We start from the raw sequence: 56,716 nt of genomic DNA, 5'->3' as shown, positions 1-56,716 counted from the left end.
AAAACGGTATTGGCCATCAAGGCGGGTGCAAGCGATTTCTTGCTCAAACCCGTGGAAGGTCATGCCTTGCTTGCCGCTATTGAAAGCGCCCTAGCGGTGGGCAGCGCCGCGCCGTACGTTGAAGAGCCGCGATCGTCTGGCATTGTCGATCTGAGCGAACGGGAACAGGTGGTCTTACGCGGCATCGTTGCAGGCAGGCTCAACAAGCAGATAGCAGCACAGCTCGCTTTGAGCGAGCGGACGATCAAGTCGTGCCGCGCCGATCTCATGCGCAAACTCAATGCGCACTCGCTGGCCGAGCTCGTGAGGCTTGCCGAGCCAATCGTGCGTGCACAAGTCTCTCACTGACACGGGCTTGCCCCTGAGGGCAACCACGTTGCCCCACGTACCGATGGCGCCCCGTGCGCTCTCGCATGAAACTTGACCCATCGATTCCTGGTGGGAAATGAACGCCTCCAAACAACTGATCGTGGTCGTGGAAGATGACGCCGGAATGAGGCGTGCGTTACAACGTCTGCTTCATGCGGCGGGTTTCGACACCATGTCGTTTGAAAGCGCCGAGGCGCTGGTCAGCGCGAACTGCGTGGAAGCTGCGAGTTGTCTCGTACTGGATGTGCAGTTGCCTGGCGCGTCCGGCCCGAAATTCTACGAACAGCTTGGAGCGGGTCGTCCGGCGGTCTTCATCACCTCGCATGACAACCCGCTCACCCGAAGCGCGGTACAAGGAGCGGGTGGAATCGAGCTTTTAACAAAGCCATTCGTGGCGAAGGATCTGCTAGACGCGATTTCGCGCGCCATAGGTCGCGGCGCAGCGCCCTGAAGACAGGTGCTCGATGCGGATACTCCTGGACATGTTGCGATGTCATGCCTTGAAGCCGAGCCCGGCCATTTTGATCGCGCTAGCAATCCTTGCGAATCCGCTTTTCTACACTCCTGCTAGCGCGCAAACAGCACAACCGAATGCACCGTTATCGGGTCGGGCAAGGCTGAACACAAACGTGCAGGAGCAGGCCAACAGTGTCCTCGCCATCATGTCTTACACGACGGTTCCTGACGTGACGACCAGTTCGCTGTCCATCAACAACGGCGCGACAGGTAATCCCGGTTTCGGTCAGACTCAGCTGGGTGGCGGATTCACGATCAGCAAATCTTTTCCGCTATACCTAGAAGGCACGATTGCGCTGAGCCGTTATGACCCAACCTTTGTCGCTACCGATGGTGCCGAACGCCGACTGTTGCCGGTCAAGTGGGACACGGCCAGCACGACAATTGGTATTGGCTGGGACTTCCCTATTACCGACGAGCTCAGGTTTCGCCCGATCCTGAACGGCACGATTGGACGCGTGACCAGCGATCTGCGTGTGGCGCAGGCCGTTATCAACCGCGCCGCGGATACCAACCTGCAGTTTCTCGACGACGGAGCACTCAACGCGTACGGCTATGGCGGCTCCGACGCGAGCCCGTATCGATTGATCGAGCAGCGCATTGTCGTGAACGGTGGCAAGCCCTACCAGACGGGCAAGTTGATTTCGGCTTACTTCGGCAGCTTCCATGTTGTACAGAATCTAGTAGCCGAATAACGGAGGTTTGTGATGAGTTGGAGTTGGACAAAGTCGTCCAAGGTCGCCCCCGGCGTTCGCATCGATCTGAGCAAGAACGGTCCGAGTATGTCGTTGGGCGGTAACGGTGTGACGTACAACACGCGGACCGGCCGCACGACCTACAGCATTCGCGGTACAGGTCTGCGCTATACCACGAGCAGCAACAAGCAAAATCGCGCGTCGTCGTCCACCGGATCGTCGTCCGTCGCGATTGTCGTGTTAGCGATTCTGTGCACGGTTTTGATGTTCCCGGTCTAGCTTCTCGGGTAATTCACAGTAAGTCCATCGGCGGGCAGTACGTGGAGCACCACATTTGCATGGCTATCGGTGAAAGCCATCCGATCGTAAGTGGCAGCACCCTCACCCATGCTCAATGGCGTCCGCTGATGCGGTGATCGCAAACATGCGCCCTCTGCACTGAGCAGAAAAAAGAGAAGATTTTCCGTGGACGGAACAACTATCCAGGGCACGGGTTTCGGCAAGTCGGGCGCGGCTACGCGATGGCTTCGAGGCTGTCACTTTTCAGCGTGTCAGATGGAAACTGTGCATGTTCGCGAATCATTCAAGCCGATAGGATAGGAACGAACTAGCTCATCTCTCTTCGACTCTACCGCCCATGCAACTGAAGCTTTATCAGATAGACGCTTTCACCAGCGAAGTATTCAAGGGAAACCATGCGGCGGTCATTCCGCTCGACGCGTGGCTTCCCGCTTCGCTAATGCAAGCCATCGCCAGCGAAAACAACCTGTCGGAAACAGCGTTCATCGTGCGTCGAGACGATGGCGTTTTCGACATCCGGTGGTTCTCACCGATCAAGGAAATCGCCTTCTGCGGACACGCGACGCTGGCGAGCGCTTTCGTTCTGTTCAGACACCTCCCTCAAGACGATCACCTCGTCTTCCATGCAGAAGCAACGGGCGCGTTCTCTGTTCATCGGCGCGAGCGGGGGCTGATCGAAATGAACTTTCCTCGACGACAAAGTGAACGGATTAAAGATATCCCGGACCAGCTCGCGTATGGTTTGTCGATCAAGCCAACGGCAGTCTTCATAAACCAGCAGTCATACATCGCCCTCTACGACACCGAAGCCGAGGTACGCGCCGTCGTGCCAAATCTGGAACTGCTCGCGCAACTTGGACCACTGGATGTCGCGGTCACCGCTCGTGGCAACCAATACGACTTCGTCTCCCGATACTTTTGGCCAGCGAACGGCGGCGCCGAAGACCCGGTGACGGGGTCCATTCACGCGGCGCTTGCTCCGCTCTGGTCCGACGTTCTTGGCAAGCCGAAGCTCGTCGCGTTACAGGCTTCCCAACGAAGCGGCGTTCTACATTGCGAGATCGAACCGGAGCGTGTGTTGATATCCGGTCACGCGGTTCAGTATATGGAAGGAACCATCGAACTGCCCGACTAGCGCGCGCTTTACAATGCTGCGGCTCGAGTGTGCGGACACGGCAGCGCTGCCGCAGCTCAATACCCTTTAGAATCGAGGCGCGTTCCAGAGACTCGACTCAAGCACTTACCTCGCTACCTCAATCGGAATCATTCACCTGCACGAAGTCCGGGCTCATCGTTTCCCAAGGCTGCGTCGTCGATTAGAAGTCACGCACGTCGGCCGGGCAACGCCGACAGGCAGCTGGATCGAAATGTTCATCTCGCACGATGACTCACACTGAACTTTGCACGATTCATAGCAGACACAGCCAGCAACTAAGCGCACGTCAGAGTAAGCGAAGTCCAAATACCTCCGCACTTCACGTTCGGCTAAGCGACGCGCGCAGCTTACCCGGCGTCACACCGTACGCTTCGCGAAAGCCGCGAATGAAGTGCGCCGAATCCGCGAAGCCACATTCGTAGGCGATCGCGGTGACGCGCTTCGCCGAGTTCAAGAGTAGCCAGCGGGCGTATCGCAAGCGCATCGTCCGGTAGAACTCCTTCGGCGTCACGCCCATTTCAGACATGAACACGCGCTCCAGTTGCCGCGCATTTGAACCGGTCATCCTGGCAATCGCGGCGATCGTCAGCGGGGCTTCGAGATTCTCCTCCATCAGCACGATCGCGTGACGCAGCAAGAGACTATCGACGGCAAGGTAGCCGAGCGCACGGCGGCGTTCGACGAAGGACGTGCCGCTCTTGCGACTCACCGTCATCTGGTGAATGACCTTCGACGCGCGGTCGGCGCCGCAATGCACGGAAATCAACCGCGTGGCGAGTTCGATGGCCGACACGCCGCCCGCGCACGTAATGCGGTTGCCGTCGATCACGTAGTCGGCGTTCGTGACCACGCGCAGGCCAGGAAACATGGACTGATAATCGTCGTAGTGAAAGGAGTGCACGCACGCGACGCGGTCGTGCATGTAGCCCGCTTTCGCCAGCACGAAGCTGCCGGTGCACAGGCCGATGAGCGGCACGCCGGCTGCGTCGGCGTCGCGCAGCGCGTCCCAGTAGCGCTCGTCGACATGTTCGAGCCTGGGCAGCAAGCCGCCGATCACCACGAAGTAGTCGAATCGCGACGCCTTCCCGGAATACGCCCGAACTGGCACGCTCACGCCGCAACTCGCTTCCACGGTGTCGTCCGTCGGCCCAAGCAAGGTCCACGTACACCGTAACTGGCGGCTCTGGTCGCCGAGATCCGCGGCGTGCCGCAGACAGTCGCAGAAACTGGCGAGCGAAAGCAGCGGAAAGCTCGGCCAAAGTAGAAGGCCGACGCTAAGCTCGGCGCCCGCGCGTCGCGCAGATACCTTGCGATCCACGCCGTCCATGCGATCGAGCCGCTCGACAAGTCCGCGCCCGAGGGCCGCGGTATCGGACTTTTTCGCGTTCGCCATTGCCATCCATGCACTCCTTGAATGCCGTGAGGTCGTCGGCGCCAGTATAGGAGCGCCGAAAAGCGATCGGTGCGACTTGTCGCATTCGTTCTATTTTTCCGCGAGCGCGTGCAATGCCGCCTATTTCGTCGCCGTTACATTGAAGTCAGTTCCGGGGTGAAGACGGCCGGAAAGAACCGATTCAAAACAGGGAGTGCGTCATGTCAGCAGCGTTGCATCTGGCGGTTTGCGCCGCATTTGGAAGTGCGTTCGTCGTCCTGCATCCGGTCGAGGCGTGCGCCGATGAAGTAGTAAAGATCGGCCACGTCGCGCCTCTGACGGGGGCCAATGCGCACCTCGGCAAGGACACCGAGAACGGCGCACGGCTTGCCGTCGAGGAGATCAACAAGAAGGGCCTCGTGATCGGCGGACAGAAGATCACGCTTGCGCTGGATGCGCAGGACGACGCCTCCGATCCGCGCCAAGGCACACAGGTCGCGCAAAAGCTCGTGGACGACAAGGTGGCGGCCGTGGTCGGGCACATGAATTCCGGCACCTCCATTCCGGCCTCGAAAATTTATAGCGATGCCAACGTGCTGCAGATTTCGCCCTCGGCCACCAATCCGGTCTATACGCAGCAGGGGTTTCGCACGACGTATCGCGTGGTCGCCACCGACGCGCAGCAGGGTCCGGCGCTTGCCGACTATGCAGCCCGAGTGCTGAAGGCGAAGTCGGTCGCCATCGTCGACGACGCCACCGCTTACGGTCAGGGTCTCGCGAACGAATTCGAAAAGCGCGCCAAGGCGAACGGGATGAACGTCCTGTCGCACGACGCAACCACCGACAAGGCCGTGGACTTCCGCGCGATCCTGACCAAGGTGAAGAGCGAGCATCCCGACGTGATCATGTACGGCGGCATGGATGCGACAGGCGGCCCGTTCGCGAAGCAGGCCCGCCAGCTCGCAATCTCCTCGAAGGTACTGGCCGGCGACGGCCTGTGCGCAGCGTCGCTGTCGCAACTGGCGGGCGAGGCGGCGGACAACGTCGTGTGTTCCATCGCCGGCATGCCGCTCGCTAAAATGCCCGATGGCCCCGCGTTCGAGCAACGCTACGAAGCGCGCTTCGGGCAGAAGGTGCAGCTCAACGCCCCGTTCGCGTATGACGCGGTGTACATCATCGTCGACGCGATGAAACGCGCGAATTCCACCTCGCCGGACAAGATTCTCGCGGCGATGCCCAACACCGACTTCAAGGGCGTACTCGGCGAGACGCAATTCGATGCGCACGGCGACCTCAGGCAGGGAATGATCTCGCTCTATCACTACGTGGGCGGAAATCAAACGTTGCTCGACGTCGTCAAGATGTAATGGCCGCACATTCACAAGGACGACGCAAGCCATGAACATTCTGGTGATCGGTGCGGGCGTGATCGGTCTCACGACCGCATACCGCTTGCGCGAGGACGGCCACGAAGTGAGCGTGATCGACCGGCGCACGGAGGTCGCGGCGGAAGCGAGCCGCGCCAACGGCGCGCAGCTTTCTTACAGCTACGTGGCGCCGCTCGCCGGTCCTGGCGTGCTTGCGAAGCTTCCCGGTTGGCTTATGCGTCGCGACGCCCCGGTGCGCGTCTCGCCCGCCATCGACGTGAATCAGTGGCGCTGGTGCTGGCAATTCGCAAGGGCCTGTACTCAGGCGATGAGCGAATCGACCACGGCGCAACTCCTTGCGCTGTCCTTTCTGAGCCGCTCGCTGATGCACGAATTTACCGCCGCCCATCCCACGCTTGCCTTCGACTACGTCCGCGCTGGCAAGCTCGTCATGCATCGAAGCGCAATGGCGATGTCGCGGGCCGCGTCCTTGCTGTCGTACCAGCGTACGCTCGGCAGCGAGCAGCAAGCGCTCGGCGTGAGCGATTGCGTCGCGCTCGAACCCGCGCTGGCCCAGGTGGCAGATCGATTCGTCGGCGGCATCCATACGCCGGGCGAAGAGGCAGGCGACTGTCACCGCTTCTGCGTGGGACTCGAAAGCTTGTTGCGCGAACGAGGCGTGGCGTTCGAGCTGGGTACGGCCGTGCGTTCGCTGTCCGTGTCGAACAAAGGCGAGGTCCGGGCAATTGCCGGAAGCCGCAGGTTGGACGCGGAACATGTCGTCGTGGCGTCGGGTTGCGACAGCGCGGCCTTACTGCGCACAATTGGCGTGCGGGTGCCGGTCTATCCGCTCAAGGGCTACAGTCTGACGCTCGATGCAGTCGCGGGAAAGGCTGCGCCCGCGACGAGCGTGACGGACTTCGACCGCAAGGTGGTGTACGCCCGATTGGGCGACCGTCTGCGCGTGGCGGGCATGGCGGACATCGTGGGGCATTCGAGTGCGATCGATGTGACCCGGCTCGCGACGCTGCGGCGCGAAGCGCAGGCCGTCTTTCCGCACGCGGGCGATTATGACGCGGCATCCGCGTGGGCGGGCTTGCGGCCGGCCACGCCGCGCGGGACGCCGATCATCGGAGGGTCCAAATACCGGAATCTCTGGCTCAACGTCGGTCATGGCGCGCTTGGCTTCACGCTCGCCATGGGGTCGGCGCACGTGCTCGCGCAACGGATGGCCGGGCGCCAACCTTCGCTCGACGACACCCCCTTCTCGCCGCGTGCTGCATCATGAATGCGCGCGTCGTCATTGTCGGCACGGGCGGCACCATCGCGGGGCGCGGTGCGTCGGCCGCGCATACCGCGACCTACGACTGCTCTGTCGAAACGGTGGATGATTTGCTCGACGCGTTGCCCGGCGCGCGCGATCTCGCCGATATCCAAACGGCCCAGCTTTTCCAGACCGGCTCTGAAAACTTCGGCAATGAGGAGCTGCTCGGGCTCGCGCGGCATGTTCGCGCGCTTCTCAAGCGGGACGACATCGACGGCGTCGTGGTGACGCACGGCACCGATACCATCGACGAGACGGCATACTTTCTGCACCTGGTGGTGCCGAGCGCGAAGCCCGTCGTCGTGGTCGGCGCAATGCGCCCGGCGTCTGCGCTCAGTGCCGACGGACCGCTCAACCTGTACAACGCGATCGTGGTGGCGTCGAGCGCGGCATCGCGCGGCAAGGGTACGCTCGTCGTTTCGAACGACGAGATTCACTCGGCGCGCGACGTCGTCAAGACCAGCACCTTCAAGCAGGAAGCGTTTCGTTCGACCTTCGGTCCGCTAGGCTACGTGGTCGAGGGACGCGCGCGTTTTTATCGGCTGGTGGCGCGGCGGCATACGGTGGAAAGCGAATGGAGCATCGACACCATCCAGACCTTGCCCGAGGTCGCTATCGTCTACGCGCATGGCGGCATCAACCGAACGGTGGTCGAACACATGGCGTGCTCCGACGTGGATGCGATCGTGTACGCCGGGACGGGCAACGGCAACGTGGCGCACGAGTTGATCGATTCGCTCGTGAAAGCGCGCGCGAGACACATTCATATCGTGCGTGCGTCGCGCACGGGCAGCGGCATCGTCATCCGCAACGCCGCACAGCCGGACGATCGCTATGGATGGATCGCGGCGGACGATCAGGTCCCGCATAAGGCGCGAATCCTGATGATGGTGGCGCTCACGGGAACGAGAACCACGCACGCGTTGCAGGAAGCGTTCGTGACGTACTAGAACCCCGACCGCGCGCCGCAGGCATGCCTGTTCCCTGGCCTCAATGCGCCCCAGCCGCCTCCGCCGAATCCCCACCCTTCACCGGCCGCGTAATCCAGACAAGCGGAATGATCAAAATGAAAATGAACGTGGACGCATAGAAGAAATCGTCGAGCCCCATGACGGCAGCCTGATTCGCCACCATCAACTCGAACGATGCGTAAGCCGCACCCACATCGATATGAAGCTGCGACTGCAATGCCGCGATGGTCTGATTGAAAACCGGATTATGGACGCTCGCCTGTTCGGTCAGTCGCACGTGATGCACGACCGTCCGATGATTCCATACGGTGCCCGCGATCGACGTGCCCACCGCCCCGCAGAAAATGCGCGCGAAATTCGACAACCCCGCCGCTGCGGGAATCCGTTCGGGCGGCAAGCCGGAAAGAATGATCGACACGAGGGGCACGAACCAGAGCACGGTCGGAATACCTTGCAGCAAGGTCGGTATGACGAGATGCCACGCATCGACCGTACTCAGATACTGCGTGCGCATGAAGAACACACCGGACAGTCCCATGAACGCGACCGTCACGAGAACGCGGGCATCGAATAACTGTAAAAGTCGCCCGATAAAAGGCGAAAGCAATACCGTGAAAATGCCCACCGGCGCGGTGACGAGGCCGGCGTCATAAGCGCGATAGCCGAGATACTCCTGCATCCATTGCGGCAGCAGAACGAGGTTGCCGAAGTAGAGCGCGTAGGAAACGGAAATGGCTATGGTGCCGCTGCTGAAATTGCGCAATGCGAAGAGCCTCAAGTCGACGACCGGATGCGCCTCCGTCAACTCCCACACGAGAAAGAACGCGAAGCTGACGAGGGCGATCAGCCCCAGCGCAACGATGAAGGGCGAAGCGAACCAGTCGAGGTCCCTGCCCTTGTCGAGCATCACCTGAAGCGAGCCCACCCACACCACGAGCAACGCAAGGCCGACCGTATCGATGGGCAGTTTCTTCGTCGGCGTCTCGCGCTTGCGATAGATGATCCACGTGGCGCCCGCCGCAATGAAGCCGACCGGAATGTTCACGTAGAAGATCCACGACCAGCTGTAGTTGTCGGTGATCCAGCCGCCTAGCACCGGTCCTGCGATCGGACCGACCGTGGCGGTCATCGCCCAGAGCGCCAGCGCCATGTTGGCGCGCGCCTTCGGATAAGAACTCAGCAGCACGGCCTGGGACAAGGGAATGAGCGGCCCGGCCACGAGGCCCTGCAAGATCCGCGCGCCCAGCAGGAAAGGCAGGTCAGGCGCGATGCCGCAAAGCCATGAAGCGAACACGAACATCAGAATCGCGCCGACGAACAGGCGGATCTGGCCGATCTGCTGCGTAAGCCAGCCCGTCAATGGAATGGATACGGCATTCGCGGCCGCGAAGATCGTGATGACCCACGTTCCCTCATCGACCGATACGCCGAGGTTTCCCGAGAGATTCGGCACGGCGACGTTCGCAATCGACGTATCGAGGACGGTCATGAAGGTCGCAAGCGCCACCACGATGGTGGCAATCACGAGCTGGCCGCCCTGCAACGGCGGATGCGGGACGGGTGCTGCGGGAGACGGCGATCCCTGCGTCATGACTGCGGTTCGGGGTTGATTGTTGTAAGCAAAAGCGGTTCTTCAGCAGGGCGCGTCCTCGAAACGAGCGATTCAACCCGCTCGTCTCGCGCGCGCCGCAACTGTCGATGACGTGAGAATAGCGGAGCTCGCTGCTTTATTAAACGCCTATTTCATAAATTCGCTTAGGTGATTACTTCGCAGAAGGGTTATCCCCTAGGCGAAGCGGATTGACACAGATCATCAACAAACACACACTGTGATCACAGATCACGGAATAACTTCGACTCTCTAGCCGATGCCCGTGGCGCGGATCAACGCATCAACATGCGCAAGATGCAAAAAGCGCGAAATGGGCCGTGCGAGCAAGAACAGCAACGCCTATCACCATCGCCCACGCTTCGAAAAGCTGACCAAATAACAATCGTCCCACAGGAGCCAACCACATGGATTACCTCAAACTGCTCGCCCCGCCCGCCGGATTGCGCGTGCTGATTACCGGCGGCGCGTCGGGCATCGGTTTGACGATCGCGCAGGCGTTCGTGTCCACGGGCGCGCGCGTGCATGTATGCGATGTCGACGCCAGAGCCATCGATGCCCTATCGACTCATGCGACCGTATCGCCGTCGATCACCGGTACTCGCGCCGACGTATCGAATAAAGCCGACGTCGCGCGCGTGTTCGACGACGCGAAGCGCGAACTCGGCGGCCTCGATGTGCTGATTAACAATGCGGGCATCGCGGGACCGACGGGCGGCATCGACGAGATCGAGTCGGACGACTGGGAACGCACCATCGACATCAATCTGAATAGCCATTACTACTTTTCGAGCCAGGCCGTGCCGATGCTGCGCGAAGCAAATGGCGGCGGCGTGATCGTTTTCATGTCGTCGGTCGCAGGACGTCTCGGCTATGGATTCCGCACGCCCTATTCCGCGACCAAATGGGCGATCGTGGGCCTCGCGAAGAGTCTCGCCATTGAACTCGGCGCGGACAACATTCGCGTGAATGCGGTGCAGCCGGGCATCGTCAAGGGGCCGCGCATGGAAGGCGTGATCGCCGCGCGCGCGAAGCAACTGAACATCAGCTATCAGGAAATGGAAGCGCGTTATCTGGAGAAAATTTCGCTGCGCCGCATGGTGACGCAAGAGGAGATCGCCGCCAGCGTGCTGTTTCTGAGCTCGCCAGCAGGCAGCGCGATTTCCGGTCAGGCGCTGTCCGTCTGCGGCAACGTCGAAACGCTCTGAATATCGCTTCAAACAAGTACGAGAGGAGATCGAACACCATGGCAAGCAAACGCAAAGTCATCATCACCTGTGCGCCGACGGGCGCCATCCACACGCCTTCCATGTCGCCGTATCTGCCGGTCACGCCGGATCAGATCGCCGATGCCGCGCTCGCCGCCGCACGCGAAGGCGCATCGATTCTTCATTTGCACGCGCGCGATCCCGAGGACGGCCGGCCGACGCAAGACCCCGCGGTTTTCGAACGCTTTTTACCGCGCATCAAGGCGGAAACGAACGCGGTCATCAATCTCACGACAGGCGGCAGCCCGCATATGACGGTCGCCGAGCGCCTCAAGCCCGCGCATCATTTTCAGCCGGAAGTGGCATCGCTGAACATGGGATCGATGAACTTCGGGCTGTATCCGATGCTCGACCGTTTCAAGGACCTGAAGCACGACTGGGAACGTCAGCATCTGGAGAAGAGTCGCGATCTCGTATTCAAGAACACCTTCGCGGATATCGAGTACATCCTGAGCTCGTGCACGGCGAACGGCACGCGCTTCGAGTTCGAGTGCTATGACACCTCGCATCTCTACAACCTCGCGCATTTCGTCGATCGCGGGCTTGTGAAAGGGCCGTTCTTCGTGCAGACCGTGTTCGGACTGCTGGGCGGCATAGGCGCGCACCCGGAAGATCTGGCGCATATGAAGCGAACCGCCGATCGCCTTTTCGGTTCGGACTATGTGTGGTCCATTCTCGGCGCGGGGCGCAATCAGATTCCGCTCGCGTCCATCGGCGCGGCGCAAGGAGCGAACGTGCGCGTTGGCCTTGAGGATTCGCTGTGGATCGGTCCTGGCCAGCTTGCCGAATCGAGCGCGCAGCAAGTGCGCCAGATTCGCCAGGTGATCGAAGGCTTGTCGCTCGACATCGCGACGCCCGCCGAAGCGCGTCAGATGCTCGCGCTCAAGGGCCACGACAACGTGAACTTCTGAAGACCGCACCGAAGCAAGCGGACGCGCGCCAAGCGACGTCCGCGCCATGACAACGAAAAGATACACGGAGACAAGTCATGAAAGCCTACCTATCTCGCCGCGACGCTTCACCTCGTCGTCCATGCGCGCCCTGCTCTTCCAATCCGTCCTGACGCCGGGAGTCATCATGTCCACGCCCAGTTCTTCGCGTAACTCAACACATGCGTCACCCCATGCGTCGCTGAACGCGCTGCTGTTTCGCAAGCTCATGCCGCTGCTCGTGATTTCGTATGTGATCAGCTTTCTGGATCGCACCAACATCGCGCTTGCCAAGCATACGATGAGCATCGATCTTGGCCTGTCATCCGCCGCCTATGGGCTAGGCGCGGGGCTGTTCTTTCTCACGTATGCCGCTTTCGAGATCCCGAGCAATCTCGTGATGCATCGTGTCGGCGCGCGCTTCTGGATCACGCGCATCATGGTGACATGGGGCGTGCTCTCGGTGGCGATGGCCTTCGTGCGCGGCGAGACCTCGTTCTATGTGATGCGTCTTCTGCTCGGCGTGGCCGAAGCGGGACTGTTTCCCGGCGTGATGCTGTATCTGACTTACTGGTTCGGACGCGAGGATCGCGCGCGCGCCACCGGCTACTTCCTGCTCGGCGTGTGCGTGGCCAACATCGTCGGCGGCCCGCTTGGCGGTGCGCTGCTGGAAATGGATGGCGTGCTCGGTTTTCACGGCTGGCAATGGCTGTTCATGGTCGAAGGCGCGCCTGCCGTGCTGCTCGCGATCGTCGTGTGGAAGATATTGCCCGACCGGCCGACGCGCGCTTCGTGGTTACCGCGCGAGGAAGCGCTGGCGCTGGAGCGTCGTCTTGCCGCCGAACAGGAAGCCATCGGTACGGGTCACGGCGGTCATACGTTTCGCGCGGCGCTGGCGGACAGACAGATTTGGCTCTCGATCTTCGTCTACTTTTGCCATCAGTTGACCATCTATACGGTCATCTTCTTTTTGCCGGGCATTATCGGATCTTCGGGGCACTTCTCGCCATTCGTCGTCGGCGTGCTGACGTCCACCCCGTGGGTCGCCGCCGCACTCGGCGCCGCCCTTTTGCCGCGCTTCGCGAGCAATTCATCGCGCAGCCGCCGCATGCTCGTGGGCGGCCTGCTGATCATGGCCGCGGGCATGCTGGTCGCCGCCTATTCGACGCCCGTCATCGGCTTTCTCGGCGTGTGCGTGTCCGCTTCGATGTTCTTCGTGGTTCAGTCGATCATCTTCACGTTCCCGTCTTCGCGGCTTTCAGGCAGCGCGCTTGCGGGCGGACTCGGGCTCGTCAACACGTGCGGGTTGCTCGGCGGCTTCGTCGGGCCCACGGTCATGGGGATCATCGAGCAATCGACCGGCAAGGCGATGAACGGGCTGGTGTGTCTTGCTGTCGCGCTGATTGTCGCGGCAATGTGCAGTGTGCGGTTGCGGCACGGCCATGAAACACGCAAGACGAGCGATGCGGATCGACGGGCGACGAACGCGGCTTGAACGATTGATGGTTTTCCTGGATGCGAATCGCCGAGCGGGCTTGTTAAATCCGCTCGCCGATGGCACGGTTAACTTCGGCTCGTCAGGGACATGTATCGGGCACACCGTTGAACATGGCGATGAGCGACCGGAGCAAAACGCGTCGCCTCAACCAAGATTGCAATCATCGCCAACTACGACACTGCGGATGCATCTCGCCGTCATTCAACGCCATTCGCCACGGCATCAGTCGTCTTTCCCGCGAGCGACGTCACCGGAAAAGTGCGCGCCGACAAGCTCACGCGCCGCTTCCCACAACTGCGGCGATCCGCGTGCAATCACAGGCCCGTACCGCTCCACGACCTGTTGCTCGTTCACGCCGTTCTCCGTCCACGTGCCTCCGCCAGTCAAGGTATTGATCAGCAACGGCTGCAGCCGATCGAGCGATTTGGCGAAGATCGCCTCCGGTGTCTCAGCCGCCTCGAATTCCATCCATAGTTTGCGCAGTTCGCGCCCTTGATCGTCGGGCAATAACCCGAAGATTCGCTCCGCGGCCCGTTGCTCCGATTGCTCGATCGACGCGGAATCCGCGCCTGGCGCGTGCAGCGGATGATCGCCGGCATCGATCTCGACGATGTCATGCACGAGCAGCAGTTTGATGACATGAAAACTGTCGACCTCCTTCGCGCAATCCGAAAGCACCAGCGCGAACATGGCCAGATGCCACGAGTGCTCCGCCGAATTCTCCCTGCGGCTGCGGTCGATGAGCGGCGACTGCCGCATAACCGATTTCAGCTTGTCCAGTTCGATGAGAAACCCGAAGCGCCTCGAGAGCGGCTCGACCTCTTTGTCTTGGTTCAAATTCACTCTCCCGGAAGACGGTTGCACACGAGGAGAAGTCTACCGCTCGTCCTAACCTCCTCGCGCCGCGTGCACGAACCGCCGCACCTTGTCTTCATCGACGGGATTCCACCACACGCCGCCCACCTTCAGCGAACTCGCGACGATCACCGCATCCACGACCGACAAAATCTCCGCGACGTTGTGTTCCGTGCAGCCGCTGCCCACCAAAAGCGGAAGCCTGGTCGCGGCGCGAATCTGCCGAAGATAATCGAGGCTCGCGACATCGCCCGTGCGCTGGCCGGTGGCGATGATCGCATCGGCATCGAAGAATTCGACATCGCGCACGAGTTCCTCGAGCGCACGATCCGCGACGATTGCATGCGCGCCGTGCTTCACGTGCGCGTCCGCAAACACGCGGATGCCTTCCGCGCGCAACCGCGCACGATATCGCAAGGCCCGCGCCGCCTCGCCTTCGATGATGCCTTCATTGGCCACATAAGCATTCGCCCACTGATTGACGCGCACGAACGCGGCATTGCTCGCGGCCGCGATGGCGAGCGCCGGCACCGAAGCGTTGGCAAGCACGTTGATGCCGATAGGCAGGCCCGTCTCGCGCGCAATCCGGTCCGCGCCCACGGCCATGAACGCCGATGTTTCCGGTCCGATGTCATCTGGTTTTGCGAACGGCACGTCGCCATGATTTTCGACGATGAGACCATCGACGCCGCCTGCTGCATACGCGCGGGCATCGGCAAGAGCGGTTTCGTATAGCGTCTCGCTCGCGCGTCCGTCGTAGCGCGGCGCGCCGGGAAACGCCGGGCAGTGAATCACGCCTATGACCACGCCGCGCGGGCGGCCGAAAATATGCGCGATGCTGTCGGTGCGTCCGCGTCCAACCTCGTGTCCGGTGTCCATGAGAATCCTGTCGAAGTATCGGTCAGATGAAGCGCGCGAGTTCGAGCATGCGCGCACGATCCGGAAAACTCGCCTGCGTGCCGTGCCGGCCGACCACATAGGCGGCAACGGCCATTGCGCGAGGCAGGATGTTGCGCATACGATGGCCGTGCGCGAGCCCAGCCGCGAGCATGCCGCAGAGTGCATCGCCTGCGCCGACCGTGTCCACGGCAATGACTTCAGATGCGGGCATCTGCTCGATGCCGCCGTGCGCGCCGCACCAGACGACGCCGCCCGCGCCGAGCGTGACCAGCACGTCGGTCGCGCCTGCCGCGTGCAGTGCGAGCGCCGCGCGGCGTGCATCGGCGTCGCCCGACAGCATTTCGGCCTCGACGCTGTTGACGACGAGCACATCGACATCGGGCAGCAGCGCGTTGACCTCGAATTGCACCGGTCCCGGATTCAGAAGCGTATGCCGCCCGCCGCGACGCGCCGCGCGCAACCACGTCGCCGTCACCGTGCGCGCCAGATTGCCTTGCAGCACGATCCAGTCGCCCGGCGCGCTCACGGCGTCCAGCAACGCGGCATCCGGTGCGTAGCCGCTGGCGGCTTCGTTGCGCGTGACGATGGTGTTTTCACCGGCAGCATCGACGGTGACAATGGAAAGGTCCGTCGGGCAATCGAGATGTTCAACGTGCCGCGTATCCATGCCTTCCTCACCGAGCATGGCGACGATGCGCGCGCCGTCGGCATCGCGTCCGACAGCCGCAAGCAACGTCACCTGCGCGCCCGCGCGTGCAGCGATCACCGCCTGATTCGCGCCCTTGCCGCCGAAGTCCAGCGTGCTGCCAAGCGCAATCGACGTCTCGCCGGGCTTCGGCAACGAAGCCACGCGCAGCGTCATGTCCATCGCCGCGTTGCCGATCACGCAGACGCGCGCGCTGCTCATGATGGTGCCATCCGGTAGCCGAACATTGCTCGATACGAGCCGAGCGCCTCACGCGGGCGAGCGTCGCGGCAAGCCGCGCATGCCGCGCGCGCGAGGTCGAGGTCGAGGTCGAGGTCGAGGTCGAGGTCGAGGTCGAGGTCGAGGTCGAGGTCGAGGTCGGCGATACTGAAATACATCATGCCGCGCGCGCCTCGGTCAGCCAGTCGAGACACTGCCGCCAAAGCCGCCCATAACCGTCCCACGCGGAGAACTCGGGCGGCAGCCAGTGCACGGACATGTCGCTTGTCCAGGCAAGCGTGCGGCCCTCGCCATACTGCCCCGCCACGAGCAACGGATGGCCCGTGTCCGGCACGGTTGCGATGAGCGTCGCACCTGGCTTCAACTCGACTTCGTTGTAGCCGAGCAGATGCGGCCATTGCATGCCGAGGCCCTCTATCACCGGATGCCGCGCGACGATACTCGGCGTGAACCCCTCGGGCACTTCCACGCGGTCGTCCCACGCGAGGCACTTCACGGGCAGCACGTCCTCGACGGGCGTATTGCGAAAGCGCGCACTGCCGTTGATGCCTTGAAAGCTCAGATAGCCACCGATCATCATGAGACCGCCGCCTGCCTCCACATACTCGCGCAACAACTTCAGGCGGTTCGGCGTGCGCTTGCTGTGCACCCACGTATCCGGATGCAGCAAGAGCGTATTCGCGCCGATGTCGGAAAGAATGATCGCGTCATACTCCTTGAGCCCTTCGAGCGTCGTGGGAAATCGCGTCTGCGCGTCGTGACTCGGCATGTGCGTGACCGCGTACCCGGCGCTGTCCTTGAAGAGCGCGAGAAACTGCTCGGAGCCGGTGTGATACGTCACCGACGCGAACAGATCGAAACCCTTCACATGGGTTGCCGTGCTGGTCCACGACTCTCCGGCGAGCAGGACTTTCTTCGTCATTCTCAATCTCCTTGAACGCGACGGCTCGTCACGCCAGATGCCGCCTTCGAGAACACGCGAGCGGGATTGGTCACGAGCATGGTTTCGATCTGCGCGTCGCTCACGCCGTGGCGTCTGAGTCTCGGCACGAAGTGTTCGAGGATATAGCCGTAGCCGAAGCCGCCGTAACGCGTGAGCATCATCTTGAGGAACACGTCCTGCGAGAGCAGCAGATTGCCGATGAACCCCGCATCGATGAGCGCGCGGATAGCGCGCGCGTTCTCTTCATCGGACGGCGATTGCGCGGCTTCGTCGGCGTAGTAGTAGTCCATGCCGATCATGTCGTATTCGAGCCACGCACCGCGCCGCGCGATGGAATGCTGATACTCGATATCCGCGTGGCTCGGGTTCATGTGACAAAGCACCGTATGCGCGAGATCGGCGCCCTCGCGCTCGACGATATCGAGCACGCGATGTCCATGCCGCACCCATCCCGGCAGATGCACCGAAAGCGGCACGCGCGTGGCGGCGCTCGCGCGAGCCGCCGCGCGCAGCGACTTCTCTTCTTCCGCCGTGAACGCCGCCGACACGCCGATTTCGCCGATGAGCCCCGCGATCACATCTGGCTTGCGCTCGGCGCCGCCCACGTCGAAGATCATCTGCTTGGCGAGTTCGTCGATGGAACGCTCGCGCACGTACGCCGGATGCGAAGGCTCCAGATAAAAGCCCGTCGACATGACGATGTTGAGCCCCGTGCGCCGCGAAATGCGCTGCAGCGCGAGCGGATCGCGGCCAATGCCGAGGTTGGTCGGATCGACCACCGTCTGGCCACCCAATTCGCGGAACTTCATCAGTTCCTCGGTGGCGGCATCGGCATCGAATAGCTGGCAGTTGTCGCGGTTCATGAGCGGATTCATGCGCAGCGCGCCCAAAATGCCGACATGCACCTTCTGCTCGCCGATATGCCGCTCGCCGCAACAGGCGGGCGCGACCCATTTGCCGGAGGCATCGACCAGAATATGCTCGTGCATCAGCGTGATGCCCATTTGCTCGACCGGTAGCGGACCGAGCACCGTCATCACGTGGCCGCTGCCGACACCTATGGGCAGCGTCGCCGGATGACCGAATACGGGTTTCGTCGACATCATGCTCAGCCCTTCTTTCCACGCCGGGCGGAAAAGATGCGCGTGTTCAGCCAGATCGCGAACAGCATGATGGCCCCCTGGATGATCTGCGTATAGAACGGCGACACGTGAACCAGAATCAGCCCGTTACCGAGCACGGCAATGGTCAGCGCGCCGAGGAGCGTTCCCAGAATGGTGCCGCGGCCGCCGAACAGATTGGTGCTGCCGAGCACGACCGCCGCGATCACCGCGAGCTCGAAGCCGACGCCCTGATTCGACGAACCGCTCCCGAGCCGCGCGGTCGTAATGAGCCCGGCGAGCCCCGCCGCGATCCCGCTCAGCACATACACCTTGATGATGACGCCGCGTGTATCGACGCCCGCGCGCCGCACGCCTTCCGCGTTCGTGCCGATCCCGATGATGTAGCGCCCGAAGCGCGTATGACGCAGGACGACCCATCCGGCGAGCATCACGGCCACCGCGATCACGGCGGGCAGCGGAAGTCCCAGGAACCACTCGCGGCCGAGCGCGACGAACCAGCCGTTGCCATCCACGGGCACGGAATAGCCTTGCGTGATGAGAAGCGCCGCACCGCGCACGATCGACAACGTGCCAAGCGTGACGATGAACGCGGGCATGCCCGCGATCGCGATGAAGTAGCCGTTCGCGAGCCCGATGACCCCGCCGAGCACAAGGCCGCCGATCAGAACGAGCGTATCCGGCATGCCCGCGTGCAAAGCGATGGCCGCGAGCGCGCCGACGAACGCGAGCGTCGAGCCCACCGAAAGGTCGATGCCCGCGGTGGTGATGACAAGCGTCATCGTCGTGGCGACGATCAGCAACGGCGCACTCTGACGCAGCACGTTCAGGAGATTGCCGGTGGTGAGAAAAGTGTCGGTGGCGATGCTGAACGCCACGACGCAGATCGCGAAGAAGGCCGCGATGCTCGCGACGCCCGCACGATGGCCCAGCCGGTGCGACAGCGAAAGCGCGCGCCGTGCGGAAGATTCGGAGGACACGGTGGTACCCATGATCAATGTTCGGCGTGTGGACGCGCGGAGCGCGCGTTGAATTTGTGCCCGACGATCAGATCGACGATCTCCTGCAGATTCGTCTCGCCGATAGGCCGGTCCGCGATGGCGGTGCCTTCGTACATCACCGTGATGCGGTCGCAGACCAGAAACAGATCCTGCAGCCGATGACTGATGAGAATCACGCTCACGCCGCGCGCGCTTACGGTTCGCACGACATCGAGCACCGCTTCGACCTCCGCGACGGCGAGCGCGGCAGTCGGCTCGTCCATGATGAGCACTTTCGGATCGAACGAAACCGCGCGCGAAATGGCGATGGCTTGACGCTGTCCGCCCGACAGATTTTCCACGTCGAGTTTCGTGTCCGGAATGCGGATGCCGAGCCCGTCCAGCATGGAACGTGCATCGCGATGCATCTTCGCGTGATCGAGAATCGGCATGCCGAGCACGCGGCGCATGGGCTCGCGGCCGAGAAACAGATTGCCCGCGACATCGACCGTATCGCACAAGGACAGGTCCTGATAGACCATCTCGATGCGATGCGTGCGGGCATCGCCCGGATTGTCGAAATGGACCGTCTTGCCGTCGATCTCGATCGATCCGCTGTCGGGCACGACCGCACCCGACAGCACTTTCGACAGCGTCGATTTACCCGCGCCGTTGTCACCGACGAGGCCCAGCACTTCGCCCGGCGCGACATCGAGATTCACGCCGCGCAGCGACTGTATCGCGCCGTATTGCTTGGTGATGCCGCGCATCCGCACACGCAGCGGCGCGCCTGTGTCCACACTCGACATGAGGCTCTCCCGGTTTGGACGCGGCCTACTTGAACACGCTGCGATACTTCGCCACGTTCGCCTTGGTGACGATGGTCACCGGAACGGAGATGTTCTTCTCGACCGGTTGCTTCGCGATCAGCTTGAGCGCGGCGTTGACGGCCGCCTTGCCTTCGCCTTCCGGGTCCTGCTGCACCACGGCCACGACAAAGCCCTGATCGATGCCCTTGATGGCCTGCGCGCTCAGATCCCAGCCGAAAATCTTGACGCGATCCGTCGCGCTTTGCGCCGACACGGCGGCCACGAGACCGATCAAGGCCGGTTCGCCGGTTGCATAAACGACCTGCATGTTCGGGTTGCCGGAGATGAGATTTTCGGCGGCCGTCTGCGCCTGATCCTGCACGTTCTGGCCATCGACCGTGGACACGATCTTCGCATTGGGCGCGCCCGCGAGTCCGGCCTTGAAGCCGTCCAGACGCACGTTCTGAATGTACGAATTCAGCGCGCCAACCACGCCCACGCTTGCCTTGCCGCCAAGCGACTTCTTGACGTAATCGGCCGTGTAAGTGCCGATGTCCTTGCCGACCTTGAGATTGTCGACACCGACTTGCACGTCGTTATCGCCGTTCACGATAGCGTCGATGGTGACGACCGGAATGCCGGCCTTCTTTGCTTCGGCAATCGCCGGCTTGATCCCGTTCACGTCGATGGCGACCACGAGAAGCGCATCCACCTTCTGCTGGATGTATGTCTCGATGGCGTTGTTCTGCGCGTTCGGGTCATTGTTCGAATTGAAGATGGCGAGGTCCGCACCCGCGGCCTTCGCGGCCTTTTGCGCGCCCTCATCCATCTGGGTGAAGAAGAGCGCTTCCTGATTGATCTGGACCAGCGCGATTTTCTTCTTGTCGGCGGCGTGCGCGCCGCCCGATAGTGCAATCAGCGATCCGGCGGACATCACGGCGACCGCGGACATGATCCGGCGTGACAGCATGGCGTTCATCACAGCTCCTCCATCGCAAAGGCGCAGAACGAGCGACTCGTCGGCTGGTCCTGGCATGGTTGAAACTTCAGAGGGCGCGGATGAAAACGCGCCGCTTTGTAAACCGGTTTACTTAGGCTACGGCCGTCGCCCCTTTCATGTCAACCGGTCAAAATTAGAATTTGCGTGGAGTGGCGTTGACGCTGAGTTCAGCGCGAACGTGGCGGCGCGACGGACGCGCGTTCGATCAGACTCACGGGCAGCCGCCGCACGGTGGACGGTCCGCCGCCCGAGAGACGCGCAAGCAGCAACTCGACGCCCGTGCGGCCGAGATCGCGCGCGGACTGCCGAAGCGTCGTGATGGGCGGCATCAGCAGGCTCGCAAACTCCATGTCGTCAAAGCCGACGATCGACATATCGCGCGGCACGTCGATACGTCGATCGCGCAGCGCTTCGAGCAGGCCGACCGCGAGGTAATCGCTCGCCGCGAAAATCGCCGTGGGCGGCGACGGCAGCGCAAGCAGACGGCCGAGCGCCGTCGCGCCGAACTCGCGCTCGTACGAGCCGAAACAAACGAGCGTTTCATCGAATTCGATCTTCGCCTGCGCCAACGCCCGTCGATACCCTTCGCAACGCTCCTGCACGGTGAAAAGACCGAGCGGGCCGCTGATATGAGCAATACGCCGATGCCCCGCCTCGATCAGATGCTGCGTGGCGAGATAGCCGCCCTGCACGTTATCGACGAGCACTTTGGGCACGTCCGCGCCGGGCACGTCTTCATCGATCACGACGATATTGCCGCGCGTGCCGATGAGCGTGCGCAGCGTGCCGTCGTCGGGACGGTTGGAGACGAGGATCAGGCCGTCGAGATGCTGGATGTCGAGCCAGCCGACATACAGCGATTCGCGAGCGAACTGGTTGCGCGTGATGCACAAGGACAGACCGTAGCCATGTTCGGAAGCGGCCAGCTCGACTTCGTCGGCGATCTCCGCGAAGAAAGGATTCGCCACGTCCGGCATGGCCAAGCCGATAGTCTCGCTGCTGCCGAGGCTCAGGCGCCGAGCAAGGCTGTTTTGCCGGTACTTCAACGCCGCGATGGCGGCGTCGATGCGTTCGGCTGTGTCCGGCGGCAACGCGAGGCTGCCGTTCAGGTAGCGCGATACGGTCGCCTTCGAGACCTTGGCATGTTCCGCCACTTCGCGAATCGTGGACACTTTGGGCACAGCGCGTTCCGGCTTGGAAAAGCCTGAGTGTAGCCTCGTTCTCGCGCAAGCCGTCATCGAGGCATCGCGAACGCGCGCTTGTGCGCCTTATTCCTGCTTGGCGGAAAGCGCCGCATACGCGCCGTCTTGCGTATCCCAGCCGCCGCCGAGCGCCTTGTACAACGCGACGAGATTCGTCGATACCGTCGCGGTGCTGTCGACCCATTGCTGCTCGGCGGTGAGCAACGCCTTTTGTGCCGTCAACACGTCGAGGTAGTTCGACAGGCCACGAATGTAGCGCTTGTTTGCAATGTCGAGCGCGCGTTTGGAAGCCTGCACGCTTGCCTCCAGGCGATCGCGGCGGCGCTGCTCGGCGGCGAATCCCGTCAGCGCGTCATCCACTTCCTGGAATGCCGACAGCACGGTCTTGCGGTACGTGATCGCCGCTTCCTGTTGCTGAGCTTCCCGCAACGCGAGCGTCGCACGCAAGCGGCCACCCTCGAAGATGGGAAGCGAAAGACTCGGCCCCGCACTGTAGCTGCGCGCGCCCCAACTACCGAGATTCGTGAATTGCGTGGCCTGAATGGCGACGCTTCCCGACAGCGTGATCTTGGGGAAAAAGTCCGCCTTCGCCGCGCCGATGCTCGCCGTTGCCGCATGAAGCTGCGCCTCCGCCTCGCGGATATCCGGCCGCCGATGCGCCAGTTCCGATGAAAGCCCGACCGGCACGCGCGGCGGCGCCATCGGCACGGCGGATGGCGGCGACAGCTTCGCCGCAAGCGCTTGCGGATACTCGCCAAGCAGCACGCCGATGGCATTGATCAGCTTCGCTTCCTGCTGCTCTTCCTGCGGAATATCCGCGGCATTCGATTCGGCCTGGCTCTGCGCATTGGCGACATCGAGATCGGTAGCGAGTCCATGCTTCGCGCGCTCCTCCGTGAGTTGCACGGTACGCTCTGCAAACGCCAGATTCTCTCGCGTAATACGCAGCTTTTCCTGCGTCCCACGCAGATTCAGATAATCGCGCGCGACTTCGGCGGCGGTCGAGACGATCGCATCGTGCCGCGCCTCGTTCTGCGCTTCGACCGTGGCGCTCGCGCTTTCCGTCGTGCGTCGCACGCGGCCCCAGAGGTCGAGTTCCCACGATGCATCGAAACCATACTGATACAAATTGAACGGCGGCAGTGCGTTTTGCGCCGCGCTCGACGTCGGGACACCGCCTTGCCGTCCGCCGAGCCCGTTCGTATCCGTGGCCGATGACCCGCCGCCGCCCAGCAAGCCGATGACGCCATCGGCGCTCTGCAGCTCGCGCGTGTAGGAAGCGTTGCCGTTCAGCGTCGGAAGCTCGTCGGCCTTCGTCTGGCCAAGCTGCGCACGCGACTCCAGGAGCCGCGCCGCCGCGACCTTGATGTCGAGATTGCTGTCCATCGCGCGCGTGACGAGCTCGGTCAGCACGGGATCGCCGAAGCTGTTCCACCATTGCGGATCGACAGGTTCGGGCACCGCGACCGACCGGTTAGCCTCGCTCGTGGACTGCGTTTCGGGCCACGGCGCCGGTGTCTGCAATGCAGGACGCTGAAAATTCGGGCCGACCGTGCAGGCCGACAGGAAAGCGACAAACGGAATCCATCGATAATCAATGCGCATTGACTTGTGCCCCCTTCGGCAGCTTCGGCAACAAGATACAGACGGGACACAGCACGAGTGATATGACGCCGAGCATGATGAACACGTCGAGATAACTCATGACGGACGCCTGTTGCTCGACCCGTCCGGCGATGGAGCCGAGCGCATTCACGAAGCCGTTATACGGCGTGATGTGCTCGGCGAGCCGTGCATGATGAAACTGATCGCGCCACGCCAGTTGCGTCGTCACGAGCGACACGCCGAAGCTGCCGCCGAGATTGCGCATCATGTTGATGAGCGCGGATGCGTTGTTGTTCTCTTCCGGCGGAATACCGATGAACTGCACGGTCGAAAGCGGAATAAAGAGGAACGGCAGCCAGATGACCTGATAAAGCCGCGACAACGAGACGTCCCAGAAGCCGATGTTCAGATCGAGACCCGCCGAATGCAGTAACGCGACGCCCGTGCCCGCAAGCGACATCATCACGAGCCATTTGGGCTGGAACACGCGCCCGGTCACGATGCCCGCCACGGGCATGAAGAACAACGTGACGAGACCACCCAAGCCAAGTGTGAGGCCGGCGTTGGTGGCATCGTAGCCAAGTAATTCCTGCGTAAATTGCGGCAGAATCTGCGTCGTGCTGTTGATGATGAACCCGAACGCGAACATGACGCCGCAACTGATGGCGAATGCGCGCGACTTGAAAAGCCGCAAGTTCACGATTGGTTGCGCGGTCGTCAGTTCACGAATGACCAGCGCCACCAATGCGACGCATGCAACCGCCGCGAACGAGCAGATGAAGTTCGACGAGAACCCGTCCTCGCGCTCGAATTTATCCAGCACGATCTGCAGGCAGCCGAAGCCGACCGCCACCAGAAAGAAGCCGAGATAGTCGATGCGCAAGCCTCGGTCGAGCAGCGCGCGACGCTCTTGCTGAACGGGCTTGCTGTCGCTTACGAACATCCACGTCAGGACGAGCGACACCATCCCCACCGGCAGGTTGATGAGGAACACCCAGTGCCACGAATAGTTCTCGGTGATCCAGCCGCCAAGCATCGGTCCGATGGCGGGTGCCGTGACGACCGTAAAGCCATACAGCGCAAACGCCATTGCGCGCTTGTCCGGTGTGAACGTGTCCGCGAAAATGCTCTGCTCGACCGGCGCGAGACCGCCGCCGCCCAGTCCTTGCAGCACGCGAAAGACGATCATCATCGGCAGCGAGGTGGCGAAGCCGCACGCCACCGAACTGACCGTGAACAGGAACACGCAGATCATGTAGAAGCGCTTGCGCCCGATCACGTTCGCAAGCCATCCGCTGATAGGCAAGACGATTGCGTTGCTCACCAGGTAGCTCGTCGTGATGTACGTGCTCTGGTCGAGACTCGCACCGAGTCCGCCCGCGATATGCCTGAGCGCCACGTTCGCGATGGTCGTGTCGAGCACTTCCATGAAGGTGGCAATCGACACGATGACCGCGATGAGCCACGGATTGAAGGGCCCCGCCGCCGACCTCGGCAATGCTGCGTGCGTAGCGGCCATGTCAACGTACCGTCACGCGCGGACTGACGGAGAGACCCGGCGCGAGCGGCATGTTGCGCCAGTCGTCGCCATCGAAGACGATCTTCACGGGCAGACGCTGCACCACTTTCACGTAATTGCCCGTGGCGTTTTCCGCAGGCAGGCTGCTGAACACTGAGCCCGTACCGCGTTGCAGACTCTCGACATGCGCATGGAGAACCTTGTCCGGATAAGCATCCACGGTGACATCCACGGGTTGTCCCACGTTCATGTGAACGAGCTGCGTTTCCTTGAAGTTCGCGGTGACCCACATCTCGTCGGGCACCACTGCAACGAGCGCCTGTCCGGGCGTCACGTAGTTGCCAAGGTTCACGGTGCGGCGCGTCACCTTCCCTGCCTGCGGTGCGACGACTTCCGTGTAGCTCAATTGCAGCTTCGCGTTATCGACATCCGCATGCGTCTGACGCACCGATGCCTGAGCGGCGTCGATCTTGGTACGTTGCGACGCGACCTGCGCTTCGCCCGCCTGAACGGCCTGCTTCGCGCTATCGAGCCTCGCGAGCGCGCTCTTGGTGGTCGCCTGACTCTGTTCGAGTTGCTGACGCGTGATGGCGGCCGGGTCCGTGCCCGTATAGCGCGCGAGATCCTGTTGCGCCTGCAGTAGATCGGCCTGCGCGACGCGCACCTGCGCGGTCTGCTGCGCGAGATTGGCTTGCTGATACAGCAGGTCGGCATGCGCCTGCGCAACTTGCGCAACGGCATTGGCTTCCTGTGCCTCGGCTTGTTCGAGCTTCACTTCGAAGTCGCGTGGATCGATGCGCAAGAGCGGCTGATTCTTTTCGACGTGCTGGTTGTCCGCCACCAGCAATTCGATCACGCGACCGTTCACCTGCGATGCAATCTGGCTTTGATTGCTGTCGATGAACGCGTCGTCGGTACTCTCGTAGTGCCGGCTATGGAGCCAGTACGCAACGCCTCCAGCCACACAAATCAGTAATACCGTTCCGCCGATGATGGCATTCATGCGCTTGCGCTTCGGGCTCATCGGCTTGGACGTTTCCTCGCCCGGCTTCTTGTCGGCTTGCTCGCGGTCGCCTTCTCCGGCATCGCCGGAGGGCTTGCTATCTTCGCTTTCACTTCCGGCCATTGCACTCTCCCAACCAATATTGAGATGCATTCTACAATAGAACGGAACGGTATCGTTCTTTTTTTAAGAAGCGGCGTCTGTGTTAATCTTGCGCTGGAGATTTATGCAAGGATCAGCCGTGAAACGCACGATGAAAGATGGCAACGGACATGCTTCCCTATGCCCCATAGGAGCCATGTTCTCGCGCAAGAAAGGCCGTCCGTCCAACGCGATGGCAGGCGATGTGGAAGAGCGCATTCTGGACGCGGCGAGTACCGTCTTTCTGCAGCAGGGTTTCGCTGGAGCGTCGCTGGAGCGCATCGCCGAGGCGGCTGGCGCAGGCAAGGCAACGTTGTACAGTCGGTATCCGAGCAAGGAAGCGCTCTTCGCCGAAGTGGTCAAACGAAATTGCGAGCGGTGCTTGCGTCCCGTGTTCGAGGCGCCGCAATCCTCTGCTCTCGTCGAGCAACTCGAAGGGGTGACGCGCGCACTCGTCACACGCTTGCTCGACGACGAGGTGATCGGGTTGATCAGAGTGGTGGTAGCGGACGCGCCGCGATTTCCGTCGCTGGCGAAAATGACACGCGAGGCGGGGCGCCTGCGCGGCATCGATGCGGTCGCGAGCTTGATGGCGGAACATTCGCAAATTGCGCGCGACGCCAGTACGCGCGCTGCCATCAAGCGCAATGCGTTGATCATCGCTACTCAGATGCTCGATGCAATCGTTCCGCCCATGCTCATGAGAGCATTGATGGATGAAAACCTCGATGATCTTCGCAATGAGATCCGCTCGCACGTCAAGCGGACTATCGCTGTATTCGTCGCGGCGGGTGCGCTGAATGCGTTTTTATAGAGGCACGCAGTAGTCGCTCGACCCCTGCTTTGCATCGACGAGCAACTTCCACACGACTTCAAGCGGCGCCTTTATATGTCATTGAGCGCACGGATAGCCGACCTTCCCCGGTCATACGGCTTGGGTCCGATGACAAGATCGTACATTGGCTCATTGCTCCTTCTTGAACAGGTCCTGAAAGATCAACGCCGCCCAATGCTTGTCACGGGCCTGTACGAGTTGACCGCCTTCGGCGAGCTTGCCGAGACTGACCGGCGCATAACCGAGCCGTTCGACGAGCGCCGCGACGGTTGCATTGGCGCCCTCATCATCGCTCGATAAAAAGAGCACTCGGCGTCCCGCTGAAGTCGCGGGTTCCTGCACGAGCACGCGCGCGGGCAGATGGTTGAACGCCTTGACCAAACGCGCGCCTGGCAGCGCCTTCGCCACGACCGCCGAGGAAGGCAGATCGTCCAGTTCGTTTAGCGGCACGCCATAGGCATTGGTGGCGTCGATGACGACTTTGCCTTGCCAGCTAGCCATAGCCTTGGCGACATCGCGATGCGCCCAGAACGGAACCGCGAGAATGATCACGTCGGCCTTGAGCGCGTCCTGCAACGTCATAGGTACGATCTTGTCGCCTAGCTCTTGCGCGATAGGTGCGATGGATTCCGGCCCGCGCGTGTTCGCGATGCCTGCCGTGATGCCGCTGCGAGCGAATTGACGGGCAATAGCGGCGCCTACGCTACCGGTCCCGATGATCGAATAAGTCATGAGAAATCCTTTTTGGTTGGTCATGAGTACGTCGTGCTTGTGTGGATCGTGGCAGTGCGTGAACGATCTGGGAATACGGCATATCGAGATACAATCCATCACGCTCGGAGATGGATAGCCGCCATGCTCGATGGAATATCGCTGGACCAACTCAGAACCTTTATCGCCGCCGTGGATGAGGGCAGCTTTTCGGCGGCGGCGCGAAAACTCAATCGCGTTCAGTCGGCGGTGAGTGGCTGGGTCGGAGGATTGGAAGATCAAACGGGCGTCATTCTTTTCGAGCGCTCTGGACGATTCCCGAAGCTCACGCCAGAGGGCGCGTTGTTGCTCGCGGACGCTCGCAATATCGTCGCCGGGGTGGATGCGTTGAAGGCGCGTGCGAGGCTCATGACATCGGGCGTGGAAGCCGAACTCTCGGTAGTGGTCGACGTTTTCTTCCCGACTGACGTGATCAGTGCAGTCGCAAAGGCCTTCGCCGAGCAGTTTCCACTGACGCCGCTACGTCTCTTCGTCGAAGGACTGGGAGCGGCTTATCTACCCGTTCTCGACGGCCGATGCAGTCTCGGCATACTACCGCCGCTGCCGCAGGCATTTTCATCGCTGACGAGCGAGCGGCTCGGCGACGTGCCCGTGGTCGCGGTGGCTTCGGCGCAGCATCCGCTTGCAGCCATCGGTCGCCGAATAACACGGCGTGAGCTTGGCCGCCACGTTCAACTGGTGCTGACCGACAGATCCGATCTCACGGCAGGTCGCGACTTCGGCGTGGCCTCCGCTTCGACCTGGCGCTTGGCAGACTTGTCCACCAAATACGCGTTTTTAAAGGACTGCGTGGGCTGGGGAGGCATGCCTTTGCATATGGTCGAAAAAGACATCGCCGCAGGGACGCTGGTTGTTCTCGATACGGACGAGATGCCGCCCAGCGGCTGGCTTTTGACGATGTCCATCTTTCAGCAGCCTTCGCAGCCGCCCGGACCGGCAGGCAAATGGTTCATCGAACGATTGAAGACTCAGTGGCAAAGTTGATGGTTCAAACGGCCGCTCGGGCTGTCAACGAGTCGCCTGGTAAGCGCTGCCAGTTCCGCAATCCGTGCTGACCGTACGGATCACACGCCCGGCCTGCATCAACGTGATGCTGACGTTGCAAGCCTCCCCTTTCGCCGATGACACGGCAAGCGTCGAGACCGCTCGGCTCTCGCCGCCGCGCAAATGCAAACTGCCCGACTGCGACACGTTCGACGTGCCTGACGCTCCCGACTTGAGCACGTGCAAGTCGTAGTCGAGGCCGGTGTCGTACACGCTGACAACGTACGGGACGACGCGGATCGAACCGTTGGCGGAAGTGACATCGAAGGACACGGCGACATCGGAGAACGCGATCATGATCGGCTCCTTCAAGGCAAAGCGCGTCTGAATGGAAAAGCACCCGGCGTGGTGGCTATGAATATCGACCGGCACCACGCGGGGTGAAGGAGAGCATCGATCAAACGGCCGGGGGCTCGGCCGTTCGAGTCGAACACACACAACAATCTTTACTACGCCCCTTAGTGCTGAGCGATCGTCGTCGAGTTGTGGATGCCTGTTTGCGTCACGGTGGCGATGTTGCCTGAACCGGCTTGCGTGACCGATGCGTAATTGCTTCCGCCAACTTGCGTCGATGCAATGCGGTTGCCGCTGCCCGATTGCGACGAGTACAACTCGTTGCTCACGCCATCTTGCGATGCCAGCAGCGTTTCTTCCATCCCCGCCTGATACGCCACCGCATTGTTGCCGCTGCCATGCTGGAGCAGATCGAGCTTCGAGCCGAATGCGCCGACTTGCGAAAGGCCCGCCGTGTTGACGGCCGTGCCAGTCGAAACCTGCGTCGACGTGATCTCGTTGCCGCTGCCGTTTTGCTGCAACGTGCTGACATTGTTCACGCCTGAGCCACTTTGCGACACGGTCGCGCTCGAACCTGCTTCGCTCACTTGCGAAACCGAGGCGTGACTCTTTGCGCCCATCTGCGACACCGTGACGTTGCCGCCTAGCGCAAGCATCGTCGAGACGGCCGCGTCGTTATTCGAGCCGGTCTGCGAGATGGAAGTCAGGTTGGCCGCCGACAAAGTCTGTGCGACGTTTGCCGTGTTGCTCGGACCGGTTTGCAGAATCTGCGTCGTGTTGCCGAGCGCGCCGAGTTGCGAGACCGTTGCCGTCTCCAGCGAGCCATGCTGCGCGATGTTCGTGGCGTTGTCGTAGCCGAGCGTCTGAGAGACCGTTGCGTTGCCGCTGGCACCATCTTGCTGCACATTCGTGTTGTTACCCGACGACGAAGCCTGGCCCACCGATGCCACGCCGAGCGCACCGGTCTGGCTGATGATCGTCGTGTTATCCGAACCGACATTCTGCGCAACGCTCGCCGAATTCACACCGGTCTGATAAATCGAAGTCGTGTTGCCGGTGCCATTGTTCGAGTTCACGTTGGCGGTCGAACCACTCACGAAGCCGGTCTGCGTGATGTTGATCTTGTTCTGCACTTCGCCCGTCTGCACGACTGACGCCTTGGCTGCGGTCAGCACACCGCTCTGATCGATGTTCGTCGCATTGCCCGCACCGCCGCTCGTATTGACCGATGCGTTGTTCAGCACACTCGACTGGTTGATCACAACTTTGTTGTCGCGTGAGCTCGATTCGGTGACACTCGCGCGGTTGCCGGCCGCGATAAGGCCGCCCTGCTGCGATATTGCGACGTTATCGCCGTTCGTGTCCTTCTGGTCAACCAATGCATTGTTGTATGTACCGGTCGTGGTCACGGTGACGGTGTTGTTGATGGCTTCGGCGAACACGCTCGACGAGGCCAGTGCCAGAAACCCCATTGCAACGACGGATGCTTTGATCTTCATGATTGGTCAACCCCTTATATGAACCAGTGAACGATGGTTTCGTGTTTGTGCTTTTGCTTTCATTTCAGTGGTCCGGCCTGCTTGGCATTTTCATGGTGTGCACTTGCCGCCTTTCCCCTGCTGCTGCCGCTACTTCACTCGTCATTTCATCGAATGGCTGCTCCTTGATTCCTTGCTCGTTGTTGTATGCTTATCGGGCGATCACCAACGCCTTTGCTCCGTTACCCGTTTGCTGGACCTGAATGCCGCTGCCGGCGCCTCCTTGAATGATGGTTGCCTGATTACCGTTGCCGCGTTGCGCTACCGATGCGTCGTTGCGAGACCCGTATTGCGTAACCGACGCGTAATCGCTATTGCCTCGTTGCGTCACGCTGGCCGTGTTGTATGACCCCGATTGCACGCCGACATACTGATTGCCGTTACCTGACTGCACCAGCGACTGCCAGTTCTGCGTCCCGGTTTGCTGCGACGCCGCCACGTTCGCCACGCCAATCTGATTGATGGTGATCGCGTTGACGCCGGTTTGCCGGGCCTGCACCGTGTTCGCTGAACCCGTCTGATTCACCGTCGCGCTTTGGCGGCTCACCGTGAAAGCCGGCTCCCCTGCACCGAAATCCGAGATGAAGGACAGGTCAGCGGCACTCGCGGTCGACGCAACAATCATAAGCATTCCGTATATTTTATTAGCGATCGACTTCTTGATTATTCGGTTCTTCATTTACGGCTCCTGATGCGAGGTAATAATCGCGTGCGCCGGAATCAACCGCCCGACGATGCCTTTTCCGGTTCGACCTTCGTCGGGTCATACGAGGTGTTGACCTTGTCCATATCCGCGACGTAGTTCTGGTTTTCCTGCAGATAACGCTGAACTGTCTGGTCGTACCAGTCCTTGTCGTCCTTGAGCGCCCAAGTCTGGTTCTTCAGTCCCTGCACGATCAGATGAACCACTGCGGATTCGATCGCTTCCTTGACGCATAACTGCGCCGGCTCATTGCGCGTCAAGCCTGCTTCAGCCTGGAGCAGATCCTTGAAGCCAACGAACTTGTAGACGCCGACATCCACTTGATACGAGTAGATGGTTTTGGTCGTCGAGACGCTATTCAGGATTTGCCCGTTGCGTATATCGACGGTGCGTAAGTTCACGGTCACCTGATCCACGCGATATTGCTGCGAGCCGCTGATCCCGAGATACGCCACGCCCGCGCCGCCGGTCTTCACATTCGAGTCGTACGCCACGATCCCGCCTTCGAGGATGATGCTGGCCGGCGCCAACGCGCCGATCTGCGGAATGACGCGGTTCTTGTCGTCCGGTGTTTCGAGCGCGCGCATGATCTTGCGTTCGGTCAGCAGGTCCTGAAGATTTTCGCGCTCGACCGGCGTGAACCAGCCGGAATCGCGCATGGCGGCAACGAGGAACGACGCTCCACCTTGCGTAACCTGCGATGAAAACGAACTGTCGGGCGACGGCTTGTACTGACCGGTCAGATCACGAAAGCCATAGACGGCAGCGAGCACGCGGCCCTTGGGCGGCGGCAGATGCACGAGGTCGCGGGTCACGCGCGTGGGCGGCGTGAGCGTCGCGTTGCCCGCCACATTCTGCGGCGATACCGCGCAGCCTGAGAGCGTGAGCACGGCGGCGCTGACGAGCGCGAGCGTTGCCCGGAGTGCGAATCGGTTCATGATATTCCCCGTGTCTTACTGTTTCTTGTTGGTGTCGATCTGGATGACGGCTGGTCGCAGCCCTCGCTCCAGCATTTGGCGTAGGCTGCGTTACTGGCCGCCGCTCACCACGAAAGTCGTTGAAGCACCCGAGGTCTTGTCGGTCGTCGTCACTTGCAGATTGCCGTTCGCTATCTGCGCGATGTTGATCGAGAAGTTGCCCGTGTTGATGGTGCCTGGCTTGAGCGATCCATCCGTGCCCACGATCGAACTCGTCACCGAACTCGCCACGCGTGACAGAATGGCCTGCTGCAACTGACTGTTGAATTGATCGAGCGTGGACTGCGAACTGGTCAGGCTCGCCAGACTCGGGTCCTGATGCTTGTTCTGTGCGGTCGCCTGATCCATGAGAACAGGACCGTTCGCGGGATTCCCGCCGAAGGTCGGATTGATGGGCTCGTACACCAGCGGCGATGCATACGCTCCGCCAATCAGTCCCGCGTTGGCTATAGCGGTAAGCAGTATCCGCGTGAAGGTCTTTTGGTTAGTCATCCCGATTTCCTCGAACTCTCTTTTATCGTTTGAATGCTGTCTTTGTCTTTCTGCTACCGTATGCCGCGACTTACATTTCATCCGATGCGAGATCGGCTTCATGAAACAGCAGGCGCGATATATCCGCCTGCAGCACTGTCTGCAACGCGCTCGCCGCCGCGCTTTCGGCAATAGGCCGCACGTTCGCCCGGGCAATAGGCAAGAACGCCTGAAACACACGACGCTGATCGTATTCGACCCAGACCAGACTGCCGTATCTTGCAGAGGGACGCTCATGGACCGACACGTTATAGCGTTCGCTCATCGGCATCTGCGTCCATGCCTGAGCAAAAAAGTTATAGAAGTCTTCGCCTACCAGCGTCACCGCGTCGTTGGTAACGATCCCGCCAAGCGTATCCACGAGTGGAGATCTGGCATCCGGCTTGGCGGGCAATGTGTTGCTGCCCGTGATCGTCGACTGGCGGCTGACCGTCGCACTGTCGGTGAGTGCAGGCGACGCCGTTTGCGGCCGGACCCTCGTAAGCGGACTCGGCGTCGGCGGGTTCGGCAGCGTGACGAGCGCACGTGCTTCATTACCCGAAGCGGAGCCATGAGCGCTCGACGGCGAATCGGCGTCCTGCGCGCCGTGAGCATACGCCGCGTTATCGACCATGTTGCCGAGTAGCGCGGCCGTGGTCACGAACGTCATCGACGCGACCCAGAACTGCGGCATGCGCCACGCGTCCTTTGTCGAGATCCTGTTTGCATCGCCATCGTGTCGCATACAAGCCTCTCGTCGTCATTCCTGCAGACTTCGTTTGGCCGAAGCGATGCAGTGGTATGGAACGCATTCTGGCGGATGGCGATGGCGGATGTCGATGGGTCAAATGAACACCTCTCGCTGCCATGAAACTTCCGCGACTCGTGTCGCGGGGAACACGTTACGGTGTTACGAGAACGCACGTGCGGCGGGCGTTTGAGACGCTCGTTCGTTTGCGGCGATTGCCCTTAGAAGCCGCTGCGCAAACGTTAGCGGCCAAAGGCGAGACGTTCGTGATTGAAACAGTTTTGGTCCGCCTGGTTCAAATTCTGGCGGATTTCAACTAGCAGTGAGCGGCTTGTTGGAGACCTCTTGTCCAACAAGGCTTCGCAGAATTTGGCATACAAATTGCCTCTGCCTGGTCGATGCAAAAGTGCCAACGTGATGGCTCCAAAGCCGGCCTAAAAAAACACCGAAGGGGATGAAATGCTGGAATGTATTGTGGCATCGGAGATGAACGTCGCGGTTTCGATCAACGCGCAGGAAGCGATGTCGGACGCTCGGACGGTCAAGGCCGTCGCGCTCGAAAGCAGCGATGCCGCAACGCTGGTCGATTATCTGTTCAACGAAGAGACCACGGTCGTCGCCGTCGATGCCGATCTGAACGTCATGTGCAAGATGTCGAACGCGTTGGCCCTACTTGGCGACCAGGGTGGTCTTGCTATCCGCGATGGACAGCTCATGCATCTGAACGCGAAGGCCTACGAAGGACTCAAGTCGAGCGTGGCGAAGACGCTGGCTTGCGGTCAGTGCAGCACGATCGTCGTGACTGGAGCTTGGGGACATGCGTGGCATATGGTGATCACGCGCGCGGACGATCTTGTGCTTTCCTCACGGCCGCGAGCGGTATTGCGCATTGAGCGCCGTCATATTTTTCGCCGGCCGGAGGTAGCGACACTCCAAAGTGTGTTGGGCTTATCGCAGGCTGAAGCGCGGATGCTGCGCGAGTTGATCTGCGGTCACAGCGTCAATGAATGCGCAGCGATTCTTGACGTGTCGATTGCGACCGTACGTAAGCACCTTGCCGCAACGCTCAAGAAAACGTCCTGCTCGCGTCAGTCGGAATTGATGCGGCTAGCGAGCATCGTGACGTGACGTGCGACCTGGTGAACGTTGACCATCGGTTGAATGGGAACGGGTCTCAACGCTTACCGAACAAGAAAAGAAAGAGCCCGAAGGCCCTTTCTGACTCGCTTTACTTCGGGTGACTTGCAATGAAACTCTTGACTGCGGTGAAGGCAGGCTTTTGCGTCTTGCCATCGCTCGTCATGAGACCGTATGCGCCTTCGCTGTCGTCGTACATTTCGAAAGCCTGAATCGACTGGATGTTGTACTTTGCCGCGTTGTTGTAAAACTGCTGCATCATCAAGCTGCCGGTGAAGTACGACGCGATTGCCGAGTACGTACCGTAGGTCGGACGCACACCGTACTCGTTGATCCAGACCGGTTTGCCAAACGAGTTCAGCACGCCGAGGATGTCATGGCAACCTGTGTTGCCGCAAGCGTGGGTCATGTCGCCCTGGTCCGAGTACCAGTGCCATGCCGTGATGTCCCAGCTGACAGTCGGGTGACCATGCGTGCCGTCCGGCTGCGAGCCGTCCGCAAGCATCTGAAAGAACGCGGTGTGCTTCCACGTGCCGTCGACGATGATCTTCGCCGAGCTATTGACCGACTTCACGCCCGCGATCATGCCGCGAATCAACCCGCGCGCGACTGTGAACGGCTGATTGCTGTAATGGTTCCAGACGTTGCCGTCGTAGTTGCCAGAGAGCGTGTTTGCTTCGAGCTCATTGCCGACTTCGTAGTACGTGTAGTTGTACGTCTGCGCCGTCTGCTGGCCCATCGTGTAGCCCGCGTTATAGGCGGCCTGCTCGCTGTTGTAGTTCAGGCCCAGCAGCATCACCGGATAAACCTGTACGCCGCCTGCCGCAAACTGCTTTGCGACCGTGGCGAGAACCTTCGCCGATGCCTGGCTGTACACGTCGTTACGGTAAATCTTCACACCGAGATTTTGGAGTTGCGAAAGCTGCGTTGCGTACGACGTGGTGTCATACGCGCCGCCGTTCGTGATGTGGCCGTTTGCGCCGTAGAAGATGGAACTGGTGGTTGCGGCCTTTTCGGTCGATTGCGGCGTGGCGGCGGACTTGTCGACTGCGGCATCGACTGCGCTTTCGCCGCCGCCACCGCAAGCTGCTAGCAACGTGGAAGCGACCAGAGCAGTGGCAAGCGCTGCGGCTTTAGTTTTCGACAGAACTTTCAGGAAATGGGAAGACTGATTTTCATTCATGTTAGTTTGCATAACTAATTGCCGGGCTAGCGCCCGCACATGTTTAAAAGGTTGCCGGCACTTTCCGCCGACAGCTAGCACACAGTTCGCTAGTTGCGAGGTTCGCCGTAGCACCACGTCGACTTCGCGACGAGTCACGGCTTTCCGCGGCTTGCTTTGTACTCAGCACGTAAGCAAACGATTGCTTTCGACTGCAGGAACTGCCGATCGAAGCTTCCGAACGTAAGACACAAGAAACCGCGTTAGATGTAGCAACTATTACCGTATTCGGCTGTGCGAATTCTTGCTTAGAGCAAGATGTGCCGAATCGGTGAGAACGGAAGCAAGGTTATCGTCTTATGAGATGACTGTAAATGTGAAATTAAGAAAAAAATGCGTTAAGTTTTCCTGACAGTGAAACATATACCGATTGATATGAAGTTTCTATTTCGAAAGGATGGCGGCGGTTTCAGGGGTACAAAAATTGGACACAGTTGGTCTTAAAGGCGTTGTGCGACATTGCGCAATCGTTGGATCGACGCGTAGCCCGTTAGAACGGTAGCGAGCGCACAGGGCGTAGGCGCTAGCGTCGAGTCGCGAGACGTTGCCATGTGTGATGGAATCGACGCGACAGGCCGACGAGTTTGCTAGCGCAAGCTGCTTAGAGGATCGCTAAAGACAGCGACCCCTATCGCACTTCTTAGGGGAAGAAATTCGGCCGGGCCATTTGCGAAAGCCGGTAATCTCAGGCTCTCAACCGCCCGCAACGGCTAGAGCGTTACTCTAGAAGCAAAGCGCAATGCCCCCTGTCATCCCGATGCTCGAAAGCTGGGTAACAAAGTTGACTAAGCGATACTTCTTAGCGACCTCTCGATACCATCGCGAAGCGTCGTGATGGCAAAAGGCAAAGTGGAATCGCATGCGCTATGCATGCTGAATGGATAACCCGCCTTAAAGGGCCGTTCGAGGCTCGACATGCAGGGAGCGCAATCCTCGGGAAACCGGTGAACATCGCTGCAAACGTGATATCTCGTCATGCAAACGCGATGCCGGAGTTCTCTCCCGGCCGGGTGCGCCTGAATCGTTGGGGCGCCGCCTTCCTGCGACCCGATCACGAATCGGTGAGGATGCGAGAACTCCGCCACGCTCATCAAAGCCCGAATTCACTGCCACCGCAGATACGGCTCACCAAAGCCTGCGGCCATGACCGGACCCCACGAGGTGCCGCTATCGAACAACATGCCAACGATTAGCGGCACACGGCGTGATGAACAAAGCGTCGGCCGTGATTTAATGCCGTCGTCTCCCGCAAGGAGCTTAACGCCGACGCGCATTCGATCGCGTCGAGTCACAAATCCGGCGCGACGATTGATAATGCTCTGATTCGGATTCCCAACTATTCAATTCCGCTTCATTGGCACGGCTGCTTTGTGCGCTCGCTTCGGGAACTGCTGAGAGGATGAGTTCCAACATAGTGCACGCCGGATCAGGATTCAACCGAAGTCGCCGTCGAGGCTCGACGCAATCAGCCTGATTCATCGCCGCCAATATTAATAAGCCGCCTCGCGGTTTAAACTTGCGCTCGCCGCTTCGCGACGTAGGATCGCGAACCGAACATCAGCTTCTTCCACGGTGCACAAAGATGAGCCGAATGCAAAGCGTTGTCGACGTACATGTCCTGTTCAAGAACGACAATAACGAATATCTCTTCATCCAGCGCGCAAGTACTGGCCATAGAGACGGTCAGTATTCGCTGGTCGCCGGTCATCTCGAACCTGGGGAATCCATCGAGGAATGCGCGATCCGCGAGTCGAAGGAAGAAGCCGGCGTGAGCATCGCGCCAGGTTCATTCGACTTCACGTTGGTGATGCGACGCGATTCGGAACAGAACCGAATAAGCTTCTTTCTGACATGTCGTTCTTGGGAAGGCGTCCTTGCGAACATGGAGCCGCACAAGTGTTCTGCGTTTGTTTGGGCGCCGCTGGACCATCCGCCTGAGCCGACCGTCGACTACTTAGCCCATGCGCTTGAAAATATTCGCAACGGCGTGATACTGGCTGATTTCAAGCCTTGATTCAGCGTGCTAAAGTCGGCGGTGTCTCAGCCGGATTCACGAGGCGCCAAGTCAACGCTGCCGACAACAACATGAACAATGCAGCCACGACGAACAGCGCTTGATACCCTTTGGCGAAGCTAATCGCACCGAGTGCATGCAACGCGGCATCGCTCCAGCCTGGCAAGGTTGCGCTCTGAAGATGCCCTGCAGTGATATCCACTACGAGATGAAGGCGCTGCTGCGAATCGACGGAAGGCATCGAATTCGTAATGACATTTTGGACACGCGCAAACATCACCGCGCCGAGCATTGCGATTCCGATGACGAGTCCGGTAAAACGGGTCGTGCCCGACACACCCGACGCCATGCCGGATCGCTCCTTTGGGATCACGGTCATCGAAACCTTGGTCGTCTCGCCGTTGAGCATGCCCGCGCCGATGCCCGTCACGACCATGCCTACGATGAGAGGCGCATAAGCAAGCATGGTCACGACCGCCGCGAAACAGACGAGCCCGATGCACACCGTAAGCAACCCGAGCGTAAGCAACGCGCGCCCTGTCAGGCGATGCGCGAGATGACGCGACACGAGACGCGGCACGATAAAGAGTGGCCCGACCATCGGCAGCATCATGAGACCCGCGCTCGCCGATGTCGCGCCGAGACCGCTTTGCAGAAAGATCGGCACGAACGTCAGCATCGTGAGCATGCCGATGGAAAACGCAAACTGCGCGAGCGTCGCACCGAGAAACGTCCGATTGCGGAAGTACGATAGATCGAGCATCGGCCGCGTCTGACGTCGCTCGACAATGACGAACAACACGAACAGCACGCCAGCGCCCAAGAATTCAGCAATGATCCAGCGATCATGCCAGCCGCGCCGATTGCCTTCGATAAGCGCAAGCGTCGTTAGAAAGAGCGCCGTTCCGAAGCATGCGACGCCTGGCAGGTCGAGTCGCATCGAGTGCGGATCGCGCGACGATTCGATCACACGCAAGATCAATGCAAGCAATACGACGCCTATCGGCACGTTGACATAGAACGCCCATTGCCAGCCGAACGCCTGCGTGATCAGTCCACCGACCACCGGACCGCTCGCGATCCCGATGCCCACTACGGTGCCCCAAAACGCGAACGCTCGCGCCCGTGCTTCGCCGTGGAATGCGTGCGACAAGGTGGCGAGTGCGGCGCTCAATTGCATGGCCGCACCGGCGCCTTGCAACGCGCGCGCGGCTATCAACATCGGCAAGTTCCACGCGGACCCGCATAGCAGCGATGCGAAGGTGAACAACATCAGCCCTGTAACGAGCAAGCGCTTGCGTCCGAAGCGGTCGGCGAGCGCGCCTGCTGGCATCAACAGCGACGCGAAGCTCAACATGTACGCCGTGATCACCCACTCGATGCCCGCGAAATCCGCATGCAGCGAGCGCGCAATGGAGGGCAGCGACACCGACACGATGTTCGCATCGAGTTGCAGCATGAAGGACGGCGCCGAGGTGCAGATGAGCACGAGCCACTCATGCCGCTTCGTCGCGGCGTCCGGTCTGCTTGCGAGTGAGCGATCCATGCGGCGCGCTCCTCAAACCGCGTATTGCGCTACGCCGTTGCCGAACGACCAGTTCTCTTTCTTCACTTCGACCAGATTGATGAAGACGTTCTCAGGTCGTATGCCCGGCGCTGTCGAAAGTCCCTCGGCAATTGCGCGGTAGAGCGCTTTCTTTTGATCGGTGCTACGTCCTTCGTTCCACGTGATCTGGATGATGACGAGGTCGTCGTCGCGCGCAATGCCAAGATACGTCGGATCGAACATGAAGTTGGCGTCTTCATGCTCGTTGATGACCTGGAAGCGGTCGTTCTGTGGCACACCGACACTGAGCATCGCTTCATAAACGACGAGGCCGATCTTCTGGCGATAGTCGGCATCCTTTCCCTTCTTCAAGTCGATACGAACAAACGGCATGATGGAGCTCCATTTGATGAGGACCGGTGCGGCAAATTATCAGCATATGCTTGCAATCTGTCAATTGCCTGCATATGCTGATAATGGAATAATGACTCTGCAGGAAACTTCGCAGAGGAATGAGTGATGGCAACGAAAATGGCGGCAAAGAATGTGAATCGCGGGCGACCCGGTTGCAGTTGCACCGCACTGCGCAAGGCCACGCGACGTATTTCACAACTCTATGACGCGGCAATATCGCCAAGCGGCCTGAAAATCACGCAGCGCGCGGTGCTCGCTCAGATCGGGCGATCGGAGCCGACCAACGTCGGCAAGCTCGCTGCAGCGCTGGTAATGGATTCGGGCGCGCTCGCGCATACGCTTAAGCCGCTTGAGCGTGACGGCTTCATCTCACTCGAGGTGAACCCTGACGACAGGCGGCATAAATCGATTGGTCTCACGCCCGAAGGACGCGAGAAGCTCGCTGAATCCGACGTTCTGTGGCGCAAGGCGCAAGCTATCTTCGATTCATCATTGGGCCGCGCCGAAGCCGAAGCACTGCGCGGCGTGCTGGACAAGCTCTTATCGGATGAATTTGCGGAGCGCTTCGAAAAGGACATGCAACGCTAGCGGATAAACGCTAACCAGGGAGACGCCCTATGCCGACTTACCTCGTATCTGTCACGGACGGACTGCTTTCCGATGACGCGAAAGCAAACATCGCGCGCGAAATCACCCGAGCGCATAGTCAAGCCACGGGTGCGCAAACTTTCTTCGCGCAGGTCATGTTCAGCGCGATTTCACGAGGCGCTCATTTCATGGGCGGTAAGCGGATCGATACGAATCAGATCTTCGTGCATGGACACATTCGCGCAGGAAGAACGCCTGAGCAAAAGGCCAGGTTGCTTGCCGATATCGTGGAATCCCTTCATCGAATCTCGAAGTTGGAAAAGCGTTTTTTATGGGTTTATCTCTCCGAGTTGCCGCCTGCGAACATGATCGAATACGGACAAGTCTTGCCTCAGCCTGGAACTGAACAACAGTGGCTTGACGGGCTGCCGGAGGCAGATCGCGCCTATTTGCTAGGGCTTGCGGGCACACAGGACTGATCGTCGACTCACGCTCTTCGATTATGTTGGCGGGTCATACGAAGTTATTGCCTGCGACTTGCCTCAAGAATCATTCACGCTCGTCGATACGGACGGGGATGCTATCTAAAACTTCGATCGACCTAAACGTATGACGATAGCATTCCCCACCGCCATTACCAACGTCGAGCAGCGCGCTTAAGAATTGCTAAGAAGCAATCGAGGTCCTTAAGAAGGCGCCCCAAGGCATTCCCGCTTATTCCAAATCAATCTGCAATACGCTTGAAACTGACGTAGTAATCTTCAGTGTAATAGCAGTCGTTAGTCTGTTTGCGCTGTCCACCGCACACGATGCGTCGTTGCCCGCGATCCGTCGCGCCCGGCGTGCGCACGGTATAGGCGCGGTAGTAGCCACGCGGATGTTGCGGCAGCATTGCGGCGCTATTGCGGAACATGACACCGTCTTCGGCGAAGGGGAACGGACCACCGGCCTTGATCAGACGCAGTGTCTCAGTCGCCTCGCCTGGCAATTGCGCTTTGGTGATAGCGGTGACGGCGGCTGGCGCGCTGTGTTCCTGCGTGGCCGATGCGGCTTGCGTACCGCTCGCGACCTGTCCTGGCTGGGCTGGCGCCTGACTCGCTGATGCGCCCGCATCTGGAGTCGCGCTTCGCGATCCGTCTTTGTTGCATGCGCAGAGGATTGCGCTCAAGGTAAAAATGCAGCAGAAAGCCAGAGTTCGCTTCACGAAGTTGTTGTCCCCGGATTGACCAGCATTCGATTACTGCAAGCGGTTCAAGAATAGCGCTAGTAGCAGCCTGAGGCAATGTTCGCGCGTGGTCGACGAAACCGCACCAACGATGCTTTAAGAACTCAACCAGGAAGCGCAAACGAAAACGGCCTAAAGGCGCAGGTATCGCGCCTTTAAGCCGCACTTTGAATACTCCGTCACCTCGTTCGATCGTTTCAACCCTGAACCACTGCCGAACGAAGCGAATCCGACACCCTAAAGCTTAGGGCTTCGGTGCCGACGACGGGATCGGGGCAGCCTTCGTCGTGTTCTTGTGATGCTTGCGGTGATGCTTTTTAGTCTTGGTTCCACTTGCGAGCTGCGCGGCGTCGGCCGTCGTGGCAGCCGGAGCTGCAGGGGCTACGGCAGGCGCCGAAGCTTGTGCGAATACACCAACGGAAAACAAAGCGGCGATCGATGCGGCAACAAGTTGCTTTTTCATGGCGGTCAGGCCCTTCGTGGTTGTTTAACAGTGTCGCGGCTTAAGTACCGCGAGTACTTGCTTAACGCCTCGCCACGCTGTGTGTTGACACGCATCGAAAAAAAATTTCCGGTCCTTGTTGGAAGACATCCCTGACAAGCCAGCTACTTAATCTCCTTCAATGTTGTAAGGTCTACCACGCCATTCTGACTGGTAAACGCAGGGCCATGCCCTGTGCTACTTCCTTGCGACACCCCGCTAATGCAATGGTCCGCGCTGTCATAAGTCTTTAACGTGCCGTTGTCTTCGATTAAAAGTCGCTTCGCATCCGCAAAGAAGGCGTAGCGCAGACCGTTCTGTGCACCACTCGTTTGCGGCTCGCCGAGATTGTCCGGCCACCAATGTTCCATCGGCTTCATGGGCTCCATCGGTTGCATCGGCGTCATGGGTTTCATGGGCTTCATCGGTTCCATCGTGTTCCTTGTGGGCTGAGCGCTGGTTTGAAGGTCAGACGACGTTCACTGTCAGCAACACGCGTACCGCCTTTCATTCATTCACGACGCGGGCGCTTTAGCCTCCAAGGAACTGCACCGCATTGTTGCAGAGCCAATCCTCGCGAACCTGATCCGCCATTCCAAGCGCATCGAACTCCTGCAAAGCCTTATCGACCGGCATCATCGGAAACGCGGACCCGAAGATCATGCGCTTCTTAAGCACTGTCTTGCCGTATTGCAAAAGCGGCTCGTAACCCGAGTGCGCGGTGGCAAGTAGCTTCGGCCGCACAGCCACGGTGCCTATCCATACATTCGGATGCCGCCACGCCACCGCAAGCAGTTCATGCACCCACGGCCATCCCGGCGGCGAAGCGCATACCCGCAACGCGGGCAACGACATCATCACGCGGTCGAGCGCGGCAGGATGGCCATGCATCATCGAGGTATGCGTCGAGAAGTTCGTGCCGCAATGAATATTCACCGGCACGTCCAATTCGACACATTTGCGATAAAGCGGAAACAGCAAGGGATCGTCGATAGCCAACTTATGCTCGAAGCCCTGCACATTCAACCCACGCAGACCGAGTTCGCGCACCGCCGTCTCGAACTCCGCGACCGCCGCATCGCCTTTATGCGGATCGACGCCTGCAAAGCCGATGTAGCGCTCGCCATGCGTGTGACAAAACGCAGCCACGTGGTCGTTCGCTATCTTCACGCCGAACGTGCTGGTGAGATCGCGCGCCTTCAACACGACATGTCGCGCTTTCAGTCGCTCGTAAGTCGCGAGATAGTCGTCGAGTGGATCGACACCATTCGCACTCGCGACTTGACGCTCCGTACCCTCGTACACGCGCCGATAATTCGCCAGATGAGTGACAGGACCGTCGAACTGCAACGACGGAGGACGGCTCGAAAAGTCCACGAACATGGGCAGCTCCGGCAAGCGTCTGGCGTTACCGCCAACGCGACTCCTGACGATCGAAGGTATCGACGAACGGATCGGTTGTCTCGGCAATCAGGCGTTTTTTCGCGATCTTGCGCGAAGGCGTACGCGGAAAATCGCCGACGATATATTGCAGATAACGCGGCACCTTGAACGACGCGAGATGCAGCGCGCAATGCTCGAACACCGCCGCGGGCGGAACGTCGCTATGCGTGAGTCCTTCGCGCAACTTGAGGTACGCCTTCACTTCCTCGCGACGCAGCGGATCGGGCACCGGCACGACTGCGGCTTCATCGATCGCATCCATGCTGCGTAGAACGGTCTCGACTTCGGTTGCCGAGACATTCTCGCCCGAGCGCTTGATCATCTCCTTGATGCGTCCCACGATGAAATAAAAGCCCTTTGCATCGCGTCGAAACAGATCGCCCGTGCGAAACCAGTCGCCATCGAAACTCTCGGCGTTGGCCTCTGGACGCTTGTAGTAGCCCCATAAAATGCCGCGCCCGCGAATCCAGAGTTCACCGACTTCATCTATATCGGCGATACTGCCGTCATCGCGACGAACCTGCAGTTCACGAAACGGGGCAGGCAGACCGCAAGTGCGTTCGAGCGCCTCTTCATGGGCCCACGCGGGCACGAGTGCGCCCGTTCCTACTTCGGTCATGCCGAAGCCTTCGCGGGCAATCACGTTGAAGCGCGCCTGCACTTCTTCGCGCGCGCTTCTGGTCCATCCGTAGATGCTCACATACTTCAGGCATACATCGGCGTCGCGTTCGCTCTGTGGATGCGCGCTCAAGGCAGGCTCGGGAAAGATGCAGTAGTGAATCCGATAATCGATGAGCCACGACATGAAGCGCGTGAGGCTCATGCGCTCGGCAATGTACGCGGTGCCGCCGAGCTTAAGCGTCATCAGGAACTGCCACATCGGGTCCATGTAGAAGAACGGCGCCCAGATCAACACGTTCTCGATGCCCGCTTCCGGCCCGCGCCTGTTACGCGCCGCACCGTGGCAATGAATCATCCAGTAATCGTGAGTCAGCATGCAGCCCTTCGGAAAGCCCGTCGTGCCTGAGGTGTATTGCAGATTCAACAGGTCGTTGCGCGACATCGTTCCGGGCGCATTGAACATGGCGCTGCCCGCATCGAGCAAAGCCTGCCATTGCAGCGGATGCTCGCTCTCGCCGCACACGATCACACGTTCCCATGCAAGCAGTGCGGGCAGCGTGGGCGCATCGGCGAGACGCGGCAGGAATTCGGCGTCGATCACAAGATACTGCACGTCGGCATCGGTAAGGACGAACATCATTTCGTCCTGCGTGTAGGCGGTGTTCACGGGCACCATGACCGCGCCGATACGACCCAGCGCGATCCACGAGATGGGAAACTCGGGCATGTTCTTCAACATCAGTCCAACGTGACAGCCCTTGCGAATACCGCGCCTGACGAATGAATCGGCAAGCTGTGAAGCCGCGCGATCGATTTGCGCATACGTCATCTCGATACTGCGATCGAACCACACCGCAGCGGTCTTGTCGCCATATAGCGCGGCCTGTTCGCGCACGAAATCTCCGAGCGATTCAGGCAATGCGAGTTGCTCCTGACGCTTTCGACGGACGAGTTCGTCCGCCACGGTCGGCGACTGTGTCTTCATACATGCTCTCCACGAAATTCGAAACCTCGCACGGCGAGGCGCGCTTGTCGCGCGTATTTAGTCTTGAAGAATGATCTGGCAATCCTCCGGCGCCCAGTCGACGAGCACCGGTGCGCCGCGCTCATGTTCGGCGCGCCGCCGTGTGCCCTGTTGCTGCACGACGATCTGCGTATCGTCGGCAAGACGCACGTGATGACGCACGACGCTGCCGAGCGTGATCGAGTCTTCGAGGGTGCCGGAATGACAAATGCCATCGACAGCATGATCGTCAGGCGGCCGATGCGCGGACGTCATTCGCACGCTTTCCGGTCGCACCAGTAGCTTCACGGCCGCACCGCGCGACATCGTCTGCGATGCCGTCGCGGCGCGCAGCATGCCAAGCGGAGTCGACACGACCACATGCGTCCCGATGTCGTCCTGCACGGTGCCCGAGATCAGATTGGCCGTGCCGATAAAGCTCGCCGCGAACGCCGTGCGCGGCGAACGATACAGCTCGTCGGGCGTCGCGATCTGTTCGACGCGCCCCTGATTCATGAGCACGATGCGGTCCGACATCGAAAGCGCCTCGTCCTGATCGTGCGTGACGTTGAGCATCGTGATGCCGAGTTCCGCATGCAGCCGGCGAATCTCGAGTTGCATCTGTTCGCGCAGCTTCTTGTCGAGTGCGCCGAGCGGTTCATCGAGCAAGATCAACGCCGGGTTATAGACGATGCAACGCGCAAGCGACACACGTTGCTGCTGGCCACCCGACAGTTCCTTCGGCTTGCGCATCGCGATGTCGGGCAAGCGCACCATGTCGAGCACGTCCCTTACCTTGCGGCGAATCTCGTCCTTCGGCATCTTGCGCACGCGCAGCGGGAACGCAATGTTGTCGAACACGGTCATGTGCGGCATCAGCGCATAGTTCTGAAACACCATGCCGAGTCCGCGGGCACTCGGCGGCGCATTCGTGATGTCGACGCCGCGCACGAAAATCTGCCCGGACGATGGCGTGACCATGCCCGCTATTACGTTGAGCAGCGTAGTCTTGCCGGAGCCGCTAGGGCCGAGCAGCGTGACGAACTCGCCTTGCTTCACGCTGAAGTCGAGCGGCGCGAGCGCCTGCACTTCGCCGTAGCGCCGCGAGACCTGCTTCAGTTCGATCATGTTCATCGTCGGATTCCGTGAGTGATGCCGCTCAGTGACGCTCGCTGCGCATCACGACCTGCGCCGCGTTGTGGCCGGGCACACCCGTCACGCCGCCGCCCGGATGCACGGATGCCCCGCATTGATAGAGTCCCTTCACCGGTGTGCGATAGTCCGCGGCGCCCTGCACCGGCCGCCTGAAGAAGATCTGATCCGCGCTCAGTTCACCGTGATGCACATGACCGCCCGGCAGCGCGAAGATGCGCTCCAGATCGGCGGGCGAAAGCACTTGCGCATCGTCGATGCAGTCGCGAATATCGGGCGCATGCAACGCAAGCGTATCGAGCACGATATGAAAGAGACGTTCGCGCTGCGTGTCCCATGTTCCTTCGCGTAACGTATAAGGCGCATGCTGGCCGAAGATGCTCATCAGATGCTTGCCCGCAGGCGCGACGCTCGGGTCCATCACGCTTGGCGTCAACACGACGAGCGGCGGTCGCGGCGATATCTCGCCGTACTTGGATGCATCCCACGCGCGTTCGAGATACTCCACCGAAGGTCCGATACGAACTTGCGCGGGATAAGCAAAACCTGCTGCATTGGAATCGAAATCCGTGAAAGTGGGCAGGCGTCGCAACGCGAGATTCACTTTGAACGCGGTGGAACGGTCGCGTATCTGCGCGACACGCGCGAGAAATTCAGGCGGCACGTGATCCGCATCGACGAGTTGCTGAAACAGGATTTTGGTCGCCACGTTCGATATGACGCAGCCCGCTTCGATCGATTCGCCCGATGCGAGCCGCACGCCCGTCGCTCGTCCGCCGCTTATCTCCACCGACGCCACCGGCGCATTGCAACGCACCTCCATGCCATGCGCCCGCCCCGATGCCGCGATGGCTTCGGAGATGGAACCCATGCCGCCACGCACGAAGCCCGCCGGCCCCTCGCTCGTGGTGTGATCGCGAATGAAGCCGCGCAGCAACACATACGCCGAGCCGGGCGAGCAGATGCTCGTGGCCGCTCCGCCGCACGAGGCGTAGAAGCCCAGCGCCGCGATCATCTGATCGGACTCGAACCAGCGCGACAGGTAATCGCGCGCGCTCAACGTGAGTACGTCGTACAAGTCGTAGAACTGCTCGCCCATATCGCGGAAACGCCAGGCGAATCCAAGCAAACGCCCGCGCGCGCCGAGCGCGGCATCGGCGGGATCGGGCGGAATCTCCCAGAGCATCTCGGCGACGACCTTGCCGAGCCGAGCCATATGCGCGCGATACTTACCGTATGCATCGGCATCGGCGCGGCTAAAGCGCGCGATATCCGCATGAAGCCGTTCGCCTTCCCCGCGAAACACAAGGCTCTTGCCATCGCCATAGAGATGCAGCATGGGCGGCGGCACGACGATCTCGTAGCCGTACTTCGCAAGCTCGAGTTCGCGGATGATACGCGGCTGCAACAACGCCATCGTGTAGGACGCGGTCGATACGCGATACCCCGGCCACACCGCTTCGCTGACGGCCGCGCCGCCTGCGAGTTCGCGCCGTTCAAGCAGACATACCTTGAAGCCTTTGCGCGCGAGATAAGCACCGCACACGAGGCCGTTGTGTCCCGCGCCGATGATCACCGCGTCGTACCTGTTCGCCATGTTGGTCTCTTGTTCAAGATTAGTCGGCGGACGCGTCGCGCCGTTGCAAAGCCATGATGCCGATGCACACCAGAAGCGATATCAGCGTGAGCAGCGTCGAGACGGCGGCGAGCACCGGCGATACTTCCCAGCGGATCGCGCTGTACATCTTGACCGGCAAGGTCGTGGTCTGCGGTCCCGAAATGAAGTACGCGACCACCACTTCGTCGAATGACAGAAGGAACGCGAACAGCACGCTCACGGCCACCGACGCGCGTATCTGCGGCAACACCACTTGAAAGAAGATGCGCACGCGGCTTGCGCCCATCAGAAGCGCGACGGCTTCGAGCGATGCATCCGCGTGACGCAAGCCCGAGCCCACCGCAATGATCACGAACGGAACGACGAGCACGGCATGCGCGAGCGCAAGTCCCCATACCGTGTTGACGAGCGAGAACATCGAGAACTGCTTATACACGCCAAGACCGAGCACGACGACGGGCACGAGCATGGGCGTGATGGCGAAGGTTTCGAGTACGCGCTTGCCCGGAAACCGGCCGCGTGCAAGCGCATAAGCGCCGGGCACACCGGCCGCTATCGAGATTACCGATGCCAGCAGCGCGACCATCACGCTCGTCACACACGCGCCCCACCATGCCGGATCGGCGAAGAACTGCCGGAATAGCGCAAGCGAGAGGGTCTTCGGCGGAAACGTCAGTTCGCTGCCGCCGCCGAACGAAATCGGCACGATCACGAGGCTTGGCAGCAGCAGGAACAAATAGCCGCACCATCCGCCGATGGAACCGAGCACGCGCATGAATACACGCGAGTCGCGGCGCTTCGGTTCGGGCTTGACGAATTCGTTGCTGACACGCGTTGCGGTATCCATCATGCGAGCGCCTCCGTGCCACGCTGAACGCGTCCGAGCACCGCGATCAGCGCCCCGGACAGCACGAGCAGCATCACCGCGATGGAAGCGGCCAGCGTCCAGTCGAGCGTCTGCCGCGTGTAGAAGTCGATGAGGTTGGCGAGCATCATGTCGCGCGGCCCGCCGAGCAACGCGGGCGTGATGTACATACCCATGGAGAGCGTGAGGCACATGAGAACGCCTGCGAACACGCCGGGCATCGACAAAGGCAACGTGATGCGCGCGAAGATCATCGCGGGACCTGCGCCCATGAGTTCGGCGGCGAACTTGAGGTTGCGGTTCTGCGTGGTGAGGCTCGTGAGAATGGGCAGCACCATGAACGGCAGAAGATAGTTGGTCATTCCTATCACGACGCCAGTGCGGTTGAACATGAGGTCGGGATGCCATGTATCGCCACTCAGCCATCCCGCGAGCTTCGCGACGATCCCCGCGCTGCCCAGCACGACGGTGAAGGCATAACTCTTCACGAGCACGCTGGTCCAGAACGGCAACATCACCATCACGAGATACGGCGCGCGCTTCGACATGGGCATGCGGGCGAGATGCAGCGCGACGATATACCCAAGCACGAGACTCGTCGCCGTGGCGAGCGCGCTGATGATCATCGTGTTGCCGAGCACGCGATGTATGAGCGCGCTCGTCAGCACCTGTTCGTAGCCGCGCAGCGTGAACGCGTGTTCGTAGATGCTCGACCAGCCGACTACGCCGAGCGGCCACAAGAAGAACACCGCGAGCAGGCCGTAGAGCGGCAGCAGCATCACGACGACAGCCTTCAGGTTCAGCGTGTAACTCATCGCGCGCCCCTTGTTTTACGCTACTTTATGTCAGCATCCAGGTCGTAAAGCGGTTCTGCAACGCGTCGTAGTGATCGCCCCACCACGTGTCGTTGATGATCACGCTGTTCGGATCGTGCATGTCCGGCATGCGCGCCTTGGCGGCGGCGGATACGAGCGGCATGGCCTGCACCGCGTTCGGCGCGAACTCGACCATCTCGCAGAATGCGGCCTGGCGGTCGGGGCGCAGACAGAACGCCACGTATTGCATGGCAGCTTGCGTGTTCTTGCCGTACTTCGGCACCGCGAGATATTCGAGGCTGTTGAGCGTCTGCTTCATCGACATCTGCACCGACGTACCCGCTCTTTGCGCGGGCAAAACGCGACTCAGATACGTGTACGTGAAATCGAGTTCGTTACTCGCGATGAGCGTCACCGTCTCCGGCGTCGTCTCGATCCACTTGCGCACACCCGGCTTGATGCGGTCCATCGCCGCGAAGGCGCGCTCGACATCGAGCGGATAGAGCTTGTCGGGCGCGACGCCATCCGCGAGCAACGCCATCTCCAGGTTCTCGCTCACCCGTGGGCGCAAACCCCGACGACCCGGAAACGCTTTTACATCCCAGAACTCCGCGTAGGTCGTCGGATGCTTGCTGCCGCGCTTCGGGTCGAAGCCGATCCCGCCCGCATACGAATACGTGCCGACGAAGTCCGCGCCCGTCTTCGTGATGAGGCCATCGGTCTTGACGATAGCCGGGTCCAGTTTCTCCCACATGCCCTGACGCGAACCCGCGACGATCTGCGGTCCAATGCTGTCGAACACATCCCACGACACATTCTTCGATTCGACCTGCACCTTCATGCGCGCGAGATCCGCGCTGTTGACGAGATTCACCGCGATGCCCGTCTCTTTCGCAAAGGGTTCGGCGAACGAGGCACGCACCGCCGCCTCATAGGCGCCGCCCCAGCAGGTCACGCTGATGCTCTTTGCCTGCGCACGCACAATGGCCGGTGCGCCGAGCAGCGCGGTGCCGGCGAGCGCGCCGGCTTGCAGCAGGAAGGTGCGTCGTGAAGACGACGGACTGGTCGATACGGTATCGGCTTGGGATAGTGGCGCGTTCATGTCGGTCTCCATGCGAGGTCGGGGCACTGCTTCATCCGGCGATCCAGATCGCCTTCCAGTCCATGTATTTGTCGAAGGCGTGCATCGACTTGTCGCGGCCGAATCCCGATTGCTTGAAGCCGCCGAAGGGCGAGGACATGGTGCCGCGATCGAAGCAATTGACCCACACCACGCCCGCCTTCAATTGACGCGAGACCTGCTGCGCCCGCGCGATGTTCGAGGTCCACACCGCGGCGGCGAGGCCGTAGATCGTGTCGTTGGCGACGCGCACCGCTTCCTCCGGCGACTCGACCGTGATCGCTGACAGCACCGGCCCGAATATCTCCTCGCGCGCGATACGCATGTCGTTGCTCACGCGATCGAACACGGTCGGCTCGATGAAGTAGCCGCCCGATTCCGGCCGCGCGGTACGCCCGCCAGCGATGACGCGCGCGCCATCGGCACGACCCGCATCGATATACGACATGACCGACTCGTGCTGCGCCTGGCTCACGATCGCACCCATCTTCGTGGCGGGATCGAGCGGGTCGCCGGGCACGAGATCCCGCGCGATGGCCGCGACTTTCTCCAGCAGTTCGTCGCGTACCGCCGCGTGTACGATCAGCCGCGAACCCGCGTTGCACACTTGTCCGCTATTGGCGAAGATACCGGCCGCCACGGCGCGCGCGGCGGCGTCGAGATCGGGGCAATCGTCGAGCACGATATGCGGGCTCTTGCCGCCGCATTCGAGCCCGATGCGCTTGATATTCGACTGACCCGAGTACTGCATGAACAACTTGCCGACAGCGGTCGACCCGGTGAAGCCGACGGCATCGACATCCATGTGCAGACCGAGCGCGCGCCCCGCCGTTTCACCGTAGCCCGGCACGACGTTGAGCACGCCAGGCGGCAAACCCGCTTCGGCCGCGAGCGCGGCGATACGAATCGCGCTTAGCGGCGATTGCTCCGCGGGCTTGAGGATCACCGAGTTGCCTGCGGCGAGTGCGGGGCCAAGCTTCCAGCTTGCCATCGAGAGCGGATAGTTCCACGGCACCACGGCCGCGACCACGCCGAGCGGCTCGCGCACGATCATGGTGGTCACGTCGGGTGCGGCGGGCGCGGTTTCGCCATAGAGCTTGTCGATGGCCTCGCCATACCACTGGATGCAGGTGGCCGAACTCACGATGTCGCCGTTGTAGGCATTGGTGATCGGCTTGCCGACATCGAGCGATTCGAGCAGCGCCAGCTCTTCGCGATGCGCCATGATCAAGCCCGCGAATTTGAGCATGACGGCTTTGCGTTCGGCAGGTGCGGCGCGCGACCAGACGCCGGATTCGAAGGCGCGTCGCGCGCTTCTGACCGCGACGTCCACGTCTTCCGTTCCGCATTCGGCGACTGCGGCGATGGTGCGGCCCGTGGCCGGGTCGATGCTCGCAAAGAGCTTGCCGGAGAGCGCGTTCACATAGCGCCCGTCGATGAACGCGCGGCCCTCGGGCCGGATTTCTTGCGCGCGGGCGCGCCACACCGATGCGTCGGGAATGCTCACTGCAAAGCTCCTTGAGTTGGGTCGATTGCCTGCGTGCCTTTCAACATCCAGCGTTGAAATCAAGTGTAGGGTTTCAAAAGTATGAAAACCAATACATTCTGATAACCTTGTTCCTGCCAGAAAGTTATACCTTCGACGGGTCCGCCATGCTCAAAGTGCGTCATCTGGAAATCTTCCGCGCGGTGGTCAAGGCGGGCAGCGTGTCCGCTGCGGCACGTCTGCTCTACGTGTCCCAGCCTGCCGTGACCAAGACTCTGCGCATGCTGGAAGAAGACATCGGGCTTACGCTTTTTCTGCGTGTGAAGGGGCGGCTCGTATGCACGCCCGAGGCGGAGGCAATCCTGCCGGAGATAGAGCGGTTGTTTGGCAGCGTGCAATCGATTGCGCAGACCGCACGCGAGATTCAGGAGGGCCAGCGTGGGTCGATTCGCGTATCGACAGTCTCCATGCTCGCAACCACTATCGTCGCGCGCGCGGTCGGCAAGTTCCGCGAGACGCATCCGCAAGTCGAGTTCGATATCAGGGCGTTGCCTACGCGTCACGTCGTCGAATACGTGAACAACAATCAGGCGGATTTTGGCATTCTGGATGTAGCCGCGCCTTCAGGCACGCTCGAGGTGGAGGAGTTCTGTCGCGCCGAACTATGCTGCGTGATGCGTGCGGAGCATCCGCTTGCTGCGCGCAAGACGGTCACGCCTCGCCTTCTGGATCACGAGACGCTCGCGACCTTCGGGGAAGACACGTTAACGGGATGGCGCCTGCGCGAAGCCTTCCGCGCGCAGGGACGGGTCTTTACGAGCGCGTTCGTGTCCAACAGCACGCCGGTGCTGTGCGCGCTCGTGCGGGAAGCCAATGCGGTGGCGCTGGTGGACCCTTTCTCGCTGATGAGCCGTTCGTTTCCGGACTTGATTGCACGACGATTCTCGCCGGCCGTACCGGTCGAACCGCGCTTTCTCTTTGCGCCTGGCAGACCGCGGTCGGTCATCGTCAATCAATTCGTCCTTCAATTGAAGGAGACTGCGGCGGAGTTCGTGATGGGGTGAGTCTTTAGGTGCATGCGTTAGGGACTAAGGCCGACTTGTGCTTGCAGCGAGCGCCGAAGTATCGGCTGTCATGCGATTCTCACCCGTTTCGATCTTGCCGACGGCGACAGCGCCACTCTCCGAATCACCCGACGTGCGAGTGGACCAGAGCGTAATGCCTGCCAGTGCAACGAGGCAGACCGTCGTCCATGCGGCTACGGTGCTCAAGTGATCGCGCAGACGCCTTGGCATCCGCAAAGCAGGCTTGCTGGCCTCGACGATCTCGGGTGCCGGTTTCTCCATCACGAATCCGCATCTAGGGCAGTTCGCTACTTCCGTGCGTGCTTCCGCGCCGCATTCCTTGCATATGATGGAAAACATCCGTACCTCTGTCCGCCTCGTGTGATCGCTCCTGAGGTAACGACACGGCGCGCGCGATCTTTAGCTTTCTCCCTTGAAACGTGAGGTTTTATGCGTTTTCGATTGATCCGGTGCGGTGCCTTTCGACGGGGCAGGCCTGTGCGCATGCGCCGACGATATTGCCCGAACGCGATGCCTTCGTCACGCGTATGGCGGCGTGAATCGCGTGCTGTAACGCACGGCCCGCGCGTCTCGTCAAAATTGCCATGCTGCTCGACGGATTTCGGCCCGGCATTCCTGCCGGACTTTTTGCGCCATGCTTTAAAGACTTTCGAGCGCGAGCGCGATGCCCTGCCCTCCGCCGATGCAAAGCGTCACGATGCCTCGCCGCACGCCATCGCGACGCATCGAGTGGATGAGACGCGTGGTGAGCACCGCGCCCGTGGCGCCGATGGCATGACCATGCGCGATAGCGCCACCATCCACGTTCACGATGTCCTCGGGAATCCCGAGTTCAGCTATGACGGCGAGCGGCACTGCAGCGAAGGCCTCGTTGATCTCGAAGCGCTCCACGTCGCCCAGCTTCCAGCCCGCGCGCTCCAATACCTTTGTCACGGCCGGGGCCGGTGCGATGCCAAACAGCCCCGGCTCGACCGCCGATACCGCGAAAGCGACGAGCCGCGCCGAAGCGACTACATCTAACGATTCAGCCGTGGCACGACGCGTGACGATCATCGCCGATGCGCCGCTATTCAGGCCCGGCGCATTGCCTGCGGTGATGGTGCCGTCCTTGCGAAATGCGGGCTTGAGCCGAGCAAGCGTTTCGAGGTTGGTATCGGGACGCGGTTGCTCGTCTGTATCGAACGGAGACACGCCTTTTTTGCCAGGAACGTCGACGGTCACGAGCTCGTTTGCGAAGTGACCTGCATCTCGCGCACCGCTGAAGCGCCGTTGCGAACGTTCTGCCCAGCGGTCCTGCGCCTCGCGGCCGATGCCGTACTTGCTGACGAGGTCTTCCGTGTGCCAGCCGGAATGCTGGCCCGAGAACGCGTCGTCGAGTCCATCGCGCAACATGCTGTCGATGACCTGTGCCGCGCCCATGCGTTGACCCCATCGCGCCGCAGGCAGCAGATACGGCGCGCGATCCATGTTCTCCATGCCACCGGCGATAACCACGTTCGAGATATCGAGTGCTATTTCCTGAGCCGCCGATGCAATTGCCTGCGCGCCCGACCCGCATACCCGATTCACCGTGACAGCAGGCGATGCCACCGGAATGCCGCCGTTGATCGACGCCTGGCGCGCGGGATTCATGCCGCTGCCTGCCTGGATGACGTTGCCCATGATGACTGCATCGACCTTTCGCGGCGCCAGACCCGTGCGACGCACGCTCTCGCGGATAGCGGTGGCGCCCAGCTCCGTTGCCGCCACTTCTTTCAAGCTGCCGCCAAAGGCTCCGATTGGCGTGCGCACCGGCGCGCATAGAACGATTTCGTCTTTGAACATGACATTCTCTCCATGGTTAGTGCATATGCACATTTTTCCATGGATTCGAGAAGCTTGCAGGGACGATGGGTGGTTAAGCGTTCGACGGCGGGACGACTCGATCAGGGCCGGGATGACTCCAAATAGCACTCTGCGCGTTAGCAAAGTTGAGTTGTTTCGATATTCGAAGTGTGGACGGCGGTAGCCAAGGACTCGTGAGACTTGGCTGGGACTAGATTTTTTTTACGTCTCTGTCTTGCGGACCAAGAGGACCTTCCACTGTGTCTGTTCAGGACAGTCATTTTCGAAATTTATGTCGGCTCCATCAAAACACAAATGTTTCTACTGATCTTTCTCAACCTGATCGAAGCGTGCGACCAATTCAACTTTTATTATTTTAAATCAATCATTTAGACAGCCAAACCAAATTTATTTGCGTCGTTGGCATGCCTCTCGCATATGTAGCTGCGAGCGCAACAAATCAACGCTCGACCAACCAACCACTTAGGAGATTCACCATGCTGACGATCAAAGACCTCGCCGCTTCCAAAGAACTCGGCCGTGCTGAGATGGGCGCCATCACGGGCGGTAGCTCGTTCTTCTCGAACGCCGGTATCAACAGCAACGTTCAAGCAGGCGGTCTGTCCTTCGCTTCGCCCCAAGCGAACATCGCACCTGTCACGCAAGTCGATGCATCGACCACCACCAACGTCGATCTCAAGACCGTCAACAAGTCGATTACCGCCGTGGGCAGCCTGCTCGGCGGCATGGCGCTTTAATTCACACCATCCAATCACATTGTTTAGGAGATTCATCATGCTGACCATCAAGAACCTCGTTGCTTCCAAGGAACTCGACCGCGCTGAAATGGGCGCTATCACGGGCGGTAATTCGCTCTTCTCGAACGCCGGTATCAACAGCAACGTGCAAGCTGGCGGCGTGTCGTTCGCTTCGCCGCAAGCGAACATTGCACCTGTTTCGCAAGTCGATGCATCGACCACCGCCAACGTCGATCTCAAGACCGTCAACAAGTCGATCACCGCTGTGGGCAGCCTGCTCGGCGGCTTGGCACTTTAATTCACACCATCCAAACACATTTCTTAGGGGATTTATCATGTTGACCATCAAGAACCTTGCTGCTGAGAAAGAACTCGATCGCGCTGCAATGGGCTCCATCGCGGGCGGCTTCTCGATCTTCTCGAACACCGGCGTCAACTCGAACTATCAGGCAGGCGGCGTGTCTTTCGCGAGCCCGCAAATCAACGTCGCACCGGTCACGCA

The 56,716-nt window shown here is 60.6% G+C and carries 56 protein-coding genes and 1 pseudogene (1 of these 57 cut by a window edge); 20 read left to right on the top strand and 37 right to left on the bottom strand.

Annotation, left to right across the window (positions count from 1 at the left end):
* The 5 genes and pseudogenes from LDZ28_RS32320 to LDZ28_RS32300 all read left to right on the top strand — a co-directional run.
* A protein-coding gene (locus LDZ28_RS32320; protein WP_244832430.1) for a response regulator transcription factor crosses the window boundary here: on the top strand, positions 1–348 show its 3' portion. 273 nt of this gene lie to the left of the window's left edge; 348 of the gene's 621 nt are visible here — the last part of the coding sequence; its start codon lies beyond the left edge, outside the window; its stop codon occupies positions 346–348.
* Positions 349–445: 97 nt separating this feature from the next.
* Entirely contained in the window at positions 446–820 is a 375-nt protein-coding gene (locus tag LDZ28_RS32315) for a response regulator transcription factor (protein WP_244832429.1), read from the top strand.
* A 34-nt stretch (positions 821–854) separates the two neighbouring features.
* Positions 855–1,451, top strand: a pseudogene (locus LDZ28_RS32310) (hypothetical protein); the annotation flags it as partial.
* Positions 1,452–1,592: 141 nt separating this feature from the next.
* Positions 1,593–1,859, top strand: a complete 267-nt coding sequence (locus LDZ28_RS32305) for a DUF4236 domain-containing protein (RefSeq protein ID WP_244832428.1) — start codon at positions 1,593–1,595, stop codon at positions 1,857–1,859.
* A gap of 358 nt (positions 1,860–2,217) precedes the next feature.
* Positions 2,218–3,015, top strand: coding sequence for a PhzF family phenazine biosynthesis protein (locus LDZ28_RS32300; protein ID WP_244832427.1), 798 nt, complete (start codon positions 2,218–2,220; stop codon positions 3,013–3,015).
* 340 nt (positions 3,016–3,355) lie between these two features.
* Here the strand turns inward: LDZ28_RS32300 and LDZ28_RS32295 are convergent, their stop codons facing one another.
* Positions 3,356–4,435 (bottom strand): GlxA family transcriptional regulator, encoded by a 1,080-nt coding sequence (locus tag LDZ28_RS32295; RefSeq protein ID WP_370652317.1) that lies wholly within the window; start codon positions 4,433–4,435, stop codon positions 3,356–3,358.
* Between the two features lie 194 nt (positions 4,436–4,629).
* Between LDZ28_RS32295 and LDZ28_RS32290 the strand changes: the two genes are divergently transcribed.
* From LDZ28_RS32290 to LDZ28_RS32280, 3 genes are read left to right on the top strand one after another with little or no spacing between them, the layout of a single operon-like run.
* Entirely contained in the window at positions 4,630–5,775 is a 1,146-nt protein-coding gene (locus tag LDZ28_RS32290; RefSeq protein WP_244832426.1) for a branched-chain amino acid ABC transporter substrate-binding protein, read from the top strand.
* 31 nt (positions 5,776–5,806) lie between these two features.
* Positions 5,807–7,063 (top strand): D-amino acid dehydrogenase, encoded by a 1,257-nt coding sequence (locus LDZ28_RS32285; protein WP_244832425.1) that lies wholly within the window; start codon positions 5,807–5,809, stop codon positions 7,061–7,063.
* Entirely contained in the window at positions 7,060–8,049 is a 990-nt protein-coding gene (locus LDZ28_RS32280) for an asparaginase (protein ID WP_244832424.1), read from the top strand. Before LDZ28_RS32285 ends, LDZ28_RS32280 begins: the two co-directional genes overlap by 4 nt.
* Positions 8,050–8,089: 40 nt before the next feature.
* Here LDZ28_RS32280 and LDZ28_RS32275 read toward each other — a convergent pair whose 3' ends face one another.
* Positions 8,090–9,661, bottom strand: a complete 1,572-nt coding sequence (locus LDZ28_RS32275) for a DHA2 family efflux MFS transporter permease subunit (protein WP_244832423.1) — start codon at positions 9,659–9,661, stop codon at positions 8,090–8,092.
* Positions 9,662–10,086: 425 nt separating this feature from the next.
* Between LDZ28_RS32275 and LDZ28_RS32270 the strand changes: the two genes are divergently transcribed.
* From LDZ28_RS32270 to LDZ28_RS32260, 3 genes are all read left to right on the top strand, one after another.
* Positions 10,087–10,887, top strand: a complete 801-nt coding sequence (locus LDZ28_RS32270; RefSeq protein WP_244832422.1) for an SDR family oxidoreductase — start codon at positions 10,087–10,089, stop codon at positions 10,885–10,887.
* Between the two features lie 38 nt (positions 10,888–10,925).
* Positions 10,926–11,858 carry a 3-keto-5-aminohexanoate cleavage protein gene (locus LDZ28_RS32265; protein ID WP_244832421.1) on the top strand — a complete coding sequence of 311 codons (933 nt, stop codon included), beginning with the start codon at positions 10,926–10,928 and terminating at the stop codon, positions 11,856–11,858.
* A gap of 166 nt (positions 11,859–12,024) precedes the next feature.
* Entirely contained in the window at positions 12,025–13,371 is a 1,347-nt protein-coding gene (locus tag LDZ28_RS32260; protein ID WP_244832420.1) for an MFS transporter, read from the top strand.
* A gap of 225 nt (positions 13,372–13,596) precedes the next feature.
* Here LDZ28_RS32260 and LDZ28_RS32255 read toward each other — a convergent pair whose 3' ends face one another.
* The 13 genes from LDZ28_RS32255 to LDZ28_RS32195 all read right to left on the bottom strand — a co-directional run bounded on the left by LDZ28_RS32255 (position 13,597) and on the right by LDZ28_RS32195 (position 26,359).
* Entirely contained in the window at positions 13,597–14,133 is a 537-nt protein-coding gene (locus tag LDZ28_RS32255) for an HD domain-containing protein (protein WP_244832471.1), read from the bottom strand.
* A gap of 129 nt (positions 14,134–14,262) precedes the next feature.
* Positions 14,263–15,108, bottom strand: coding sequence for a BtpA/SgcQ family protein (locus LDZ28_RS32250; protein WP_244832419.1), 846 nt, complete (start codon positions 15,106–15,108; stop codon positions 14,263–14,265).
* A gap of 22 nt (positions 15,109–15,130) precedes the next feature.
* Positions 15,131–16,036, bottom strand: coding sequence for a ribokinase (locus tag LDZ28_RS32245; RefSeq protein ID WP_244832418.1), 906 nt, complete (start codon positions 16,034–16,036; stop codon positions 15,131–15,133).
* Entirely contained in the window at positions 16,033–16,215 is a 183-nt protein-coding gene (locus LDZ28_RS32240) for a hypothetical protein (RefSeq protein WP_244832417.1), read from the bottom strand. The genes LDZ28_RS32245 and LDZ28_RS32240 overlap by 4 nt, the downstream gene beginning before the upstream one ends.
* Complete coding sequence (locus LDZ28_RS32235) at positions 16,212–16,976, bottom strand: glutamine amidotransferase (RefSeq protein ID WP_244832416.1); 765 nt, start codon at positions 16,974–16,976, stop codon at positions 16,212–16,214. Before LDZ28_RS32235 ends, LDZ28_RS32240 begins: the two co-directional genes overlap by 4 nt.
* A gap of 2 nt (positions 16,977–16,978) precedes the next feature.
* Positions 16,979–18,100 carry a phosphotriesterase gene (locus tag LDZ28_RS32230; protein WP_244832470.1) on the bottom strand — a complete coding sequence of 374 codons (1,122 nt, stop codon included), beginning with the start codon at positions 18,098–18,100 and terminating at the stop codon, positions 16,979–16,981.
* Positions 18,101–18,105: 5 nt separating this feature from the next.
* Positions 18,106–19,098, bottom strand: coding sequence for an ABC transporter permease (locus tag LDZ28_RS32225; protein ID WP_370652319.1), 993 nt, complete (start codon positions 19,096–19,098; stop codon positions 18,106–18,108).
* 14 nt (positions 19,099–19,112) lie between these two features.
* A complete protein-coding gene (locus LDZ28_RS32220) occupies positions 19,113–19,868 on the bottom strand; it encodes an ATP-binding cassette domain-containing protein (RefSeq protein ID WP_244832469.1) in 756 nt (251 codons plus the stop codon).
* Positions 19,869–19,932: 64 nt separating this feature from the next.
* Positions 19,933–20,886 carry a substrate-binding domain-containing protein gene (locus LDZ28_RS32215; RefSeq protein WP_370652316.1) on the bottom strand — a complete coding sequence of 318 codons (954 nt, stop codon included), beginning with the start codon at positions 20,884–20,886 and terminating at the stop codon, positions 19,933–19,935.
* Positions 20,887–21,074: 188 nt separating this feature from the next.
* Positions 21,075–22,088: a LacI family DNA-binding transcriptional regulator gene (locus tag LDZ28_RS32210; protein ID WP_244832414.1), complete on the bottom strand. Its 1,014-nt coding sequence runs from the start codon at positions 22,086–22,088 to the stop codon at positions 21,075–21,077.
* 87 nt (positions 22,089–22,175) lie between these two features.
* Entirely contained in the window at positions 22,176–23,714 is a 1,539-nt protein-coding gene (locus tag LDZ28_RS32205; RefSeq protein ID WP_244832413.1) for an efflux transporter outer membrane subunit, read from the bottom strand.
* Positions 23,704–25,233 carry a DHA2 family efflux MFS transporter permease subunit gene (locus tag LDZ28_RS32200; protein ID WP_244832464.1) on the bottom strand — a complete coding sequence of 510 codons (1,530 nt, stop codon included), beginning with the start codon at positions 25,231–25,233 and terminating at the stop codon, positions 23,704–23,706. Before LDZ28_RS32200 ends, LDZ28_RS32205 begins: the two co-directional genes overlap by 11 nt.
* A gap of 1 nt (position 25,234) precedes the next feature.
* Positions 25,235–26,359 carry an HlyD family secretion protein gene (locus LDZ28_RS32195; protein ID WP_244832463.1) on the bottom strand — a complete coding sequence of 375 codons (1,125 nt, stop codon included), beginning with the start codon at positions 26,357–26,359 and terminating at the stop codon, positions 25,235–25,237.
* 118 nt (positions 26,360–26,477) lie between these two features.
* On the opposite strand from LDZ28_RS32195, the gene LDZ28_RS32190 reads away from it, so the two are divergent.
* Entirely contained in the window at positions 26,478–27,191 is a 714-nt protein-coding gene (locus tag LDZ28_RS32190) for a TetR/AcrR family transcriptional regulator (protein WP_244832462.1), read from the top strand.
* Between the two features lie 150 nt (positions 27,192–27,341).
* On the opposite strand, the gene LDZ28_RS32185 is transcribed toward LDZ28_RS32190, so the two are convergent.
* Positions 27,342–27,944: an NADPH-dependent F420 reductase gene (locus LDZ28_RS32185; RefSeq protein WP_244832467.1), complete on the bottom strand. Its 603-nt coding sequence runs from the start codon at positions 27,942–27,944 to the stop codon at positions 27,342–27,344.
* A 123-nt stretch (positions 27,945–28,067) separates the two neighbouring features.
* On the opposite strand from LDZ28_RS32185, the gene LDZ28_RS32180 reads away from it, so the two are divergent.
* A complete protein-coding gene (locus LDZ28_RS32180; RefSeq protein WP_244832466.1) occupies positions 28,068–28,967 on the top strand; it encodes a LysR family transcriptional regulator in 900 nt (299 codons plus the stop codon).
* Positions 28,968–28,991: 24 nt separating this feature from the next.
* Here LDZ28_RS32180 and csgH read toward each other — a convergent pair whose 3' ends face one another.
* From csgH to LDZ28_RS32150, 6 genes are all read right to left on the bottom strand, one after another.
* On the bottom strand, positions 28,992–29,324 hold the full coding sequence (gene csgH, locus LDZ28_RS32175; RefSeq protein ID WP_244832461.1) for a curli-like amyloid fiber formation chaperone CsgH: 333 nt from the start codon (positions 29,322–29,324) through the stop codon (positions 28,992–28,994).
* Between the two features lie 161 nt (positions 29,325–29,485).
* Positions 29,486–30,820, bottom strand: a complete 1,335-nt coding sequence (locus LDZ28_RS32170) for a hypothetical protein (RefSeq protein WP_244832460.1) — start codon at positions 30,818–30,820, stop codon at positions 29,486–29,488.
* 190 nt (positions 30,821–31,010) lie between these two features.
* On the bottom strand, positions 31,011–31,484 hold the full coding sequence (locus tag LDZ28_RS32165) for a hypothetical protein (protein WP_244832459.1): 474 nt from the start codon (positions 31,482–31,484) through the stop codon (positions 31,011–31,013).
* A 95-nt stretch (positions 31,485–31,579) separates the two neighbouring features.
* Positions 31,580–32,500 (bottom strand): CsgG/HfaB family protein, encoded by a 921-nt coding sequence (locus LDZ28_RS32160; protein WP_244832458.1) that lies wholly within the window; start codon positions 32,498–32,500, stop codon positions 31,580–31,582.
* 90 nt (positions 32,501–32,590) lie between these two features.
* On the bottom strand, positions 32,591–33,031 hold the full coding sequence (locus tag LDZ28_RS32155) for a curli assembly protein CsgF (RefSeq protein ID WP_244832457.1): 441 nt from the start codon (positions 33,029–33,031) through the stop codon (positions 32,591–32,593).
* Positions 33,032–33,101: 70 nt separating this feature from the next.
* Positions 33,102–33,743 (bottom strand): curli production assembly/transport protein CsgE, encoded by a 642-nt coding sequence (locus LDZ28_RS32150; protein ID WP_244832456.1) that lies wholly within the window; start codon positions 33,741–33,743, stop codon positions 33,102–33,104.
* Positions 33,744–34,256: 513 nt separating this feature from the next.
* Here LDZ28_RS32150 and LDZ28_RS32145 point away from each other — a divergent pair.
* Positions 34,257–34,925: a LuxR C-terminal-related transcriptional regulator gene (locus tag LDZ28_RS32145; RefSeq protein WP_244832455.1), complete on the top strand. Its 669-nt coding sequence runs from the start codon at positions 34,257–34,259 to the stop codon at positions 34,923–34,925.
* Between the two features lie 100 nt (positions 34,926–35,025).
* Here the strand turns inward: LDZ28_RS32145 and LDZ28_RS32140 are convergent, their stop codons facing one another.
* A complete protein-coding gene (locus LDZ28_RS32140; RefSeq protein WP_244832454.1) occupies positions 35,026–36,117 on the bottom strand; it encodes a lipopolysaccharide biosynthesis protein in 1,092 nt (363 codons plus the stop codon).
* Between the two features lie 1,621 nt (positions 36,118–37,738).
* Here LDZ28_RS32140 and LDZ28_RS32135 point away from each other — a divergent pair.
* A complete protein-coding gene (locus LDZ28_RS32135) occupies positions 37,739–38,170 on the top strand; it encodes an NUDIX domain-containing protein (RefSeq protein WP_244832453.1) in 432 nt (143 codons plus the stop codon).
* Position 38,171: 1 nt separating this feature from the next.
* Here LDZ28_RS32135 and LDZ28_RS32130 read toward each other — a convergent pair whose 3' ends face one another.
* Together LDZ28_RS32130 and LDZ28_RS32125 are read right to left on the bottom strand one after the other, a co-directional pair.
* Positions 38,172–39,716 (bottom strand): MFS transporter, encoded by a 1,545-nt coding sequence (locus LDZ28_RS32130; RefSeq protein WP_244832452.1) that lies wholly within the window; start codon positions 39,714–39,716, stop codon positions 38,172–38,174.
* A 12-nt stretch (positions 39,717–39,728) separates the two neighbouring features.
* On the bottom strand, positions 39,729–40,109 hold the full coding sequence (locus tag LDZ28_RS32125) for a tautomerase family protein (protein WP_244832451.1): 381 nt from the start codon (positions 40,107–40,109) through the stop codon (positions 39,729–39,731).
* Between the two features lie 126 nt (positions 40,110–40,235).
* Between LDZ28_RS32125 and LDZ28_RS32120 the strand changes: the two genes are divergently transcribed.
* Positions 40,236–40,718 (top strand): MarR family winged helix-turn-helix transcriptional regulator, encoded by a 483-nt coding sequence (locus tag LDZ28_RS32120; RefSeq protein WP_244832450.1) that lies wholly within the window; start codon positions 40,236–40,238, stop codon positions 40,716–40,718.
* Positions 40,719–40,747: 29 nt separating this feature from the next.
* A complete protein-coding gene (locus LDZ28_RS32115) occupies positions 40,748–41,197 on the top strand; it encodes a tautomerase family protein (protein ID WP_244832449.1) in 450 nt (149 codons plus the stop codon).
* Positions 41,198–41,442: 245 nt separating this feature from the next.
* On the opposite strand, the gene LDZ28_RS32110 is transcribed toward LDZ28_RS32115, so the two are convergent.
* The 11 genes from LDZ28_RS32110 to LDZ28_RS32060 all read right to left on the bottom strand — a co-directional run bounded on the left by LDZ28_RS32110 (position 41,443) and on the right by LDZ28_RS32060 (position 52,568).
* Positions 41,443–41,922, bottom strand: a complete 480-nt coding sequence (locus LDZ28_RS32110; RefSeq protein ID WP_244832448.1) for a ribonuclease — start codon at positions 41,920–41,922, stop codon at positions 41,443–41,445.
* Positions 41,923–42,187: 265 nt separating this feature from the next.
* Positions 42,188–42,406 carry a hypothetical protein gene (locus LDZ28_RS32105; RefSeq protein WP_244832447.1) on the bottom strand — a complete coding sequence of 73 codons (219 nt, stop codon included), beginning with the start codon at positions 42,404–42,406 and terminating at the stop codon, positions 42,188–42,190.
* A gap of 143 nt (positions 42,407–42,549) precedes the next feature.
* Positions 42,550–42,858 (bottom strand): hypothetical protein, encoded by a 309-nt coding sequence (locus tag LDZ28_RS32100; protein ID WP_244832446.1) that lies wholly within the window; start codon positions 42,856–42,858, stop codon positions 42,550–42,552.
* Positions 42,859–42,955: 97 nt separating this feature from the next.
* The gene (locus LDZ28_RS32095) at positions 42,956–43,807 is read right to left on the bottom strand and encodes an amidohydrolase family protein (RefSeq protein ID WP_244832445.1); all 852 of its coding nucleotides are present in this window, start codon (positions 43,805–43,807) and stop codon (positions 42,956–42,958) included.
* 25 nt (positions 43,808–43,832) lie between these two features.
* The gene (locus LDZ28_RS32090) at positions 43,833–45,473 is read right to left on the bottom strand and encodes a class I adenylate-forming enzyme family protein (RefSeq protein ID WP_244832444.1); all 1,641 of its coding nucleotides are present in this window, start codon (positions 45,471–45,473) and stop codon (positions 43,833–43,835) included.
* 57 nt (positions 45,474–45,530) lie between these two features.
* The gene (locus LDZ28_RS32085) at positions 45,531–46,625 is read right to left on the bottom strand and encodes an ABC transporter ATP-binding protein (RefSeq protein ID WP_244832443.1); all 1,095 of its coding nucleotides are present in this window, start codon (positions 46,623–46,625) and stop codon (positions 45,531–45,533) included.
* A 25-nt stretch (positions 46,626–46,650) separates the two neighbouring features.
* Positions 46,651–48,240, bottom strand: coding sequence for an NAD(P)/FAD-dependent oxidoreductase (locus LDZ28_RS32080; RefSeq protein WP_244832442.1), 1,590 nt, complete (start codon positions 48,238–48,240; stop codon positions 46,651–46,653).
* A 19-nt stretch (positions 48,241–48,259) separates the two neighbouring features.
* Entirely contained in the window at positions 48,260–49,111 is an 852-nt protein-coding gene (locus tag LDZ28_RS32075; RefSeq protein WP_244832441.1) for an ABC transporter permease, read from the bottom strand.
* Positions 49,108–49,941 carry an ABC transporter permease gene (locus LDZ28_RS32070; RefSeq protein WP_244832440.1) on the bottom strand — a complete coding sequence of 278 codons (834 nt, stop codon included), beginning with the start codon at positions 49,939–49,941 and terminating at the stop codon, positions 49,108–49,110. The genes LDZ28_RS32075 and LDZ28_RS32070 overlap by 4 nt, the downstream gene beginning before the upstream one ends.
* 25 nt (positions 49,942–49,966) lie before the next feature.
* The gene (locus LDZ28_RS32065) at positions 49,967–51,043 is read right to left on the bottom strand and encodes an ABC transporter substrate-binding protein (RefSeq protein WP_244832439.1); all 1,077 of its coding nucleotides are present in this window, start codon (positions 51,041–51,043) and stop codon (positions 49,967–49,969) included.
* A gap of 31 nt (positions 51,044–51,074) precedes the next feature.
* Positions 51,075–52,568 (bottom strand): aldehyde dehydrogenase, encoded by a 1,494-nt coding sequence (locus tag LDZ28_RS32060; protein ID WP_370652318.1) that lies wholly within the window; start codon positions 52,566–52,568, stop codon positions 51,075–51,077.
* 146 nt (positions 52,569–52,714) lie between these two features.
* On the opposite strand from LDZ28_RS32060, the gene LDZ28_RS32055 reads away from it, so the two are divergent.
* Positions 52,715–53,611 (top strand): LysR family transcriptional regulator, encoded by an 897-nt coding sequence (locus tag LDZ28_RS32055; RefSeq protein WP_244832438.1) that lies wholly within the window; start codon positions 52,715–52,717, stop codon positions 53,609–53,611.
* A gap of 660 nt (positions 53,612–54,271) precedes the next feature.
* Here the strand turns inward: LDZ28_RS32055 and LDZ28_RS32050 are convergent.
* Positions 54,272–55,456 (bottom strand): acetyl-CoA C-acyltransferase, encoded by a 1,185-nt coding sequence (locus tag LDZ28_RS32050; protein ID WP_244832437.1) that lies wholly within the window; start codon positions 55,454–55,456, stop codon positions 54,272–54,274.
* 497 nt (positions 55,457–55,953) lie between these two features.
* Between LDZ28_RS32050 and LDZ28_RS32045 the strand changes: the two genes are divergently transcribed.
* Both LDZ28_RS32045 and LDZ28_RS32040 read left to right on the top strand, forming a co-directional pair.
* Positions 55,954–56,214: a hypothetical protein gene (locus LDZ28_RS32045; RefSeq protein ID WP_244832436.1), complete on the top strand. Its 261-nt coding sequence runs from the start codon at positions 55,954–55,956 to the stop codon at positions 56,212–56,214.
* 37 nt (positions 56,215–56,251) lie between these two features.
* Complete coding sequence (locus tag LDZ28_RS32040; protein ID WP_244832435.1) at positions 56,252–56,512, top strand: hypothetical protein; 261 nt, start codon at positions 56,252–56,254, stop codon at positions 56,510–56,512.
* The last annotated feature ends 204 nt before the right edge of the window (positions 56,513–56,716 follow it).

This window comes from Caballeronia sp. TF1N1 (assembly GCF_022878925.1).
Classification (GTDB): domain Bacteria; phylum Pseudomonadota; class Gammaproteobacteria; order Burkholderiales; family Burkholderiaceae; genus Caballeronia.
Note: the sequence above shows the minus strand (reverse complement) of the source record. Positions and strands in the feature narration are given on the sequence as shown.

Coding starts and splice junctions, on each gene's coding strand:
- LDZ28_RS32180 (WP_244832466.1), top strand. CDS start 28,068: ATGCTCGATGGAATATCGCTGGACCAACTCAGAACCTTTATCGCCGCC.
- LDZ28_RS32290 (WP_244832426.1), top strand. CDS start 4,630: ATGTCAGCAGCGTTGCATCTGGCGGTTTGCGCCGCATTTGGAAGTGCG.
- LDZ28_RS32195 (WP_244832463.1), bottom strand. CDS start 26,359: ATGGCCGGAAGTGAAAGCGAAGATAGCAAGCCCTCCGGCGATGCCGGA.
- LDZ28_RS32105 (WP_244832447.1), bottom strand. CDS start 42,406: ATGAAAAAGCAACTTGTTGCCGCATCGATCGCCGCTTTGTTTTCCGTT.
- LDZ28_RS32085 (WP_244832443.1), bottom strand. CDS start 46,625: ATGAACATGATCGAACTGAAGCAGGTCTCGCGGCGCTACGGCGAAGTG.
- LDZ28_RS32040 (WP_244832435.1), top strand. CDS start 56,252: ATGCTGACCATCAAGAACCTCGTTGCTTCCAAGGAACTCGACCGCGCT.
- LDZ28_RS32065 (WP_244832439.1), bottom strand. CDS start 51,043: ATGAACGCGCCACTATCCCAAGCCGATACCGTATCGACCAGTCCGTCG.
- LDZ28_RS32245 (WP_244832418.1), bottom strand. CDS start 16,036: ATGAGCAGCGCGCGCGTCTGCGTGATCGGCAACGCGGCGATGGACATG.
- LDZ28_RS32055 (WP_244832438.1), top strand. CDS start 52,715: ATGCTCAAAGTGCGTCATCTGGAAATCTTCCGCGCGGTGGTCAAGGCG.
- LDZ28_RS32250 (WP_244832419.1), bottom strand. CDS start 15,108: ATGGACACCGGACACGAGGTTGGACGCGGACGCACCGACAGCATCGCG.
- LDZ28_RS32145 (WP_244832455.1), top strand. CDS start 34,257: ATGCTGGAATGTATTGTGGCATCGGAGATGAACGTCGCGGTTTCGATC.
- LDZ28_RS32140 (WP_244832454.1), bottom strand. CDS start 36,117: ATGAATGAAAATCAGTCTTCCCATTTCCTGAAAGTTCTGTCGAAAACT.
- LDZ28_RS32205 (WP_244832413.1), bottom strand. CDS start 23,714: ATGCGCATTGATTATCGATGGATTCCGTTTGTCGCTTTCCTGTCGGCC.
- LDZ28_RS32130 (WP_244832452.1), bottom strand. CDS start 39,716: ATGGATCGCTCACTCGCAAGCAGACCGGACGCCGCGACGAAGCGGCAT.
- LDZ28_RS32285 (WP_244832425.1), top strand. CDS start 5,807: ATGAACATTCTGGTGATCGGTGCGGGCGTGATCGGTCTCACGACCGCA.
- LDZ28_RS32075 (WP_244832441.1), bottom strand. CDS start 49,111: ATGATGGATACCGCAACGCGTGTCAGCAACGAATTCGTCAAGCCCGAA.
- LDZ28_RS32125 (WP_244832451.1), bottom strand. CDS start 40,109: ATGCCGTTTGTTCGTATCGACTTGAAGAAGGGAAAGGATGCCGACTAT.
- LDZ28_RS32270 (WP_244832422.1), top strand. CDS start 10,087: ATGGATTACCTCAAACTGCTCGCCCCGCCCGCCGGATTGCGCGTGCTG.
- LDZ28_RS32260 (WP_244832420.1), top strand. CDS start 12,025: ATGTCCACGCCCAGTTCTTCGCGTAACTCAACACATGCGTCACCCCAT.
- LDZ28_RS32050 (WP_244832437.1), bottom strand. CDS start 55,456: ATGTTCAAAGACGAAATCGTTCTATGCGCGCCGGTGCGCACGCCAATC.
- LDZ28_RS32135 (WP_244832453.1), top strand. CDS start 37,739: ATGAGCCGAATGCAAAGCGTTGTCGACGTACATGTCCTGTTCAAGAAC.
- LDZ28_RS32275 (WP_244832423.1), bottom strand. CDS start 9,661: ATGACGCAGGGATCGCCGTCTCCCGCAGCACCCGTCCCGCATCCGCCG.
- LDZ28_RS32170 (WP_244832460.1), bottom strand. CDS start 30,820: ATGAAGATCAAAGCATCCGTCGTTGCAATGGGGTTTCTGGCACTGGCC.
- LDZ28_RS32280 (WP_244832424.1), top strand. CDS start 7,060: ATGAATGCGCGCGTCGTCATTGTCGGCACGGGCGGCACCATCGCGGGG.
- LDZ28_RS32295 (WP_370652317.1), bottom strand. CDS start 4,435: ATGGCAATGGCGAACGCGAAAAAGTCCGATACCGCGGCCCTCGGGCGC.
- LDZ28_RS32150 (WP_244832456.1), bottom strand. CDS start 33,743: ATGCCGCAGTTCTGGGTCGCGTCGATGACGTTCGTGACCACGGCCGCG.
- LDZ28_RS32165 (WP_244832459.1), bottom strand. CDS start 31,484: ATGATTGTTGCGTCGACCGCGAGTGCCGCTGACCTGTCCTTCATCTCG.
- LDZ28_RS32305 (WP_244832428.1), top strand. CDS start 1,593: ATGAGTTGGAGTTGGACAAAGTCGTCCAAGGTCGCCCCCGGCGTTCGC.
- LDZ28_RS32255 (WP_244832471.1), bottom strand. CDS start 14,133: ATGCGGCAGTCGCCGCTCATCGACCGCAGCCGCAGGGAGAATTCGGCG.
- LDZ28_RS32080 (WP_244832442.1), bottom strand. CDS start 48,240: ATGGCGAACAGGTACGACGCGGTGATCATCGGCGCGGGACACAACGGC.
- LDZ28_RS32120 (WP_244832450.1), top strand. CDS start 40,236: ATGGCAACGAAAATGGCGGCAAAGAATGTGAATCGCGGGCGACCCGGT.
- LDZ28_RS32240 (WP_244832417.1), bottom strand. CDS start 16,215: ATGATGTATTTCAGTATCGCCGACCTCGACCTCGACCTCGACCTCGAC.
- LDZ28_RS32070 (WP_244832440.1), bottom strand. CDS start 49,941: ATGAGTTACACGCTGAACCTGAAGGCTGTCGTCGTGATGCTGCTGCCG.
- LDZ28_RS32200 (WP_244832464.1), bottom strand. CDS start 25,233: ATGGCCGCTACGCACGCAGCATTGCCGAGGTCGGCGGCGGGGCCCTTC.
- LDZ28_RS32185 (WP_244832467.1), bottom strand. CDS start 27,944: ATGACTTATTCGATCATCGGGACCGGTAGCGTAGGCGCCGCTATTGCC.
- LDZ28_RS32090 (WP_244832444.1), bottom strand. CDS start 45,473: ATGAAGACACAGTCGCCGACCGTGGCGGACGAACTCGTCCGTCGAAAG.
- LDZ28_RS32220 (WP_244832469.1), bottom strand. CDS start 19,868: ATGCGCGGCATCACCAAGCAATACGGCGCGATACAGTCGCTGCGCGGC.
- LDZ28_RS32315 (WP_244832429.1), top strand. CDS start 446: ATGAACGCCTCCAAACAACTGATCGTGGTCGTGGAAGATGACGCCGGA.
- LDZ28_RS32100 (WP_244832446.1), bottom strand. CDS start 42,858: ATGGAACCGATGAAGCCCATGAAACCCATGACGCCGATGCAACCGATG.
- csgH (WP_244832461.1), bottom strand. CDS start 29,324: ATGATCGCGTTCTCCGATGTCGCCGTGTCCTTCGATGTCACTTCCGCC.
- LDZ28_RS32155 (WP_244832457.1), bottom strand. CDS start 33,031: ATGACTAACCAAAAGACCTTCACGCGGATACTGCTTACCGCTATAGCC.
- LDZ28_RS32265 (WP_244832421.1), top strand. CDS start 10,926: ATGGCAAGCAAACGCAAAGTCATCATCACCTGTGCGCCGACGGGCGCC.
- LDZ28_RS32235 (WP_244832416.1), bottom strand. CDS start 16,976: ATGACGAAGAAAGTCCTGCTCGCCGGAGAGTCGTGGACCAGCACGGCA.
- LDZ28_RS32215 (WP_370652316.1), bottom strand. CDS start 20,886: ATGAACGCCATGCTGTCACGCCGGATCATGTCCGCGGTCGCCGTGATG.
- LDZ28_RS32160 (WP_244832458.1), bottom strand. CDS start 32,500: ATGAACCGATTCGCACTCCGGGCAACGCTCGCGCTCGTCAGCGCCGCC.
- LDZ28_RS32045 (WP_244832436.1), top strand. CDS start 55,954: ATGCTGACGATCAAAGACCTCGCCGCTTCCAAAGAACTCGGCCGTGCT.
- LDZ28_RS32115 (WP_244832449.1), top strand. CDS start 40,748: ATGCCGACTTACCTCGTATCTGTCACGGACGGACTGCTTTCCGATGAC.
- LDZ28_RS32300 (WP_244832427.1), top strand. CDS start 2,218: ATGCAACTGAAGCTTTATCAGATAGACGCTTTCACCAGCGAAGTATTC.
- LDZ28_RS32230 (WP_244832470.1), bottom strand. CDS start 18,100: ATGTCGACGAAACCCGTATTCGGTCATCCGGCGACGCTGCCCATAGGT.
- LDZ28_RS32095 (WP_244832445.1), bottom strand. CDS start 43,807: ATGTTCGTGGACTTTTCGAGCCGTCCTCCGTCGTTGCAGTTCGACGGT.